The organism is Dysosmobacter sp. HCP28S3_G4, from assembly GCF_052065175.1.
GTDB lineage: Bacteria > Bacillota > Clostridia > Oscillospirales > Oscillospiraceae > Oscillibacter.
Genome location: NZ_JBQHUP010000011.1, coordinates 1 through 57,671, shown reverse-complemented (window position 1 = coordinate 57,671; position 57,671 = coordinate 1). Strand labels below are relative to the sequence as shown.

Here is a 57,671-nt window from a genome sequence, read left to right as displayed (position 1 = left end):
AGGGCGACGAAGTGGAGGCCGCCTTCAAGAAGTGGGACATCAACTTTGTCCGGGTGGACGCGGAGCAGCGGTTCCTGGACAAGCTGGCCGGCGTCACGGAGCCAGAGCGGAAGCGGAAGATCATCGGTGAGGAGTTCATTCGGGTCTTTGAGGACGAGGCCAAGAAGATCGGCAAGGTTGATTTCCTGGCCCAGGGCACCATCTATCCCGACGTCATCGAGTCCGGCCTGGGCAACGCCGCCACCATCAAGAGCCACCACAACGTGGGCGGCCTGCCGGACTTCGTGGACTTCAAGGAGATCATCGAGCCCCTGCGGATGCTGTTCAAGGACGAGGTCCGTCAGTTGGGCCGGGAACTGGGCCTGCCGGAGTATCTGGTGATGCGCCAGCCCTTCCCCGGTCCGGGTCTTGCCATCCGGTGCATCGGCGAGGTCACCAAGGAGAAGCTGGACACCCTGCGGGAAGCGGATTTCATCTTCCGGGACGAGATCGCCAAGGCCCATCTGGAGGGCACTATGAACCAGTACTTCGCGGTACTGACCAACATGCGCTCCGTGGGCGTCATGGGCGACGGCCGGACCTACGATTACACCCTGGCCCTGCGCTCCGTCACCACCACGGACTTCATGACCGCCGACTGGACCCGCATCCCCTACGAGGTGCTGGACAAGGTCTCTGTGCGCATCGTCAACGAGGTGAAGGGCATCAACCGCATCGTCTACGACATCACCAGCAAGCCCCCCGCGACTATCGAGTGGGAGTGAGTTTTTGAAACTCCGAACCCGTTGCGGCACAACGATTTTGCGGTTTTATATCTCTCTTTTGATAACGATTTGATAACGCTCCCCATAGGCCGTATCATTCTGTATCCCCAGTGGATTGCGGGTAAAGAATGTTCTTTTGCGGCTTATAAGTGAGGACAACCATATTAGAAAGCCCTTACCGATGGCAACGTCGGTAAGGGCTTTTGCTGTCTATTCATCAGTATCGGGGCTATCTTTGAGTGCATCCACCAGGAAATCACTCAATTCCTGTGAGGGAACTTTTGCCCACCGCAGGGTGGTGTCGTACTTGGGGTAGTTGTACCGCCAGCGGTCATAGTCCTCCCTGGTGATCTCCCCGGCCTCCAGCTTCTTGGCCTGCTCCGCCCAGGCGGACAGCATATCAAGCATATTGGCATAGGTCTTGCCTTTGGATTTGTCCAGACGCAGACAAACCTCGCCGTCAATCTCCCCAATAGTCAGCCCCCGAATATCCTCCAAAGCAAAGAGGGTGTGCATCAGGCCGATGTCGGTATCTATGTCAGGGACGGTCAGGGCATCAGGGGAAATATCAAAGAAGTCAGCCAGGGTCTTTGTCAGGTCGGCCTTGGGGGTGCGGCTCCCGGTTTCATACTGTGCCATACGCACATCGGCGGAGCGTTCCGGGAAACCCACCACCATGCCAAGATACTTCTGTGTGATGCCCTTCATGTTGCGGAAGAAACGAATACGTTCACCAATCGCCATAACTGCCAACTCCAATCTATGTAATGGGGACACTTGAAGTATAACAGATATGTTTAGACCAGTCAAGAGAAAAATAAATAAATTTGTTTATATTTTCTCGTTGGAAGGTCTTGACATAACGGAATAGAGTTAGTATAATAGGACTACGTTAAGCAAATAGCGTTAAATCAAAAGAAAGGAGGAATCCATATGGAGAACAGATTCATCCGGGCGGAAGAAGTTGCGGACGAGCTGGGTGTATCGAAGCCCTACGCCTATAAACTCATCCGGCAGCTCAACGAAGAATTGAAGGACAAGGGCTTCATCACCATCGCAGGGCGGGTCAACCGCCAGTATTTCAACGAACGGCTCTACGGGGCCAGAAAGGAAGGGAACTAAATGCCAGTCTTTAAGGACGAAGCAAGAGGAACATGGTACGTCATGGTGCGGTATCAGGACTGGACGGGGGAGCGCAAACAGAAGTGCAAGCGTGGCTTTGCCACCAAACGGGAGGCCCAGGAGTGGGAGCGCAGTTTCCAGATGCAGACCTCCGGCGACCTGGATATGACCTTTGAAGCCTTTACCGAGCTTTACACCAAGGATATGAAACCCCGGCTCAAGGAGAACACCTGGCTGACCAAGGAGAACATCATCCAGAAGAAAATTCTGCCCTACTTTGGCAAGCGGAAGATTAGCGAGATCACCACCAAGGACGTGATCGCATGGCAGAACGAGTTGCTGGCCTACCGGGACGAGAAGCGCAAGCCCTACTCGGCTACCTACCTCAAAACCCTGCACAACCAGCTTAGCGCCATCTTCAATCACGCTGTCCGCTTCTATGAGCTGCGCTCCAATCCCGCCGCCAAGGCTGGGAACATGGGGTCAGAGGAACGGAAGGAAATGCTGTTCTGGACGAAAGCGGAGTACCAGAAGTTTGCAGATGCCATGATGGACAAGCCCGTTTCCTACTACGCCTTTGAAATGCTCTACTGGTGTGGTATTCGGGAGGGGGAACTGCTGGCCCTGACCCCGGCAGACTTTGACTTTGAGGCCGGGACGGTGAAAATCAGCAAGTCCTATCAGCGGCTCCACGGCAAGGACGTCATTACCACGCCAAAGACGAAGAAAAGCAACCGCACCATTAAAATGCCCAACTTCCTCTGTGACGAGATGAAGGATTACCTGGGGATGCTCTACGGTATCAAGAAGAAGGAGCGCATTTTCACCATCACGAAAAGCTATCTCCACCATGAGATGGACAGAGGGGCGAAGTCGGCAGGGGTCAAGCGTATCAGAATCCACGACCTCCGGCATTCGCACATCTCACTTCTGATTGACATGGGCTTCTCCGCTGTGGCGATTGCTGACCGTGTGGGGCATGAGAGTATCGAGATCACCTATCGCTATGCCCACCTGTTTCCGTCCAAGCAGACGGAAATGGCAGACAAATTGGACTTTGAAAGGATGGGAGCGTAATGTCAGCTAAGAATTTGGACACTCACAACCGCTGGAGGAACAAGACCGTGGCCTTCCGGGTATCCCCGGAGGAAAACAAGCAGATTGACGCCGCTGTGCGGCTCTCTGGCCTGACGAAGCAGGACTACATCACCCGGCGGCTCTTAGACCGGGCCGTGGTGGTGCAGGGCAATCCCAGGGTCTACAAGGCCCTGCGTGACCAACTCGCCGCCGTCCTGGGGGAACTGCGGCGCATTGAGGCCGGGGGCGACGTGGGGGATGAACTTCTCGCCACCATTGACCTTATCTCAGTGACGCTGGGCGGCATGAAGGAGGATTGATAGATTGATGGATTCCAGAGAAACGAAAAGGACTGTCCCGGTTCCGTCTGTTGGCGCAGACGGGGAACAGCCCAATTCTCAAACAACTACCCAAAGTATAGCAGAGGAAACGGCTGAAAACAACCCCCAAGAGAAAGATTTAGAGGAAATGCTCCGGGATATGCGGCGCATGAACGACCCAGCCTACCTCCACACAGTTTCCATGAACGACCTTTACCAGAACATCTACCAGAGCAGACCGCCCGTAATAGACGGTCTGCTCTACCCTGGGACGTACCTCTTTGCGGGAGCGCCCAAGGTGGGCAAGTCGTTCCTGATGGCCCAGCTTGCCTACCATGTCAGCATGGGCCTCCCCCTGTGGGGCTACCCTGTCCACAAGGGGACTGTCCTCTATCTGGCGTTGGAGGACGACCACCGCCGCTTGCAGGGGCGGCTATACCGAATGTTCGGCACAGAGGGCACCGACAATCTGCTCTTTGCGGTCTACGCCAAACAGCTTGGCGTTGGCCTGGAGGAACAGCTAAAGAAGTTCGTCCGGGAACACCCGAACACCAAGCTGATTATCATTGACACCCTCCAGAAAATCCGGGAGGCTGGTGGGGATAAGTACAGCTACGCCAACGATTACGAGGTGGTGGGTAAGCTGAAACGCCTTGCCGATGATTGCGGCGTCTGCCTCCTGCTGGTACACCACACTCGAAAGCAACAGGCAGATGACAAATTCGATATGATCTCCGGCACCAACGGTCTGCTGGGAGCGGCGGACGGGGCCTTTCTTCTTCAAAAGGAGAAGCGGACAGACGGCAGCGCCGTTCTGGACGTGGCCGGGCGTGACCAGCAAGACCAGCGATTCTATCTTACCAGGGACAAGGAACGGCTGATATGGACGCTGGAGCGTACGGAAACGGAGGCATGGACAGAGCCGCCCGACCCGGTGCTGGAGGCCATAGCCGCCCTTGTGACGGCGGAGAAGCCGACCTGGGGTGGTACGGCCACCGAGCTGGTAGCGGCGCTCCAGACCGACATGAAGCCCAACGCCCTGGCGATGCGGCTAAACGTCCGGGCCGGGAAGCTGCTGATAGACTACCACATCCGCTATGAGAACAGCAGGAGCCACGCCGGGAGAAGTATCAGCCTGACGCTGGAACCGTCCCAGGCGTGACGACCGTGACGGCTGTGACGGCTTTTTTGAGAGTGGCGGCGGTGTCTGAAACATCGTCACGGTCGTCACGGCTGTCACGGGGAGCAGCAAAGTTTAGGCGGGGTGCAGGGTGCCCTTTTCAAAGGGCGGCCCTGCTGGGGGAGGCAACCGCAGTTGCCGGGGGCAAAGCCCCCACACCCCCTCGGAGAGCCCACGACACTTTGCAGACCGAAGGGATGAAAGTGTCATAGTGGGTTATTACACTTCCTGCAGGAAGTGCCTCCCCCGAACCCCCGTCCTCTTTCAACAACCCAACATCTGAAACAGGAGGATTTTTGCCTATGGCGAGAGGCGACGGTATTGACCGTACCAACGCAAGAAATATGAGGCTGACCGAAACCAAGATCGGTAACACCCAGCAGCACAACGAGCGTGAGAAGGATTCCTATGTCAATCAGGACATTGTACTGGAGCGGACGCCGCTCAATGTCCATTTCAAAACCCCGTCTGCCGGGTATCGGGAGATGTTTGCTCAAATGGAGGCCGACGGCGTGATCTCCACCCGTGGCATCAAGGAGGATGCCTTTCGATACGGTGAGTTGGTCTTTGATGTAAACTCCGCTTACTTCTACAATCACGGCGGGTATGACTTCGCAAAACAATTTTACACCGAAGCCTATAAAGCCGCAATCAAAATCGTGGGCGGAGAGCAGTATATTTTGTCGGCGGTCATGCACGCTGACGAGCGCAACCGGGCCATGTCCGAGGCGCTGGGGGAGGACGTGTACCACTACCACCTCCATGTGGTTTATATCCCGGTAGTGGAGAAGGAGATACGCTGGACAAAGCGGTGCAAGGACAAGTCCCTGGTGGGCAAGGTCAAGGAAACGATCATGCAGGTGAGCATGAGCAAGAAGTGGGCGTCCAAGCCCATTCTGGACGAAACTACCGGGGAGCCGTTACGCACAGCTAAGGGCAAACCCGTTCTACGAAAGTCGTACAGTGTCCTGCAAGATGATTTCTTTGAGCATATGCGCTCCGCTGGCTATGACGATGTAGAGCGTGGGGAACGTGGTAGTTCCGAAGAACATTTGACTGTTACGCAGTTCAAGACGGAGCGTGAGCAGGAACGGCTTGCACAGCTTCAAGAGGTGTCGGCGCTGGCCCAGGTTGAGGCCGACAAAAAGAATAAGGAGGCAGCATCAGCTGAGAAGAAAGCGGCCCAGGCCAGGGCTAAGCTGGACGATGTAGCGCCCTTGCTCAAGGGCATGGAGAAACTGGCGGCGGACTTCTCCGACGACCCGGAGCGGACGCTGCCGGAGGCGGGGCCGCTGGAATCGGCCAAGTCCTACCGGGAGAAAAAGGCCAAGCCCCTTTGGGAGAAGATCGTCAAGGTGCTGCGCTCCGTCTACCGGGCCTACTTCGACCTCAAGAGCAAGTTTGAGCGGTTGCAGAGCGCCTATGATCGTGAGGTCAGTAAGAACGGCTCCCTGTCAGCCAGGATTTATGAGGTTTGTGCCGAGAGGGACGGCTTGAAAGGGCAAGTCAGGGACTATGAGCGGGTCAGACGGGCCATTGGCCCGGAACAGGCGGACAGGATACTGGAGGCAGCTTACCAGCAGGAACAGGTCGAAAAGGAGCAGAAATGGGGTGCAAGGTCAAAAATAAGGGTAGGCGCACGATAATCACAAAAAATGGAGGTAATTTCATGGAAAAGTACATCTTTGACGAGGGCAACGGTCTGTGGTATGAGTTGCAGAGGGACTAACAATATTCGGGCGTGTGCGGCGGAAATCGTGGACACAGAAATTATTTGCGCATGAGGCCCCAAATCGGAGGGTGTCCCGGTGAATGCCCTCCTGATTTATTTGGGACAGCGGGTAAAAACTTCTTGCATTTTAGAGTGTGCTATGCTATACTGCTGTCATCCTGATTTGAGGAGTCTATTCAATATGCGGCAAGGTATTCTTAAATAAAACTATAATCAAATAGTGGGAACAAAGGATTATGATAGTCCCTTTTGTAGGGGCTTAGTTTTTTGTACCCAATTTAAGAATACTTTTGCCTTATCAATTTTGACATATCCCCAAAAACAGCACTCACAAACAGGTGTATGCTGTATATGTGTATGTCCGCAAATTATCATCCCCAGTGGTAAAAGTATTTTACTGCTGGGGATTTTTATGCCCTTCGGGGCAGTAAAGGGAGGACAATCACATGAAAATAATCAATATTGGAATTCTTGCCCATGTAGACGCTGGAAAGACGACCTTGACGGAGAGCCTGCTATATGCCAGCGGAGCCATTTCAGAACCGGGGAGCGTCGAAAAAGGGACAACGAGGACGGACACCATGTTTTTGGAGCGGCAGCGTGGGATTACCATTCAAGCGGCAGTCACTTCCTTCCAGTGGCACAGATGTAAAGTCAACATTGTGGATACGCCCGGCCACATGGATTTTTTGGCGGAGGTGTACCGCTCTTTGGCTGTTTTAGATGGGGCCATCTTGGTGATCTCCGCTAAAGATGGCGTGCAGGCCCAGACCCGTATTCTGTTCCATGCCCTGCGGAAAATGAACATTCCCACCGTTATCTTTATCAACAAGATCGACCAGGCTGGCGTTGATTTGCAGAGCGTGGTTCAGTCTGTTCGGGATAAGCTCTCCGCCGATATTATCATCAAGCAGACGGTGTCGCTGTCCCCGGAAATAGTCCTGGAGGAAAATACCGACATAGAAGCATGGGATGCGGTCATCGAAAATAACGATAAATTATTGGAAAAGTATATCGCAGGAGAACCAATCAGCCGGGAAAAACTTGTGCGGGAGGAACAGCGGCGGGTTCAAGACGCCTCCCTGTTCCCGGTCTATTATGGCAGCGCCAAAAAGGGCCTTGGCATTCAACCGTTGATGGATGCGGTGACAGGGCTGTTCCAACCGATTGGGGAACAGGGGAGCGCCGCCCTATGCGGCAGCGTTTTCAAGGTGGAGTATACAGATTGCGGCCAGCGGCGTGTCTATCTACGGCTATACAGCGGAACGCTGCGCCTGCGGGATACGGTGGCCCTGGCCGGGAGAGAAAAGCTGAAAATCACAGAGATGCGTATTCCATCCAAAGGGGAAATTGTTCGGACAGACACCGCTTATCCGGGTGAAATTGTTATCCTTCCCAGCGACAGCATGAGGTTAAACGATGTATTAGGGGACCCAACCCGGCTCCCTCGTAAAAGGTGGCGTGAGGACCCCCTCCCCATGCTGCGGACGACGATTGCGCCGAAAACGGCAGCGCAAAGAGAACGGCTGCTGGACGCTCTTACGCAACTTGCGGATACTGACCCGCTTTTGCGCTGCGAGGTGGATTCCATCACCCATGAGATCATTCTTTCTTTTTTGGGCCGGGTGCAGTTGGAGGTTGTTTCCGCTTTGCTGTCGGAAAAATACAAGCTTGAAACAGTGGTAAAGGAACCCACCGTCATTTATATGGAGCGGCCGCTCAAAGCAGCCAGCCACACCATCCATATCGAGGTGCCGCCCAACCCGTTTTGGGCATCCATCGGACTGTCTGTTACACCACTCCCGCTTGGCTCCGGTGTACAATACGAGAGCCGGGTTTCGCTGGGATACTTGAACCAGAGTTTTCAAAACGCTGTCAGGGATGGTATCCGTTACGGGCTGGAGCAGGGCTTGTTCGGCTGGAACGTAACGGACTGTAAGATTTGCTTTGAATACGGGCTTTATTACAGTCCGGTCAGCACGCCGGCGGACTTCCGCTCATTGGCCCCGATTGTATTGGAACAGGCATTGAAGGAATCGGGGACGCAGCTGCTGGAACCTTATCTCTCCTTCATCCTCTATGCGCCCCAGGAATACCTTTCCAGGGCTTATCATGATGCACCGAAATACTGTGCCACCATCGAAACGGCCCAGGTAAAAAAGGATGAAGTTGTCTTTACTGGCGAGATTCCCGCCCGCTGTATACAGGCATACCGTACTGATCTGGCCTTTTACACCAACGGGCGGAGCGTATGCCTTACAGAGCTGAAAGGATATCAGGCCGCTGTCGGTCAGCCGGTCATCCAGCCCCGCCGTCCAAACAGCCGCCTGGACAAGGTGCGCTATATGTTCAGTAAGATTCCTTGATACGCCACAGCAAGGATGGTTATTGCATTTCCCTGCCTTTCGTGGTAAAATGTAGTTGTAAACCACCAGAGAAAACAACAACCCTGCTACCCCCCGTTATCACCACCGATAACAATTTGATAACAGCCCATCGTATAGGGCTGGATAATATGGACACATCAAATAATCAAAAAAATGAGGTATCAAATTTATGAAGCAAAATCCGTTAAATATGATGCCCAACAACGAGTGGGAGTGAAATTTTCTTAAATAATTTCAGAATATCCCGATTTATTCTGAAATTTGCGTCAATTCAGTTTAAAAAGTTTCCTAAAATTTAGCGGTTGGCTATGAGTGTTACTGTAAAAGTGGCATTCATAGCCAGCCATTTTTTATTTTATAAGGAGGCTTTGATATGCCAAAAGAGCCAATGAACACCGCCGCTTTACCCGAAGTCCCCAGACGGCGCAGACGGATTGATTCTCAAGTTTCAAAAGGAAATATTTCGTATCAGGAGTTACTTGGAATCCATCTGCGTCAATGCCGCATCAAAAATCTTGCAACCGTTACGATTGACGGATACCGTACAGCCTCCCGCTATTTTCTCGATTTCGCAGGCAGCGACCTAATGTGCGGAGACATTACCCAAGACCTTATCAACGAATACTGTTTGCATCTCCAATCCGTTTACAAGCCTCAGACAGTCAACAGCTATATGTTCAAGGTTTCTCCTACGATTCTCTTTGGTATCGAACAAGGATATATCCCTCACAATATCCAGTTCACCCATGTTGTGGAACAAGAATCCATCAAAGAAATATACTCAGAAGAGGAACTGAACATCCTGCTCCAACGACCTAAGAATCCAGATTTCTGTGATTTCAGGGCTTGGGTCATCATCAATACATTCCTTGCCACAGGTATTCGTGCAAGTGAGCTTCGGGCATTACGAGTCCGGGATGTAAACTTAAATGCTGGATATATCACCCTAAACCAAACCAAAAATCGTGAAGCCCGTTTTATCCCCATTCCAACCACCCTACACATGATATTGGAAGAATGGTTACAAGTCCGAAATGCAGCAGGCGATGATTTTCTATTCTGCACCATCTTTGGAGAACAGTTGCAACGGACTGTTCTGCAATCCTTAGTCAAACGATATTCCCTTAAGCGAGGAGTCAAAAAATACGGTCTGCACCTGTATCGCCATACGTTTATTACTCTGTCCATCCGTAAAGGAATGTCACCAATCATGCTCAAGCGAATCACAGGACATAAATCGACCAAGATGCTGGAACACTACTACGCTTTCAATCCTACAGACCTTGTTAATATCGTGGATGACTTTAATCCTCTGGAGGACTTCAAGCCAAAGCAAAAGCTATACAAATAGCGTCGGGCCAGTTTGACTAAATCTTTAGCATAAATAACCGTGGCAAAAACTAGGCTGAGGGGAAATCAATCCTCTCAGCCCTTTTGCATATTTAGACCTCCGCAGACTCCGACATCATCTGGGCATCAGGAAAGAAAAAGTTGTCTGGAAATATGTAAATTCGGACTTTTTAAAAAGTGGCAAATACACATTGTTTTAATCGTAAAACGATGTTATTTTATTATTAGAAACATTTAGAGATACATACTTTAGGGGTGGTACTTTGGTGCGAAAGAATATCTTTGAATTACTTGCAGCAACGTTTGACATGGCGCAAGAGGTAAGTCGACTCGACGACATAATCAGAAAGCGGTTTTCGTTTATTCATTACGAATCACATAAATATACCCTCGAAAGATACGTTGATATATATTGCTTCTCTGATTGGAAAAGCAGAGGCCATTTTTTGGATTTGGCTGACTTCCTTAAAGCAACATCATATACCAAAATTCTCACATCAGCAAAGAAAAATCCCGAAGATTTTCTTACTTTTATTGAAATCGGATATAATCTTTATTGCATGGCAAACAAAAAATTCTTGCAATCTGATGATACATGGGAATACTTTGATGCATATGCGTTGTTCCATACGCAAGAGGCTCCCGCTGTCCCGGCGGGAGTCTCCTATCATATCCGACGAAGATCCTCACATCGAATCTGCCGTAGCATCTTGATTTTGGGGTCGATTTTGCGTATAACATTTATACTAAGATAACAGCCACCCAGAACAATTACCTTGTGTGATTTTTGATCATTTATCACCGCTGATAAGATTTTGATAAGCATCCATCGTACAGCTAAGACAATATGGGCAATCAAAATAATCAGAATAGCAGGCGCAATATCTTCTAAACAAAATTGTTTAAGATGCAAGTCCCTCCAACGAGGAGGAGTACACCAAGCGGGACAGCGCCAGCTTCCCTCAGCGCCGCTATCAGACGGTGGACGAGTACGGCCGCACCGCCGTCTTTCTGATCAGCCCCGCCAACGGCAGCGTCAGCGGTCAGGCCTTCATCTGCGACGGCGCCATGACCACTTCCTACTGATTGGCTCCGGCACTTCTCAGAGTCCCTTCCTATCTCATATCTGCTGCATATCTGAAAGATCCTCTGACGATACTCAGACGCAGACGCGCCAGCAGTCTGCAGGTATCAGAGAAAACGGTCTTGCTGATTTTGAAAATCGGCAAGGCCGTTTTCAATATCTGTTCTCCTGCGCTGGTTCTTCCTCACACAGAATGCGCTTCCGTTCGTCCAGGCCCTCCCGGAGAAGCTGCTCATCCATATGGAGCCAGCGGATGTCTGAGTCATCATCCGCAAAACCGCCATTGCCCCATTTTCCTCTTGCACTTTGGGCGCTCCGCGGTACAATTCCGTTAGGAGATCATCTCCTATCAGGAGACTGTCATGTATCAGTACAACGTCGGTCCCACCCTGACGCCCCTGTCCGGGGCCGCGGAGGAAATGGCGTGTGGGCTGCTTCTGCTGACCCCGGCCCCAACGACAGCCATCACATCCCACCGGACGGGAAGCATCCCTTCGGCTGCGATTACGGGGACCGCGCCGCCGTGGAGGACACCGCCCGGGAGGTCCGTTCGCTGCGCCGGAGGGGCGTCCGGGTGGCGGCGGTCTTCATGGGAGAGGATCCGAGCGTCCCCGGTGCGGAAGAAATTTACGAAAAACCTGGTCCGCATCCGCAGTATGGGCCAGCTGGCCGGTGCGGCAGGCGCCCTGATCCGCCGGGAAATTCAGGAGCCCTCCGATTAAACGACAGGTGCAATGTGAATAAAATTCAGACAGGAGGAATTTTTGAATGTTAATATTTGGAAAGAAAACTACCGTTTTCAGGAAGCCAGACAAGGCGGGCTGGCAGGCCGCCAGGGAGACGCTGAAAACCGCCGGCATCCGGGGGATCCGGGCCGGACGGTACGATGTGGAACCGCCTGTCTGCGGCTGCGGCGCCAAGCTGGACCCCAGGAACTTCGGCGCAAAGGGACCCATCGACCGCAGCATGTATTTCATCGAAGTTCCGGCAGAGGAGGCGGGCCGTGCCCGGGCGCTGTTGGGCATATCCGACGCCGCCCCTCAATCATAAGACAACATCTTTCGCCGTTTGACATCAGTCATTATTTGCTTTTTCTAATGCCCTCTTTTTTTGCATATTTATTCATCTATATATGAAATTTTAAAGAGTTTTCCTCTCGACAAAAAATTTAAAAATAGTCTAAATTTAGTATTGCATTTTCAAAAAAACAGGCTATAATGCCCTTTTAGATTGTTCCGGTTGTTTTGCTGTGTGCAGCCGGGGCAAATAAAAAGGGAGGCATATCTATGGTCAGTTTTATAATCTGTCTGGCAATCCTGATCGGCGGTTACTTTACATACGGTAAAGTCGTCGACAACACATTTGGTCCGGATGACCGTGAGACTCCCGCTGTCCGCATCAACGACGGTATCGACTACGTCGTCATGCCCCAGTGGAAGCTGTTCCTGGTGCAGCTGCTGAACATTGCGGGCCTTGGCCCCATCTTCGGCGCTCTGACAGGTGCTCTGTGGGGACCCATCGTGTTCCTGTGGATCACCTTCGGCACCATCTTCGCCGGCGGCGTGCACGACTACTTTGCCGGCATGCTGTCTGAGCGCAACGACGGCGCTTCCGTCTCCGAGATCACCGGCATCTATCTGGGCAGCGGCATGAAGAACGTCATGCGTGTCTTCAGCGTAGTGCTGCTGGTCATGGTGGGCACCGTGTTTGCCGTGGGTCCCGCCGGTCTGATCCAGCTGCTGTTCACCAACGCCGGTTTCTCCAACGTCCTGTCCAACAAGCTGTTCTGGCTGGTCCTCATCCTGATCTACTACTTCATCGCCACCTTCATCTCCATCGACAAGATCATCGGCAAGATCTATCCCATCTTCGGTATCTGCCTGATCATCATGGCTGTGGGCGTCGGCTTTGGTGTGCTCACCAACCCCGAGTATGTGATCCCTGAGATCTGGGACAACTTCACCAACATGCATCCCAAGGGAACGCCCGTCTGGTCCTTCATGTTCATCACCGTGGCCTGCGGCGCCATTTCCGGTTTCCACGCCACGCAGTCTCCTCTGATGGCCCGCTGCATGAAGTCCGAGAAGCAGGGCCACATGGTGTTCTACGGCGCCATGGTCAGCGAGGGTGTCATTGCTCTGATCTGGGCTGCTGCCGGCTGCTCCATCTATGAGGGCGCCAAGCTGCTGGAGATGGGCGGCGGCTGCCCCGCCACCGTCTACGACATCTGCTCCAAGACGATGGGTTCCGTCGGTCTGGTGCTGGCCATGCTGGGCGTCATCGCCTGCCCCATCACCTCCGGCGACACCGCTTTCCGTTCTGCCCGTCTGACCCTGGCTGACTGGCTGAAGATCGACCAGAAGTCCTATGTCAACCGTCTGAAGCTCTGCATCCCCGTGCTGGGTGTCGGCGCCATCCTGGGCATCGGCAACGCGCTGGGCAAGATCGACTACAACGTGATCTGGCGTTACTTCAGCTGGACCAACCAGACCCTGGCCATGATCGTTCTGTGGGCTGCCAGCATGTATCTGTTCCAGCAGAAGAAGAACTACTGGGTCACCGCTGTGCCCGCCACCTTCATGAGTGCGGTCTCCATGACCTACTTCATCTGCGCTCCCGAGTGCCTGCACCTGAGCACTTCCATCGCTTATCCCGTGGGCCTCGTTCTGGCGGCTCTGTTCCTGGGCATCTTCCTGTACAGCACCAAGAAGCAGCCCAAGAGAGTTTAATGGCCGGAAGACCGGCGCACATTCCCTGCCCGATCCAATGAAAAAGGGGGACGCTGATACCGGCGTCCCCTTTTCCAACCGTTCACGAAGAAGAGGAGCTGTCCTATGATTTTGAAACCGCATCCCCTGTCTGACACGCTGCCGGCCGCCGAGCTGGAGGAGGACAAGAAGCGCTGCAAACGGTTCGGCCCCTGCGGGGTGGGATTCAAGGCGCTCTATCTCAACAGTTTCTTTCTGGACCGCCGGTACTACGTCCCTTTCACCTCTGTTCACCGGGTCTATAAACGTCTGGCCATGAGTAAGGGCGGCTTTACCGGCAAGGGCCTGTTTGCCACGATCCCCTATCTGGTAGTGGAATTTGACGATGGGAAAGAGAAGCAGTGCAATTTCAAATATGAAGAACAGGTGGACCAGCTCCTGACATATCTGGAAAAGGAGCACCCGGAGATCAAGCTGGTCAGCGCCGCCGCGGAAAAGCGTCTGGCGGAACGGGAGCGGAAGCTGGCCGCCCGGAGCAAGCCCGACATCTCCCCCCAGGCTCGGAAGAACATTCAGTCCCTCCAGGACGCAGCGGACTATCTGAACAAGAAACCGGAGCTGGCTCTGGAACTGAGCCAGTCCGCCCGGCGGAAACGCTCCTTCCTGCGCAGCAATCCCAGCTACCGCTGGGTGGCCCTGGTGATCACGCTGATGGGCGTGGCCGCTCTGGTGTACGGCATCTTCCTCTTTATCCGGCACGGCGGCTTCGCGGTGTACTTCACGCTGTTCGGTCTGGCAGCCATCTTCATGTTCTCCGGCGCCAGCGTCCTGCCCACCGCCCGGAACAACAGGGCCGCCGTCATGGACCGCGCCCGGAAGGCCCAGCAGGCCATGGAGGGGTACATCAGCTTCTACCATGACTTCCCCCTGCCCGCCCGGTATGCCCACCCCATCGTGCTGAAGCGGATGCAGCGGGCCATTGAGGACGGCCGTGCCGTCTGGCCCGCGGACGCGCTGGACGTGGTGAAACAGGACCTGAAAGCCCTGAATTCCAGCGTGGAGGTAGACCAGGAGGAGTACGACGAGGTGGTGGCCATCAAGGCCCTGTTCCTCAACGAGGATTACCAGTAAACGCAAAATACATGAAAAGACAGCCCGGACCGCGGTCCGGGCTGTCTTTTTCGGTTTGGATGGCCTTCCGCTCTCACAGTCTGGGGGCGTCCTCCGGCAGCAGGAACTCCGGCTCCCGCACCTGGAACCGGGGCGTGTGGATCAGATCCGCCTCGATGAAGTCCCGGACGTAGCCGATGAACTCCCGGACCAGCGTGGTCTGGAGGCGCTGGCTCCGCTCCCAGACCAGCACATATTCCGCCTGCTTCGGCGGCTGTGTAATGAGCTTGGAGACCACATGGGCGTTGGGCGTGTAGGTGGTCTGAGGAAAGATGCTGATACCCACGTTCTGTTCCGCCAGGGCCACGGCGTCCATATAGTTGGACATCTCGCACAGGATATCCGGCTCCGCGCCGATGCCGGCGAACCACTGGCGGATGGCCTCCACCCGGGATCTCCGCCGGGGGACGATAAGGGGCTGTCCCACCAGGCTGGAAAGGGGGATCTCCGTTCCCGGAAGCGCCGCCAGGGGATGGGCCCGGGAGATCATGGCCACCCAAGGCTCCCGTCCCACCACGAAGCCGTCCAGATGCTCCATGTCATAGGGCGCGGCGATGACCGCCAGATCCGCCAGTCCCCGGTGAAGCTGGTCCAGTACATCATCGCTGCTGCCGTTCCACAGCTCATAGCGCACCAGGGGGTATTCCTCCCGGAACCCGGCGATCCATCGGGCGGCCAGATAGGGCGCCCGGCCCTCCACCATACCCAGACAGATGGTGCCGGACAGTTCATTCCCCAGAGAGGACAGATCCCGCCGGGTCTTCTCCGCCATCTCCAGCATCTGAACGGACCGCTGGAGCAGCAGCCCGCCGGCGTCCGTCAGCGTCAGCCGCCGCTTGCCCCGGATGAACAGCCGGACACCCAGCTCCTCCTCCAGCGCCCGGATCTGGTTGCTGAGGGGCGGCTGACTCATTTGCAGCTTTTCCGCCGCCCTGGTGAAGTTCAGTTCCTGGGCCACCGTTACAAAGTATTGAAGCGAACGAAAATCCATCCTCTCACCTTCCCTGCCTTTCGTTGATGCAGTGATTTTATTATATCAAAAACGTATGGTAAATGCAAATTTATATGTATTTTACATTTTGAAAAAAGAGGGGTATCATCATAACTGTCAAAGGGAACAGCAAGTTCCCAAACCAAAACGACAGGAGGCGAACAAAATGAAGAAGCTGGAGGCGTTCCTGAGCTCCTACTACCATCTGTTTGCATGAGCCCCATCGTTCCCGCGCAGAACTTCATCCGAGAGGAGGGTCACTTATGAAGAAGCTGGAGGCGTTCCTGAGTTCCTACTACCATCTGTTTGCATGAGCCCCATCGTTCCCGCGCAGAACTTCACCTGAGAGGAGGGTCACTTATGAAGAAGCTGGAGGCGTTCCTGAGCTCCTACTACCATCTGTTCGCCTGATATTGGAAACCGCACTCCAAATCAACAGAAAGGACAACAGAATATGGCAGAGCGAAACAGGTAGGCAGTGTCCGTTAGGGGATGCTGCCTGCCTTTTTGATGGCCTGCCACCGGTCCGGGGCGGCCAGATCTTTTACACGGCAGCCAATTCTGTTCGCTGGAATTGCCTATTATCCTACTATTTTTATGGTTGACAGATGGCCGGTCACCGCCTATAATGGGACCATCATACCAGAATGCGGCGAAAGAAAGAGCATCGGAGGCCCGCAGGGAGGTCCCGGACAAGCTTCGGGAGCTGCGGAAGCGGTACCACGGGCACAGCGTTCGTCTTCTATGAGGGAGTAGAAGATGGGCGTTTATTTTTATCATGGGAGAGATCCAAATGAAACGGAGAAAGTCTTTTCACATCACAGCGGCCATCTTTACCGGCCTGGTCCTGGGCATTCTGTTCGGTCTGTTCATGCCGGGGCGGTATGAATTTCTGCTTCCGGCGGTGGAGCTGGTCAGCAGTCTCTACATGAACGCCCTGCGGATGATGATCTATCCCCTGGTGTTCTGTTCTCTGATCGTGGGCATCCAGGGCATCGGCAGCGTGTCCGCCACCGGACGGGTGGGCGGTCAGGCCGTGCTGTACTTCACCGCCACCACCCTGTTCGCCAGCCTGCTGGGTCTGTTCCTGCCCAAGGCGCTGAATCTGGGCGCCGGGATCACCATTGAGATGGCGGAGGCCAATGTAGAGGCCACCCAGTTCACCAGCCTTATGGACACGGTGAAAAACCTGATCCCCTCCAACCCCATGGCCTCCTTTGCCAACGGCGACATGCTCCAGGTGCTGGTGTTCGCCATCATCGTGGGTATTGCCTGCCTGTCCTTGGGAGAAAAGGCGGCCCCCTTTGTCAGGGTGGCGGAGGCCGTCAACGACATCTCCGTGAAGATCGTCTCCGTGGTGATGTACTTCACTCCCATCGGCGTCTTCTGCTCCATCGCCGGGGTGATCTACGCCAACGGCACGGACACCGTCATTGCGGTAGGCGCGGTGCTGATCGCCCTGTATGTGACCATGTTCCTTTACATCCTCATCGTCTACGGCGGCATCGTGAAGCTCATCGGCAAGTGCGGCCTGCGCACCTTCTTCAGCACGGTGCTGCCCGCCGCCCTGAACGCCTTCGGCACCTGCTCCAGCTCCGCCACCCTGCCCATCAGCAAGCGCTGCGCCGACGAGCTGGGCGTACCCAATGAGATCTCCTCCCTGGCCCTGCCCCTGGGGGCCACCATCAACATGGACGCCGTCTCCGTGGTCATGTCCTTCATGATCGTCTTCTTCGCCAACGCCTGCGGCGTGGAGGTCAGCTTCAGCCTGCTGGCGGTGGTCCTGCTGAGCAACACCCTGCTGAGCATCGGCACTCCCGGCGTCCCCGGCGGCGCCATCGCCTCCTTCGCGGCCCTGGCCTCTATCGCCGGACTGCCCGCCGGCATCATGGGCGTCTACATCAGCGTCAACACCCTGTGCGACATGGGCGCCACCTGCTGCAACGTGCTGGGCGACCTGGCCTGCTCCGTGGCCATGAAGGAGACCGTCCGGCTGGACGCCCCAGCGGAGCCGCTCCGGCCCGCCGAAGCCGTACATTGATCACAGAGTTTGGAGGAATAAATAATGACAGCCTATGATTTTGACCAGATCATCGACCGCCGCAATACCAACAGTCTCAAATACGACTTCGCCGTGGAGCGGGGCCTTCCCGCCGACGTGCTGCCGCTGTGGGTGGCGGACATGGACTTCCGGGCCCCGGAGCCGGTGCTGGACGCCCTGCGGAAAACGGTGGACCACGGCATTTTCGGCTACAGCGATGTGAAAGACGGCTATTACGACGCCGTCTCCCAGTGGTTTCTCACCCGCTTCGGCTGGCAGACCCGCCCGGAGTGGCTGGTAAAGACCCCAGGCGTGGTGTTCGCCCTGGCCATGGCGGTGCGGGCGCTGACCCAGCCCGGCGACAGTGTGCTGATCCAGCCCCCGGTCTATTATCCGTTCTTCAACGTGATCCGCAGCAATGACCGGAAGGTGGTGGAGAGCCGTCTGGTCTATAAGGACGGCGCGTACGCCATCGACTTTGCCGACTTTGAGCGCAAGGCGGCAAAGGAGCACGTGAAGCTGTTCATCCTGTGCAGTCCCCACAATCCCATCGGACGGGTCTGGACGGTAGAGGAGCTGCGGCGGCTGGGAGACATCTGCCGGAAGCACGGCATCTATGTGGTCTCCGACGAGATCCACTGCGACTTCACCCTCCCGGGGCACCCCCACCACGTATTCCTGGACGCCGTTCCCGAGCTGACGGAGCGGGCCATCGTCTGCACCGCCCCCAGCAAGACCTTCAATCTGGCGGGTCTCCAGGCGTCCAACATCTGGATCCCCGGTGAGGAGATCCGGAAGCGGTTCGTCAGGGAGATGAGCCGCTGCGGCTATTCCGGCCTGAACCGGATGGGACTTATCGCCTGTCAGGCGGCCTATGAGGGCGGCGGGGACTGGCTGGACGGCTGCCGGACGTATCTGCGGGACAATCTGGATTTCCTGCGGGCGTTCCTGGCGGAGCGCATCCCGCAGGTCCGTCTGGTGGAGCCGGAGGGCACCTATTTCGCATGGCTGGACTGCTCCGGGCTGGGGCTGTCCCAGGAGGCGCTGGACGAGCTCATCATCCGGCGGGCGAAGCTCTGGCTGGACGCCGGACACATCTTCGGCGGAAACGGCGGTCAGTTCCAGCGGGTGGTGCTGGCCTGTCCCCGGGCGACGCTGCGGCAGGCGCTGGAGCAGCTGGCCCAGGCCGTGTCCGGCGTCTGACCCGCTTCCATCCGCAGCATTGTCAAAGAGCCATCCGCGGCCCGTGCCGCGGATGGCTCTTGGTATGTACGGGTCTGTAGCTTACCGCACCTGTTCCATGATCCGCCGCATCAACTCCACCCGGCGGAAGGGGGTCATCAGATACAGGCCGTCGGTGTAGGGGGCGATCTCCCGGGCCACACGGGCGGAGATGGTCACCGCCAGTTCCTCGGCGGCCTCCCGGTCCTTCCCCTCGTACAGGGCCACGATCTCGTTGCAGACGTGGATACCGGCGATCTCGTTGTTCAGGAAGCAGGCGTTTTTGTGGCTGACCACCGGATAGATGCCCCCCAGGATCTTGCCATGGAGGGTCTCCCGGGCCAGTTTCAGGTTCTCCAGTCCCTCCGCTGACAGCACCGGCTGGGTCAGGAAGCCCGCCACGCCGCAGTCCTCCTTCTCCCGGGCGATCTTCAGCTGCATGGCGAAGTTCCGGGCGTTGACATTCAGTGCGCCGAAGATGCGGAAGGGCGTGGTCAGCACCTGCTCATTCAGGCCGCTGACGTACTGGGCCAGCTTCCGGGAGTTGAAATTGAACACGCTCTTGACCTCGTCCCGGTCCTCGGTGGGGATGGGGTCGCCGGTGACCAGCAGCACATTGTGGACCCCCTCCATGGACAGTCCCAGTAGCAGTGCCTTGGTGGCGTTGAGGTTCCGGTCCCGGCAGGTCATGTGGGGCAGCGGCTCCATGTCCAGCTCCCGCTTCAGTTTGCAGGCCAGCAGGCTGCTGTCCGCCCGGGGACGGCCCACCGGGCAGTCCGCAATGGTGACAGCGTCGGCGCCTACGTCCCGCAGCACCCGGACGCCATCCAGGAAGGGCTGCACGTTGTCGTCCACCGGCGGGTCCAGCTCCACGGCAATGACCCGCCGGCCGCTCTCCAGCTTCTCCCACAGGGAGTTCCGATGGGGTTCCCCCCGCTGCTCCGGCTGTTCCGTCCGGGGCCGGACGGACACGGCGGGGCGCTCCCGTTTCAGCGCCGCGGCGGCTCTGGCGATATGCTCCGGCGTGGTGCCGCAGCAGCCGCCCACGATGGCCGCCCCCGCCTGGGCGATCTCCGCCAGCTTCTCGCCGAAATAGTCCGGCGTCCCCTGGAACACGGTCCGGCGTCCCAGCACCGTGGGATAGCCCGCGTTGGGCATGACGGACAATGTCACGCCCCCCAGGTCCAGCTTCCGGATGTACTCCAGCAGATGATGGGGGCCGGAGACACAGTTGAAGCCCACGGCGTCCACTCCCGGCAGGGCGGCGGTCCGGTGGAACAGCTCGCTGCCCAGACAGCCGTCCCGGGTCGTCCCGTCAAAGCCCACCGCGAAGGAGACGATGAGGAACGACGCCGGGCAATTCTCCTTCAGATACCGGGCCAGTTCCGGGATGCCCTCGTCGGTGGGCAGCGTCTCCGCCAGGAAGTGGGTGACGCCCTGTCCCAGGAACAGCTCCGCCTGACGGATGTAGTTCTCCCCGGGGGACAGCTCCCGTCCCCGGGGCGCAGGCCCCAGGTCCGCAAACACCCAGGCGTCATAGGGCCGGGCGGCGTCCAGGGCCAGACGGCAGGCAGCCTCGATGAGCCGCTCCGCCGGTTCCTCCCCATTCTCCGCCAGCTCTACGCCCACGCCGAAGGTGTTGGTCTTGATGGCCCGGCAGCCCGCCTCCAGATAGGCCTTGTGGATGGCGGCGATCTCCTCCGGATGCTCCAGATCCGCCTTCTCGCAGAGCTCTCCCGCCCGGCCGGGCTGGGCCGCGAACCAGGTGCCCATGGCACCGTCGAACAGCAGGGGCTTTCCCTGCCGCAGATAAGCCCGAATGTCCATTTATCCCAGAACCTTTCTCGCGATCTCCACGGACTGACGGGCGTCTCTGGCGTAGTAGTCCGCCCCCATCTTCTCTGCGTACTCCGGCGTCACCACCGCGCCGCCCACGAAGGTCACCGGCGGCTCCGGCAGTTCCCGGAGCTGGCGGATGGTCTCCTCCATGGCGGGGAGGGTGGTGGTCATCAGGGCGGACAGGCCCACCAGCCGGATGTTCTCTTTCACCGCCGTCTCCACGATGGTCTCCGGCGCCACGTCCCGGCCCAGATCCAGCACCTCGTAGCCGTAGTTCTCCAGCACCGTTTTGACGATGTTCTTGCCGATATCGTGGATGTCTCCCTGGACCGTGGCGATGATGAGCCGTCCCTTTTTCACCGGCGCGCCGCCCTTCTCGGCGATGGCGGCCCGGATGACCTCGAAGACGGACTGGGCCGCCTGGGCGGCGCTGAGCAGCTGGGGCAGAAACATCTTCCCCTTCTCATACGCCTCGCCCACCTGATCCAGCGCCGGGATCAGGTGCTGTTCCACCAGGGTCAGCTCGCTCTCCGTCTCCAGCGCCTGTTTGGCCAGCCGTCCGGCGTCGGCCTTCAGGCCCTTGATGATGGCGTCGTCCAGGGTCATGTCACCGGCGGCGGACGGCGCCGCGGCCTTCACGGGCACAGCTTCTCCCGTGAAGCGGGCCACGTACGCCTGGCACTGGACGTCCTCGCCGGACAGCACCCGGAAGGCCGCCACGGCGTCCATCATCTCCCGCTGATTGGGGTTGATGATGGGCAGCGTCAGTCCGGCGGCCATGGCCTGGATCAGGAAGTTCTGGGTGATGAGGGGCCGGTTAGGCAGGCCGAAGGAGATGTTGGACACCCCCAGCACGGTCTGGAGTCCCAGCTCCCGCCGGACGGTCCGCACCGCCTTCAGGGTCTCCATGGCCTGCTCCTGCTGGGCGGAGACGGTGAGGGTCAGGCAGTCGATCCACACGTCCTCCTTGGGGATGCCGCAGGACAGCGCCGCGTCCAGAATGCGCCGGGCGATGGCCACCCGGCCCTCCGCCGTCTGGGGGATGCCGCCCTTGTCCAAAGCCAGTCCCACTACGGACGCGCCGTACTTCTTCACGATGGGCAGGATGCGCTCCAGCACCGCCGCCTCGCCGTTGACGGAGTTCACCGCCGCCTTGCCGTTGTAGACCCGCAATCCCGCCTCCAAGGCGTCGGGATTGGTGGAGTCCAGCTGCAACGGCAGGGACACGGCGCTTTGCAGCTTCTTCACCACCCGGGGCAGCATGTCCACCTCGTCCACGCCGGGATAGCCCACGTTCACGTCCAGAATGTCCGCCCCCGCGTCCTCCTGCTGGATGGCCACGTCCAGGATATAGTCCAGATCGTTCTCCAGCAGCGCCTGCTGGAACCGCTTCTTGCCGGTGGGGTTCACCCGCTCGCCGATGACCCGGACGCCCTCCAGCCGCAGGGGCGTCACCGGCGTGCAGAGGAAGCCCACGGCGTCATACCGCCGGGGCGCGGGGGACTTCCCCGCCAGCGCCGCCTTCAGGCAGCGGATATAGTCCGGCGATGTGCCGCAGCAGCCGCCGAAGATGGTGACGCCTGCCTCTAAACAGGGCAGCAGTGCCTGGGCGAAGGCCTCCGGCCCCATGTCGTAGTGGCCGTCCACCGGGTCCGGCAGTCCCGCGTTGGGCTTGGCGATCACCGGCAGGCGGGTGTTTTCGCACAGCTCCTTCAGCAGCGGCGCCAGCAGATCCGGCCCCAGGGAGCAGTTCAGGCCGATGGCGTCGGCCCCCAGGCCCTCCAGCGTCCGGGCCATGGAGGCCACGGTGCAGCCGGCGAAGGTCCGGCCCCGCTCCTCAAAGGACATCGTGACGAACACCGGCAAGTCCGTGTTCTCCTTCACCGCCAGCAGCGCCGCCTTGGCCTCGTACAGATCCGTCATGGTCTCGATGACCGCCAGATCGGCACCGGCCTTCTCGCCGGCCACCGCCATCTCCCGGAACAGCTCGTAGGCCCGCTCGAAGGGCAGACTGCCCATGGGCTCCAGCAGTTCTCCCAGCGGCCCCACGTCCAGTGCCACCCGGACCTCCGTCCCGGCGGCGGCCCGTTTGGCGATGCCGATGGCGGCGGTGATGATCTCCTCCACGCCGTGGCCGGTGCGGCCCAGCTTCAGGCCGTTGGCGCCGAAGGTGTTGGCGTAGATCACTTGACTGCCCGCGGCCATATACTCCCGGTAGATGGACTCCAGCAGCGCCGGGTCCGTCAGGTTCAGCAGCTCCGGCTGGCCCCCGGGGGGCAGTCCCTTCTGCTGGAGGACGGTGCCCATGGCGCCGTCCAGAATGACGATCTTATCCTTGAAAAAATCAGAGCGCACAGCTCTTTCCCCCCTTACGAAGTGTGCAGGTCTCCCGCATGGAGCAGTAGGCGCAGCCCCGGATCCTGGCCCGCTGGGGCCGGTCCGACAGGCCGATCACCGCGGTGACGGATTTGGCCGGATTCATCAGCAGGCTCCCGGTGACATGGACTCCCAGCCGCCGGGGCATGTCCAGCGCGGCGCAGATGGACGGCTGCAGGGTCAGCGGCAGGTCGCCGTAGCCGGGGCTGAACCGGTCCGTCAGATACCGGTCCGGGAACCGGGCCCGGATCTCCCCCTCCGCAGCGTCGCAGCCGCTCTCCACCAGGGCGCTGCCGCAGGCGTCCAGCATCACCGCCCGCGCCATGTCCCGGACCTGCTCCGCCCGCAGCAGGGCGTCAAACCGGACCCCCAGGGTGCAGGCCAGCAGCACGGCCTGTCCGCACTGGGCCAGCATCCGCTCCGCGGTGCGTCCGGCAAGGACGATATCCGGGCCGCAGAGGCGGAACGCCCCGTCCTCCCGCCGCAGGTCAAAGACCTGATACGTCCAGCGGGGCTGGAGCTGTCCGGCCAGACGGTCCGCCATGGCCGAGATCTCCCGCCGCAGCGTCTCCGGTGCACCGTTTCCCGCGCCCAGATAGCGCAGCGCCTCGTCAATATCCGGCTTCACGCCGTTCACCTCCTGCCCATTGCGCATAATTATTGTTATCATACCGTATTTTTCCGGCGTTGTATAGTCCGGAAAATGGTCCGGGCCCCATTTCCATCCCCGCCCTATTATCCTATTAAATTACTATGTTATTCTCGATTTGTCAACAGCGGATTCCCTTGACGGCAGACCGCAGGCCTTCCCCTGGAAAAATTTTATTTTTCCTATTGACACCATCGGAATTGTGTGCTATAAATAGCTCATAAACCGACAAACAAACTAGGTAATTCAATGGGAGGGATAGCGATGACGCGCCATTTTGAGCAGCTGCTGCGCAGCAATTTCCGCTGTGGACGAATGCTCTACTCCCGGACTGTTCATATGGCCGGGTGCGTCGGCGCGCCCACTGTTCACTGAGGATCTCACAGGTGGACCTCTGTTTGGCCATACGCAGTCCGGGAGCGAACTTCGCCCCGGCTTTTTTCGTGCCAACAACAAAATCTAAATGAAATGAAAGAGGTATTTACCATGAGTAACTATAAATTTGAGACTTTGCAGCTTCACGTCGGTCAGGAGCAGCCCGATCCCGCCACCGATTCCCGGGCCGTGCCCATCTACCAGACCACGTCCTACGTCTTCCGCAACTCCGCCCACGCCGCCGCCCGATTCGGTCTGGCGGACGCCGGCAACATCTACGGCCGTCTCACCAACTCCACCCAGGACGTGCTGGAGAAGCGGCTGGCAGCTCTGGAGGGCGGCGTGGCCGCTCTGGCCCTGGCCTCCGGCGCGGCGGCCATCACCTACACCATCCAGGCCCTGGCCCAGGCCGGGGATCACATCGTGGCCCAGAAGACCATCTACGGCGGCAGCTACAACCTGCTGGCCCACACCCTGCCCCAGTTCGGCGTCACCACCACCTTCGTCAACGCCCACGATCTGGCGGAAGTAGAAAACGCCATTCAGGACAACACCAAGGCCATCTATCTGGAGACGCTGGGCAACCCCAACAGCGACATTCCCGACATCGACGCCATCGCGGAAATCGCCCACAAGCACGGCCTGCCCCTGGTCATCGACAATACCTTCGGCACCCCCTACCTGATCCGGCCCATCGAGCACGGTGCGGACATCGTGGTCCACTCCGCCACCAAGTTCATCGGCGGCCACGGCACCACCCTGGGCGGCATCATCGTGGATTCCGGCAAGTTTGACTGGAAGGCCAGCGGCAAGTATGCCCCCATCGCCGCCCCCAACCCCAGCTACCACGGCGTCAGCTTCGTGGACGCCGTCGGCCCCGCCGCCTTCGTCACCTACATCCGGGCCATCCTGCTGCGGGATACCGGCGCTACCATCTCCCCCTTCAACGCCTTCCTGCTGCTCCAGGGCGTGGAGACCCTGTCCCTGCGACTGGACCGCCACGCCGAGAACACCAAGAAGGTGGTGGAGTTCCTGGCCAACCATCCCCAGGTGGAGCGGGTGAACCATCCCAGCCTGCCCGACCATCCGGACCACGCCCTGTACGAGAAGTACTTCCCCAACGGCGGCGGCTCTATCTTCACCTTTGACATCAAGGGCGGCCAGGAGGAGGCCCACAAGTTCATCGACAATCTGGAGATCTTCTCCCTGCTGGCCAACGTGGCGGACGTCAAGTCCCTGGTGATCCATCCCGCCACCACCACCCACTCCCAGCTGTCCCCCGAGGAGCTGGAGGATCAGGGCATCCATCCCAACACCATCCGCCTCTCCATCGGCACCGAGCACATCGACGACATCATCGCCGATCTGGAGAAGGGCTTCGCCGCCGTGCGGGGCTGATTCCAACAACTGCCTTTCCGCTTCTCTCCGCACACCGGGGAGAAGCGGAAGCTCTATCCGGGGGAAGCCGCCCGGCAAACTCCACACTGCGCAGGTGACGTCACATGAAAAATCCGCTCCTCTATCAGCGCTCCGAATACGACTGCGGCCCCACCGCCATGCTCAACGGCATCAGCTATCTTTTTGACCGGGAGGAGATCCCCCCGGAGATCATCCGCAACATCATGCTGTACTGCCTGGACTGCTACGGTGCCGACGGCGTCAGCGGAAAGAGCGGCACCTCCTGCACCGCCATGATGTTTCTCAGCAACTGGCTCAACGGCTTCGGAAAGGTGGGACGCCTCCCCATCTCCAGCCAGTATCTCTCCGGAAAATCGGTGTACATCGGCGGCCAGGGACTGGTCTGCGATGCCCTGAACCGGGGCGGTGCCGTGGTGGTGCGGCTGTTTTTTGACGAGTGGCACTACGTGCTGCTGACCGGCTGGCGGGACGGCCAGGTGTATCTGTTCGACCCCTACTACCGGGACACGCCCTTTGCGCAGACGGAGATCCGGTGCGTGACGGATCATCCCTCCGCCTATAACCGCATCGTCCCCCAGTCCTTTTTCAACCGGGAGGAGCTGGAGATCTACGCCCTGGGTCCCGCGGACACCCGGGAGGCGGTGGTCCTGTTCAACGACCGGACGAAGCTCACCGCCGAGAAGACCATCGAGTATTTCATCTGATCCCGCCCTCCTGAACAGACAGTTCCCCCGGAAAGAGTGCATGCTCTTTCCGGGGGAATTTTTCTCTCCGATGCCGCGCGGTCCGGCAGGCCGTTTGCTTTACAGCTTCTCGTATGCCAGCAGTTCCTTGCTCCGGACGAACTCGTCATAGAGCAGGCCCCGGTCCTCGGTCTCCATCTCGCCCAGCTGGTTGTCGTAGGGATCGCAGCGCCAGTGCTCCTTGGGCACGCCGAACTCCGTCTGGAATTCCCGGTTGGCCACCATGCGGTCGCCCTCCAGATTGCCGAAGTAATACTGCCGCAGCGTCTCGTCCCCCCGTGCAAAGGCGCTGCCGCCCCGGGAGAGGTCCACCGGGAACCAGCCCAGCGGTGCGGCGTAGACCTTGCACCAGTCGTGAGCGCCGGTGGCGTCCGGTCCCACGGCGAGGCCGCTCTCCCAGCGGGCCGGGACACCGGCGCAGCGGCAGAGGGTGATGAACAGCAGCGTCTGGATGCCGCAGTCGCCCACCAGATTCCGGGCGCAGGTCTCGGCAATGGACTCCAATCCGAAGTAGATCCGGGAGAAGGAGTACTTCACGTTCTGCGTGACAAAATCATAGATCCGCCGCGCCTTCTCCAGATTGTCCGCCGCGCCCTCCGTCAGCATGGCGGTCAGATCCCGGATATAGGGAGTGAACATGATATGGGGCGCCTGCTCGCCGGTGAAGAAGTCTGGCTGCTCCGCGTCGGCCCTGGCGTTCCATGCGTCTGTGAACCGGGCGCGGTAGATGTAGGAGTACTCCACCTCGAAGGGATGGTTCTCCGTCATGACCTCCTGCCACGAGATGGTGCGCTGGGGAGCGTCCTCCCGGTCAGGACTTCCGGTCTCCGGGAACACCCGCTCGATGCGGATGTCGGACTGTTCTGCGCAGTCGGCGGGGATGGGCAGATGGGCCAGCACCCGGACGCCGGGGCGGAACACGTCGTCGTTCATCCGCAGGGTGGCCTTCACCCGGATGCGGTGGGCCACACTGCCCTTTTCCCGCTGTTCCTCAAACAGGGCGTGACGGCGGGCGAAGTTGTCCGGGTCGCCGCCCTGGGGCAGGATGCCCGCCCGCTTCAGATAGCTGTGGTCGGTCTCAAAGAGGTTCTCCAGGAAGCGGTTGAAGTAGTGGGGAACGCCGTTGATGTAGATCCAGTCCACCCGGCCGGTGCGCTCCAGCTCCTCCATCTCCTGAGGGGTGAAATCGGGGACGCTCTTCTGCGCGAAGGCCACGGCCTCCTCGAAGGTGTAGGGATAGTCCCTGGCCAGGCGGAGGATCAGCTCCCGCTGCACCCGCAGGCAGGCCTGATAGGCGGGGCTGCCCTTACCGGCGGCCAGCTCGTCGTCGATCATACGGACGGCGCCCTGGAAATCGCCGAAGGTCTTCTTCCGGGCGATGCGGTCAGGAAGGCCGATATTCAGATACTTGAACTGCTCGTTGACACGCATGGCGTGTACTCCTTTCTGTAAAGGGATATGGCCGCCGTTGACAGAGCGGCAACAGCGGCCATACCGTAGGGATGGAAACTATGGAGTTTTCAGAACGTGCGCGGTCAGAACATGATCATGATCCCATCACAGATCAGGGCCAGGAAGTTGCCCAGCAGGCCGCCGAAAATGCCCATCAGGATACCAACGGGGATCAGCATGGAGTTGAAGGACGCCGCCACGATGGGAGCGGAACCGGTGCCGCCGATGCAGGCCATGGAAGCGGTGGCGCAGGAGAAGAGGTCGAAGTGGAAGATCTTGGCCAGCAGGATGAAGAGCACCGCATGGAGCGCCAGGGCCACAGCGCCGAAGACCAGCCAGATGGGGGCGTCGAACAGCTCGTTGAAGCCGGCGCGGGAGGCCAGCAGAGACACCACGATGTACACCAGCATGTTGGACAGCTCTTCCTTGCCGCCGATGCGGGAGATGGGAGACATGCCGGCGAACACGCCGATAAGGGTACCGAGAATGACGGTCCAGGTGCCTCCCTCCAGGGTCAGGAAGCCGCTCATCAGGCTGCCGATCCACTGGGTCAGGGCGGAACAGGCCAGGCCGAAGCCCAGCAGGAACATCAGGCCGGTGAAGTTGGCGGGCTCCGCCTTGGCCATCAGCTCCTCGGCGTTCATGTCGATCTTGTTGTCCAGATAGGAGGTATCGGCCTTTGTGAACTTGTTGAACTTGGCCGCCATGGCCGCAGACCACAGCAGGAACGCGATCCAGACGGAATAATAGATGTTGTCGATGATGATGCAGGCACCCATGTCGCCCTCGGGGACGTTCAGCACCGCCTGAACAGCCACCATGTTGTCAGAGCCGCCCAGCCAGCTGCCCACCAGGGCGGCCGCGGCGTGAGCGGAGTTGTTGCCCAGTGCGCCGTGGAAGATGGCGTAGGAGACCACAACGCCCACGCAGACCGTCAGCACCGAGCAGAGGAAGGTCAGGATCAGCTTGGGACCCAGCTTTGCCAGCTTGCGGACGTCGCAGCGGATCAGCATCAGGGGGATCATCGCGTACAGCAGGTTGTTCTTCACAGCCGCGTAAGCGGGATAGGTCGCCTCCAGATCCCAGAGGTGGACGGTGCAGCAGATCATGTTGACCAGATAGACGAATACGAACGCGGGGAGCCATTTCCAGACCTTCCAGCTGGTCTTTGCCTCCAGCCAGCAGATGATAGCGGGGATAGCCACACATGCAGCAATGTAATAAAAGCCAGTGGTAATCATATTCCTATCTCCTTCTCATGGTTTGATTTTTCTCTGTTTGAATGGGACGTCCGCAGACCTACGGCCATGTTCCTGAACTGTTTTTCATCACCATAATTTTCTCCCTTTCTTCTCGCTATTTAAAAAGCACCGGGCCGGCCCCAGCTGTCCCGCCCGCCGCGCTTTTCCGTGGGACAGACGCTTTACAGATAGACCAGTCTGCCGGGCTCCACGCCCTTGATGCCCAGGCCCGGCCCGTCGGAGACGGTGATGTTCTTCTCGTTGAACACTGCGCCGCCGATGATGGGGTCCTCGCTGCACAGCACCGGGCCGTCCAGGTCGATCCTGGTGATGATCTTCTTGGCGCAGGCCAGCTCCACCGCCGCGTTGACGGAGATCTTGGCCTCCAGCATGCAGCCGATCATGCACTCCACGCCGTACACCTCCGCCGCAGAGACGATCTTCAGGGCATTGTACAATCCGCCGCACTTCATCAGCTTGATGTTCACCATGTCCGCGGCGCCCATCTGCATGATCTTCAGGGCATCCTCCGGGGAGAACACGCTCTCGTCCGCCAGGACGGGGACATAGCTCCGCTCCGTGACGTACTTCATGCCCGCCAGATCATGGGCCTTCACCGGCTGTTCCACGAACTCCAGTGCCAGCCCCCGCTCCTGCATCTGGTTCAGGATGCGGACCGCCTCCTTGGGCTGCCACGCCTGGTTGGCGTCGATACGGATGCACACATCATTGCCCACCGCCTGCCGGACGGCGGCCAGCCGGGCCACGTCCAGCGTGGGATCGGCGCCCACCTTCACCTTCAGGCAGTCGTAGCCCCGCTCCACGGCGCTGACGGCATCCCGCGCCATCTCCTCCGGATCGTTGACGCTGATGGTGATGTCGGTGACGATGTGCTTCCGGGCGCCGCCCATCAGCTTGTAGACGGGGATGCCGTACAGCTGGCCGTACAGATCCCACAGGGCGATGTCCACCGCCGCCTTGGCGCTGGTGTTCTTGACGATGCACTTCTGAACGGTCTGGAGCAGATCCTCGAAATCATCCACATCCCGTCCGAGGATGCTCCTGGCGATGTGATCCTGAATGGCGCCGATGATGGCGCCGGTGGTGTCGCCGGTGACGGCACCGGTGGGCGGGGCCTCGCCGTAGCCCACTGCGCCGGTGTCCGTGCGGAGCTCCACGATGACGTCCTCCACACTGTTCACCGTGCGCAGCGCCGTTTTGAACGGCACCCGCAGGGGGACCGAGAGCTTCCCCAACCGGACCTCCGTGATCTTCAATGCGCTCTCCTCCTCTTTTCTCTTATTTTGCCAACTGGTACATGGCCTCCGCAATGATCTGTGCGTTTCTCATCAGCTTGTCGATCTCGATGAACTCGTCGGGCTTGTGTTCCCGCACCTCGTCTCCGGGAAAGATGGGCCCGAAGGCCACGATGTTGGGCATAGACTTGGCGTAGGTGCCGCCGCCGATGCTCTTGGGCGCCGCAGGCAGGCCCGTCTCCCGGGCGTACACCTCCAGCAGCGTCCGCACCAGCTCGCTGTCCGCCGGGACGTAGAGACTGGCCTTGTGGATCTGCTCCGCCAGCGCAAAGCCGGCCTCCCCGAAGGCCCTCCGCAGGATGGGCTCGCAGTCCTCCAGCCGCTTCGTCACGGGATAGCGGTAGTTGATCCGCACCGTCAGGCCCGTTTCATCGCCCTCCACGGTGCCCAGATTCAATGTCAGGCTCCCGGAGATGTCGTCCCGCAGGGCAATGCCCAAAGACTCGCCGCTGGTTTCCATGCCGATCTTCTCCGCCAGGAACCGCACCGCCTCCGCCGCGCCGCCGCGCAGCGGCAGTGCCGCCAGCGCCTGCATCATGCGGCCGATGGCGTTCTCGCCCAGCTCCGGCGTGCTGCCGTGGGCGCTGACGCCCCGGACCTCCAGCACGGTGCCGCCCGGGCGGGGCGTCCAAACTACGGTCTCCGTGCTCTCCGACGCCAAACGTGCCGCCAGCTCCGCCGGGCAGGCGATCTCCGCCCGGGCGGCGGCGGGCACCACATTGGGCGCCGATCCGCCGGACAGCCGCGTCAGCCGCACATCGCCTGTCTGGGCATAGTCCTTATGGTACGTCACGTTGACGATGCCCTTCTCTCCGTTGATGACGGGGTACTCCCCGTCCGGGGTAAAGCCCATCACCGGCAGTTCCCCGCCGTGGGCCCGGTAGTATTTCATATCCTGGCTGCCGGTCTCCTCGTTGGTGCCCAGCAGAAGACGGATGCGCCGCCGCAGGGGCAATCCCGTGTCCCGGATGGCCGCCAGCGCGTACAGGGCCGCCATGGTGGGGCCCTTGTCGTCCATGGTCCCCCGGCCGAAGATCTTTCCGTCCCGGATCTCCCCGCCGAAGGGGTCGAAACTCCAGCCCTCGCCATCCGGCACCACATCCAGATGGCCCAGCACGGCGATCATCTCCGGGCCATCCCCGTACTCGCACCAGCCCATCTGGTGGTCCATGTCCACGCAGGTCAGGCCCAGCTTCTCCGCTGTCTCCAGAGCGTGGTCCAGGCAGCGGCGGACGCCCTGTCCGTAGGGACAGTCCTCTGACGCAGGCCCCCGCACACTGGGGATGCGGACGCTCTCCCGCAGGCTCTCCAGCAGCGCCGCCTGTCTGGCCTCCACCGCCTCTTTCAGAGTCATATCTCCACCCCCTGTACATGTCACTGCCGATAAAAAAGCCCAGCAGAAAGCCGCGCATCACGCGCGTCTTCTGCTGGGTTTCATCCGCTCTTTGGTATAGGGTACTATACCACGCCGAACAAAGCAGCCAATATAGAGGAAAGTACTGCTTTCCTGTTTTCAGGATATCGGAAAACAGGACTTCCGTCAAGGGAGTTGGTCATATTTTTCTGTTTTACTTGTTTTTTCTTTCAGATTTTGTATAAATTGTACATGTCTCTCTGTCATCTGCCGGACCGCTGTCCTTGACATTCGCCTGCGTCCGTTTTATTCTAATAAAGAGGGGTCCAGGCTCCTGAGAACAACCTGTATTCTTATGCTAGGAGGCATCATGCGCCATGAAAGCACCCGACCCGTTGCCCAGCTATTATGTCATCGGCGAATCCCGCACCAACGCGGACAACGCCATCACCCGGATCTTCGGCTCCTTTTATGTTGCCTTTGAGGTGGATGCCGCCACGGAGGAAGTGCTGGCCTTCAACTGCACCCATACCCTGGATCTGACGGAGGATTACCTGCGCAGACTGTTCGTGGGGCAGCATTTTCCCAGCATTGACGCCTGGCTGGAAGGCGTCCTGAAGCAGCACTACGGCGGCTCCTCCCGCCGCGCCGTCCTCACCTCCTACCGCGACGCCCTCAAGCGCTACCGCTCCATGCGTGCCGGCAGCGAATGACCACTCTATAGATCAGTTTATTGTCCTAATTTTTTAATATAATGGTCTTTTAATCTGTCAGGTGTGTCCACCTCCGGTGGGACGACCGCAAGCAGGCCGGTCCTGTAAGGGCCGGCCTGCTCTGATTTTATTGTCTTTCATAGACAGCCCGCTGAGCGAAGAGAGCCACCGGAAACATCTATCCCGGGACCGTTTTTCCCCGTCAGCCCCCCGCCGCCTCCTTGCGCCGGGACGCGAAATACCGGGCCCGGTTCCGCTTCTGCTTCGGCGTCAGCTGCCGCCGGGGACACCGGAACACCTCCAATTGCTTCAGTTCCCGCAGCAGATCCCGGTTTGCCGCCGTCAGTCCCAGCTCCGCCGCACGGCCCCACAGCAGGGCCGACCGTCCCCGCTGGACCTCCAGCCGCAACAGGTATCCGCCGTGTTCCGGACAGCCCAGCTTGGCGTAATAGGGCCCCTTGCCGTGGAAGCGCCACTGGCTGACAAAGGATGCCTGTCCGCACACGGGACATCTCCCCTTGCGGCAGCCCCGGTTGGTCAGGGCCTCCTCCACCGTCTCAAAGGGGCCGTACCGCCGTCCAGGGGCCGCGGCCGGCTCCTCCGCCGCCAGAATGCCGGCGCCCCGCACGGCCAGAGGCAGCACCTCCGGGTCCGCCCAGCCTCCCACCAGAGAGGTGTACACGGCGTCGTTCAGGGCGTTGTGGTAGTCGAAGACGTCCGGGATCCGGCAGTACTCCACCGCCCGGTGAAGGGCGATCTCCCCCGGGGCCTCCAGGGTCATGGCGAAGGCGTCCTGCAAATCCAGGAACCGCTCCGGCAGTTCCGCTTTGATATCCCAGTACTGCAGATTCCTGGCCAGCGCCTTCAGGTCTCCCCCGCCCCAGGCGGCCAGCTCCTCCCCGGCGCACCACCGGAGAAACGCCTCCAGCGCCTGGGGAAACGTCAGCTCCGACGTCTGATAGGTCTCCAGTTCCGGCAGACGCTTGGCTGCGGGGGACAGCCGCTTGTGGACGCGGGGGCGGATATGGGCGCAGAAGGTGTCCAGAATTCTTCCGCCGGGACGGTCCACCCGCACGGCCCCGATCTGTAAGATCTCATCCAGGCGGATGTTGTCATAGCATCCGCTGTTCCATTCCAAATCAAAAACGATCACGCGGCGATCACAGCCTTTTCAAGTTCTCTTGCCGCCATCATAGCATATTTCCGCGGACTGTGCAATTATTTGAAGAAAACCGCCGGTCCGGACGGAGGACTGTTGCGAATCCGGTAAAAGTGATATAATAAGTCCGGATAAACTGCAATGACAGCGGCGGAGCAGAACTCCGCGCTGCGGAAGGAGACTTGTATGCTGAACTGCACGATCATTCTGGAGGAGGCCCGGCGGGACGCCGGACGTATCGCGGAGGACCGCCGCTGGCTCCACGCCCATGCGGAGACGGGCTTCGATCTGGCGGAGACCCTGCCCTGGGTCCGAGCCCGGCTGGAGGAGATGGGCTATGCGCCCCGGCCCCTGGGCAGGGCAGGACTGTCGGTAGACGTGGGCGGGAAGCGGCCCGGAAAGACCTTCCTGCTGCGGGCGGACATGGACGCCCTGCCCATTCAGGAGGAGTCCGGCGTGGACTTCTCCTGCGCCGCGGGCCGGATGCACGCCTGCGGCCACGATCTCCACACCGCCATGCTGCTGGAGGCCGCCCGCATCCTGAAGGCCCATGAAGACGAGATCACCGGCACCGTCCGGCTGATGTTCCAGCCCGCCGAGGAGATCTTCGAGGGCTCCCGGGACATGATCGGCGCCGGGATCCTGGAGGGCGTGGACGCGGCCATGATGATCCATGTGATGGCGGGTGTCCCCCTGCCCGCCGGATCGGTCATCGTCTCGCCCCCCGGCGTCAGCGCCCCCGCCGCGGACTACTTCACCGTCACCGTCCAGGGCCAGGGCTGTCACGGCTCCGCCCCCCAGGACGGCGTGGACCCCCTCTCCGCCGCGGCCCACATCGTGGTGGCCCTTCAGGAGCTTCACGCCCGGGAGCTGTCCCCCAACGCCCGGGCCGTTCTGACAGTGGGCACCTTCCACGCCGGCGCCGCCGCCAACGCCATCCCCGACACGGCGGTGCTGGGCGGCAGCATCCGCACCTATGATGAGAAGACCCGCGCCCAACTGAAGCAGCGCCTGACAGAGATCTCTCAGGGCACAGCCGCCGTCTTCCGGGCCAGCGCGTCCGTGGAATTCGGCAGCGGCTGCCCCACCCTGGTGAACAACGCCGATCTGGTGCGGGACGCCGAGAAGTACACGGCGGAGCTGCTGGGGCCGGAGCGGGCCCTGTCCGGCCAGAAGATGGCCGCTTCCGGCGGACTGTCCGGCGGCGGCTCTGAAGACTTCGCCTATGTCAGCCAGGAGGTGCCCTCCGTTATGCTGGCCCTGGCCGCCGGAGAGCCCGCCAAGGGCTATCCCTATCCCCAGCACCATCCCAAGGTGAAATTCGACGAGGAGGCCCTGCCCACCGGCAGCGCCATCCTCACCTGCTGCGCCCTCCGCTGGCTGGAGGAGCATCCGTAACCAAAATGCGCATCGCCCCGGGGCGGGGTGTCCGCGGCGGGGCGATGTCTGTCTTTTCATATAGTTCCGGCCTTACGTTCTTCCGATGCAGTACCGCCGCAGGCCGCAGTTGTACAGCGCCGCCATCCGGGGCTCCAGCACCGGCTCGGAGCTCTCCTCGCCGTCTCCCTCGTCAAAGTACCAGAATGCTCCGTCCGTGCTGAGGATGGGTTCCAGATCCTTCAGAGAGTACATGTCGAACAGGGCGGCGCCGGCCCGCCAGATCCGCTGGACGTAGATGTCGTCCACATTGTTGCAGACGATGGCCAGCTTCAGCTCCGGGATGCAGATGCCGGAGACCTCCTTGTCCAGGACTTTCCCTTGATAGCCGCCGCTGTAGAATGCCTCCAGGGATCGCTCCAGGTCGCCGTTGCTCCACACCGGCGCGATGATGCTCAGATCCTTCAGGGCCATCAGCCGCTTTCCCGAGGGCTGGATGTCCTCCACCGGCAGCAGGTCGCAGAGATCAAACTGATTCGTCCGGGTCTTGGGCAGGAAGATGCGGCCCGGACTGTCGGACGTCAGGCTCAGGATAAGGCTGTGGATGGTCCAGTCCAGGATCACGTCAAAATTCCCGCCGGTCTCGCCGCAGCGCTGTTCCGCCCGGTTCATGAACTTGGAGAACTCCTCATAATCCGTCAGCGCCACGGTGGGCGTGGGGCTCTCGTACAGGTCTTTCAGTTTTGATCTCAACCGCATGCTCTGGCCTCCCCGGAACAGGCCCCGTATCCGGACGCTGTTCCGACAAAATTCGAGGGATATTTTACCACAGTCCGCCGGAAAAAGCAATTCCCGGCGGCTCAGTCCGCCTCCCGGGCCGCCAGGTACAGCAGAAACGACTCTCTGGGTACCCGCAAACTGTACCCCGTCCGCTTTTTCACCCGGTCCATGCGGTACTGAAAGGTGTTGCGGTGGACGCAGCACCGCTCCGCGCAGGCCCGGATGTCCCCGTCGCACTCGAAGTACACCCGGATGGTCCGCAGCAGCTCCTCCCGCTCCTCCCCCTGGCAGGAGGAGAACACCATATGGCACAGGTCCCGGCGGATGGCGGCGGGGATGCTCTCCAGAATGAACTCCAGGGAGACCTGGTCGTAAAACACGATGGGATGCCGGGGGGACTGGGCCGCCGCGGCCCCGGCGGTCCTGGCCTCCAGATAGCACCGCCGGATGTCCAGCGGATCCCGGGACGCGCTGCTGATGCCGCCGCTGACCCGGACGCCGCAGTAGCCCTCGATGTCGGCCCGGACGCGGCTGATGACGTTGAAGGCGTCCTTTCGGCCGCTGCGGCACAGCAGGACGATGATCTGGTTCTTCATAACGGCGCAGAAATTCCGGCCGTTCCGTCCGATGCGGTTCTGGGCCATGCGGAGGAACATGCTGCTGCGGACCTCCCACAGATCCTCCGGACGCCGCAGCCGGGCGGAGTCGTCCTCCGCCAGACGGAGGATGGCCACGGTGTAGGGCGCCGCGATGTCCAGCCCCAGCAACCGTCCCCGGACCTCCAGCTCCGACAGATCCGGCGCGTCGGAGAACAGCCAGTTCTCCACGAACAGGCTCTTGGCCCGGTCCAGCAGGTCGGACTGCTCCTGCTGGCGGATGCTCTCCACCATGATCTCCGTCATCCGCTTGATGATGTCGCCGAAGACGGACACCTCCGCCGGGTCGCCGGTGACGCCGATGACCCCGGCCAGCTGTCCGTCCAGCACAATGGGCAGATTGATGCCCCGCTGGACCCCCGCCTCCGGATCGTCCTCCCAGATGGTCAGCTCGGGCAGCCCTTCCCGGATGATCCGCAGGGCCCCCTGATGCAGCTTTCCCTGCCGGGTGGGGTTGGTACTGGCCAGAATGACCCCCTCCCCGTCCATGATGTTGATGTCCCGGTGGATGGAGGTCTTCATCTCATCCACAATGTGCTGGGCGTCCCCCCGGCCGATGAACACAGCGCCGCCTCCTTTGGTTATTTTACAGATATCATATAAAATTTTTATAAAAATTACAACCCCTTCCGGATTATAATCTCATCATCAAGATACGGCCCATTCATTAAAATTTTTGATCACAAGGAGGAGCACACTATGAAGATCGTGGTACTGGACGGATACACGGAGAACCCCGGCGATCTCAGCTGGGACGCTCTGGGCAAGCTGGGCGATCTGACGGTCTATGACCGCACCAGCCTCACCGACGAAGAGGAGATCATCGCCCGCATCGGCGACGCCGAGGTGGTCATCACCAACAAGACCCCCATCAGCCGCCGGACCTTTGACGCCTGCCCCAGCATCAAGTACATCGCCGTGCTGGCCACCGGCTACAACGTCATCGACATCGCCTATGCCAAGGAGAAGGGCATCTGCGTGTCCAACGTGCCTGTGTACGGCACCCGTTCCGTCAGCCAGTTCGCCATCGCCCTGCTGCTGGAGGTCTGCCACCACATCGGCCACCACAGCGACACCGTCTACGCCGGCAAGTGGGAGAACTGCGCCGACTGGTGCTACTGGGACTATCCCCTCATCGAGCTGGCTGGCAAGACCTACGGCCTGCTGGGCTGCGGCAACATCGGCATCCACACCGCCGAGATCGCCAAAGCTCTGGGCATGCGGGTCATCACCTATGATGCCCGGGAGAGCGAGGCCGCCAAGGCTCTGGGCGTGGAATACGTCTCTCTGGACGAGCTGTTCGCCCAGTCCGACGTGCTGGGTCTGCAGATGCCCCTGTTCCCCTTCAACACCGGCATCATCAACAAGGAGAACATTGCCAAGATGAAGGACGGCGTCATCATCATCAACAACAGCCGTGGCCAGATGGTAGTGGAGCAGGACCTGGCGGACGCTCTGAACTCCGGCAAGGTGGCTGCCGCTGCGCTGGACGTGGTGTCCACGGAGCCCATCCACGGCGACAATCCCCTGCTGAAGGCCAAGAACTGCATCATCACTCCTCACATGTCCTGGGGCGCCAAGGAGAGCCGCCAGCGCATCATGGACTGCACCGTGGAAAACGTGAAGTCCTACATGGCCGGCACCCCCAACAATGTGGTGAATCCGTAAACACCCATGAAGAAGTGCATCGTCATTTCCGACTCCTTCAAGGGCACGCTGTCCAGCCAGGAGATCTGTGAGATCGCGCGGCAGTCCATCCCCCGCATCTTCCCGGACTGCCAGATCGTGGCCATTCCGGTGGCTGACGGCGGCGAGGGGACCGTGGAGTGCTTCATTGAGGCCATCGGCGCCGTGCCGGTGACGGTGACGGTCTCCGGCCCCTTCGGGGAACCGGTGGAGGCCACCTATGCCCGGAAGGGCCCCAGTGCCATTATCGAGATGGCCAGCGCCGCCGGTCTGCCCATGGTGGGTGACCGGAAGGACCCGGAGACAGCCTCCACCTACGGCGTGGGCCAGTTGATCCGCCATGCGGCGGAGCAGGGCTGCACGGAGATCCTGCTGGGCCTGGGCGGCAGTGCCACCAATGACGGCGGCTGCGGCTGCGCCGCCGCTTTGGGGACCCGGTTCCTGGACGCAGCGGGACAGGCCTTCGTTCCCGTGGGCGGCACCCTGGACCGCATCGCCCATATTGATCTCACCGAGACCCGGCAGCTGCTGGCGGGCGTGAAGATCACCGTCATGTGCGACGTGGAGAATCCCCTGTACGGTCCCACCGGCGCAGCCTACATCTTCGGCCCCCAGAAGGGGGCGGACGACGTCATCGTGGAGCGGCTGGACCGCCAGCTCCGGTGTCTGGATCAGGTCCTCCAGCGGGAGCTGGGTATTTCTGTCGCCCAGGTGCCGGGCGCCGGCGCCGCCGGCGGCATGGGTGCGGGCTGCATCGCCTTCCTGGGCGCTGAGCTGAAGCCGGGCATCGAGGCTGTGCTGGATCTGGTGCAGTTTGACCGCTGTCTGGACGGCGCCGGCCTGGTCATCACCGGCGAGGGCCGCATTGACAGTCAGAGCGTCCACGGCAAGGTCATCTCCGGCATCGCCCGGCGCACCGCCCCCCGCCGCATCCCCCTGGTGGCCATTGTGGGCGGCATCGCGGAGGACGCCGGGGAAGCCTACGATCTGGGCGTCACCGCCATGTTCGGTATCGACCGGTCCGCCTCGGCCTTCAAGGAGTTCGCATCCCGGAGCCGGGAATACTACCAGCGCACCCTGGAGGATGTGCTGCGTCTGTTCCGCGCCGGGGAAAACTGTCAATAAACCAGTTATTTTGTCCAATATAAAAGTCCGGACGCCTTTTGCGGCGTCCGGACTTTTTCTTGGTGCGCTCATTGGAAACGGCCTGCGGGTAGATCACTCCTCCTCGCTCCGGACGAATCGTCCCGTCCAGAAGTGGCACAGCGGCAGAAGGTACAGATAGCATGCGGCCAGCAGGGCCGTGGTAGGTGCGGACAGAGTTGCAAGGGGCGTGGCGCAGGCCACGGACCAGGGGATCAGCGCGGCGATCACAACGCAGGTGTCCTCCAGCGCCGCGGCCATCCGGTCCTTGTCCGGGATGATATCGCCGCAGAGCTGATCAGTCAGGATGATGGACAGGCTCTGATTGCAGGCTACAATGCAGGTCAGCACCGCCGTGACCAGCAGCGCCCCATAGGGGGTGATGACTCTGCTGAGGGCGGCCAGCCTGCTCCGCAGTCCCTCCAGCAGTCCCGTGATCCGGAACAGTCCCGCGTAGGATCCGGAGATCATCACGATGGCGAAGGCCTTCTTCATGGACAGGATGCCGCCGCCGTTCAGCAGCGCGGCCAGCTCCGGGTCCCCGGCCCGGAAGCCAAAGACGATGGTCCGCAGCAGCCACAGGGGCTGTGCGCCCTGCACCGCGGCGGAGATCACCAGGGCGATGCCGATGCTGATGCCCATGGCCAGCTTCACCTTCACCCGGAACAGCGCCAGCACCACGATGGCCAGCGCCGGCAGGATGGTCAGCAGCCGGAGGTCGAACCACTCCGCGAACCGGGCGACCACCGCCGCGCCCATGCTCTGGCCGCTCTGGCTGCGGCCCAGGACGATGTAGACGGCGCAGGTGATGAGGAAGGGGACCGCGGATGTCCGGATCATGTTGCCGATATTCCGGTAGATATCCGTCTTCGTGACGTCCGCCACCAGCAGTGCGCTGGTGGACATAGGGGAGCAGCGGTCCCCGAAAAAGCTGCCCGACAGAATGGCTCCGCCCAGCAGTGCGGGATCGGTGCCCATACCGCCGCCGATCATCATGCAGATCACGCCCACCGTGGCCGCCGTGCCCAGAGAGGTTCCGGTGAGAACGGACACCAGTGCGCACAGCAGGAAGGAGGCCAGAAGCAGCAGCGACGGGGAAAACAGCCGCATGGCGTAGTAGATGATGGCCGGGATGGTGCCCGCCGTCCGCCACAGGGCGGTGATCATTCCGACGAGGATAAAAGTGAGCAGGATGTTTTTCACCATCCGGATACCCTCCCAGGTCACTTTCAGGACCTCTTTGGGGGAGTTCCGCCGGTACAGGGCGTAGCCCGCGAACAGGGCATACCCCAGCAGCAGCGCCCAGATCACGGAAAAGCCCCAAAGGATGCAGGCAAAGAGCGCCAGGAGAAAGAGGATCAGGATGCCGTATTGTATCATCATCTCACCCACCGTTCAAATCACTGAGTTTCCCGTTCATACAAACCGTACCGCGAAAACAAGGCCGTGTCAAGCGGTTCAGAAGGGGCTGCCCCCAGAAAAATACCACGGGTCCGCCGGACAGGGTGGGACCCATGGTATAAAATGTGCAGGCCGGTTGGAATGCGCTCAGGCGCCTCTCCCGCCGCGGGGCAGGCGCAGCAGGTCCGCCAGCTTCTCGCCCTTGGGCATCAGGGCCAGATCCTCCCGGGAGAGGAGCTGGAGGAACACCACCAGGAAGAAGTACACCGCCACCGCCACGGCCATGGCCAGCAGCGTGGAGAGGGTGTTTCCGAACAGGAGGCTGGCCGCCCAGTAGGCGCCCTTGGCGGACAGGCCCATGAGGATGGTGGCCAGCAGCGGCCCCCGGAACATACGGCCGTACTTGGGCGGCCGGGGCAGGATGCGGCGGATGATGATGAGATCCAGTACCGCCGCCAGGGTGAAGCAGCAGAGGGTGCCGATGGGGGCGCCGTTGATGTTCACCGACGGAATGCCCACCAGATTGTAGTTCACCACGATCTTCACCACGCCGCCGGCAATCATGATGAGCACCGGCAGCCGCTCATATCCGTAGGCCTGTAAAATGGAGTTGGACACGGACATGATGCACACGAAGATGGACGCGATACCCAGCACCGCCAGCAGCGGGCCGGACACGTCCGGGTCCAGCCTGTGGAACAGCATCTGCACGATGGGCTTCGCCAGGGCGGAAAGTCCCACGCCCATGGGCAGTACCAGCAGCGCCGTGATGCGCAGGGAGGCCCGCACCACCCGGGACGCGCCCCGGGGATCAGACCGAGCCAGACTGGCGGAGACAGCGGGGATGATGGACGCGGTGATGGCGATGATCAGGGACGCCGGGAGATTGTACAAGGTCATGACACCGGAGTAGGCGGAGAACAGCTCCCGGGACTGGTCCAGCGTCATGTGGAGGGCGGTCTGGAGCCGTCCCTGCACCAGGGAGGTGTCGATGAGATTGATGACGGAGACGGCGGAGGAGGTCAGGGTGATGGGGATGGCGATGGACAGCAGCTCCCGGAGGATGTCCCCCGCCGGAGCCGTCTCCTCCTGAGAGCGGGGCATCTGACGGTGGTGCAGATACTCCAGCAGCATGTAGCCCAGGGCGGCAAAGGAGCCCACGGTGACGCCCACGATGGCCATGGCGGCGGCGGTGTCACCGCTCTTTCCGGCCCGGAGGGCCAGCACCGCCAGAGTCAGGCCGATGACCAGCTTGCAGAAGGCCTCGATGATCTGAGAGACGGCGGTGGGCACCATGTTGGCGTGGCCCTGGGCATAGCCCCGGAAGGAGGCCAGACAGCCCACGCAGATCACCGCCGGAGACAGGGCCCGGATGCTCTTGGCCGCCAGGGGATCGTGGAGCATCTCCGCCAGGGCGTCCGCACCGAAGAACATGACGAAGAAGGACACCACGCCCAGCGTCAGGAACACGCACAGGGACACCCGGAAAATCTTCCGGACCTGCCGGTCCTCTCCCCGGGCGTCCGCCGCCGCCACCATCTTGGACAGTGCCACCGGCAGTCCGGCGGTGGAGATGGTCAGCAGCAGGGCGTAGATATAGTAGGCGTTCTGAAAGTCCGCGTAGCTGCCGCCCAGCACGTTGACGATGGGTATTTTATAGATGGCGCCCAGAATTTTGACGATGACGATGCCCGCGGCCAGAACCGCCGCGCCGCCAAAAAAGCTGGTCTTTTTTCTCTCAGGCATGATCTGCGGAATCCTCCTGTCGGCGGCCGGAGCGCCGCCTGTTCTCTCTGTGTCGCTGTGTGATTCGTGTTTTACTGCTCAGAAGCGCAGGGGCAGTGAAAGAACTGGTCGTACCACACCAGGAAGCAGTAGATGGTCCAGATGCGCTTCATGCCGCCGTTGTGGCCGGACTTGTGCTGCTCCAGCAGCTCCAGCAGGGCGTCCGTCTGGAAGAAGCGCTTGGCGTCGTCGCTCTCGAAGGCCGTCCGGATGCGCTGGTAGAAGCCGTCCTGGCGCATCCAGTCGTTCAGGGGCGTGATGAAGCCGATCTTGGGCATCTTGGCGGACTTCTCCGGCAGGACGCGGCCCGCCGTGCGGCGGAGGGCCACCTTGGTCATCTCCTTGGTGACACGGTACTCCGCCGGGATCTGCACCGCCAGCTTCAGCACCTCCCGGTCCAGGAAGGGCACCCGCAGTTCCAGGGACGCGGCCATGCTCATCTTGTCCGCCTTCTGGAGAATGTCGAAGGGCAGCCAGGTGCAGATGTCCGCGTACTGCATCCGCGTCACCTCGTCCTCCCCCGCTGCGTGGTCGAAGTAGGGCTTGGTGAGGGTGCTGGGCTCGATGGCGGTATAGCCCTCCGGCAGGTATCTGCCCAGTTCGGCGTACTGGAAGTCATAGTTGTTGCGGATATACCGCTTCTCCAGGGGCAGACGGCCCCGCATCAGGAAGCGGCGGCCGTGGAACTGGGGCAGCTTCTCCGCCGCGCCGCCCAAGGCGCTGCGGACGAACTGGGGCACCTTCATGTACTTCTCGAAGTCCAGGCACTCTTTATAATAATTGTATCCGCCGAACAGCTCGTCGGCGCCCTCGCCGGAGAGGACCACCTTCACGTGCCGGCTGGCCATCTGGGTGAGATAGTACAGGGGGATGGCGGAGGGATTGGGCAGCGGCTCGTCCATGTGGTACTGCACCGCCGGAACGGCGTCGAAGAACTCCTGAGCCGTGATCTTCCGGGTGATGCACTCCACGCCGATCTTCTCCGCCAGCTCCTCCGCGTGGTGCAGCTCGCTGTACTTCTCCTCGGCGTAGCCGATGGAGAAGGCCTTCACCGGCATATCGTCCCGCAGCAGACGGGTGACGTAGCTGGAGTCCACACCGCTGCTGAGGAAGCAGCCCACCTCCACGTCGCTGATGCGGTGGGCCCGGCAGGAGGCCCGGAAGGTCTCCTCGATGGCATCCTCCCACTGCTCCATGGTCTTGCTGCGGTCGATGTCGTAGCGCAGCTCAAAGTAGCGGCTGACGCGCATCTCCCCGGCGTGGTACGTGAAGCAGCAGCCCGCCGGCAGCTTGTACACGTTGGTGAACAGCGTCTCCTCGTTGGGGATATACTCCATGCAGAGATAGGTGGAGAGCCACTTCTCATTGAACGCCCGGTGGAAATTGGGATGGGCCAGGAAGGCCTTGATCTCGCTGGCGTACAGGAAGGTGCCGCCGTCCCGGTAGTAGTAGAAGGGCTTGATGCCGAAGATGTCCCGGGCGCCGAAGATCGTCTCCTCCTTCCGGTCGTAGATCACGAAGGCGAACATGCCCCGCAGCTTCTTGGGCAGTTCCTCGCCCCACTCCTCGTAGCCGTGGAGCAGGACCTCCGTGTCGGTGCGGGTGGTGAAGACGTGGCCCTTGGCCAGCAGCGCCTCCCGCAGCTCCTGGAAGTTGTAGACCTCGCCGTTGTAGGTGATGACCAGGTTCCGGTCCTCGTTGAAGATGGGCTGGCTGCCGCCGTCCAGGTCGATGATGGACAGCCGCCGGAAGCCCATGCCCACGTGATTCTCGCAAAAATAACCGTCGGAGTCCGGCCCGCGGTGGGCGATGCGGTCCGCCATGGCCCGGGCGGTCTCCTCCGGGGAATAGGTGATGTTTTCATCCAGAAAACCAACAAATCCGCACATGCAGCAAAGTACCTGCTTTCTTCTAAATATCAGCGGCTCAAGGCCGGAACTTCTTCCGCTGCTTCCACATGAAGTAGATGGGGTAGAGACGGCGGATCAGGTTGCGCTCGCCCTTATAACTCAGGGGATCGTGGACGCAGCCCTTGGCGTACAGCTCCTTCACCCGCTGGCGCAGGGCGTCGTCCTTCACATAGTTCATCAGGACGTCCTTGGGCACCACGGTGTACAGGCTGTCCTCATTGTCGGCGATGACCGGCTCGTCGTCGAAGTCCTTCTCGTAGATCAGGTCGTCCACGATCCACTTCACGGCGTTGAAGCCGCTTCCGGTGACATAAAAGTTGCTGCGGCCCAGGCGGGTGTTGATCTCAAAGAACCGGAAGGAGCCGTCCCGCTCGTCGTACTTGATGTCGAAGTTGGCGAAGCCGGTGTAGCCCACGTGCTCCAGCAACCGCCGGGCGTTCTCCATGATCTCCCGGTTCACGTCGTTGATGATGGCCACCGGGTTGCCCACGCCCATGGCGGCGTTGTCCTCCAGCAGCACGTGGCCGGAGGAGAAGAACCGCACCTTGCCGTGGCGGTCGCAGTAGCAGGTGAGGATGCGCATGTTGTAGTCCAGTCCGGGAATGGTGTCCTGGATTAGGAACTTGTAGTCATAGCCGCTGGCCCGGAGCTTGTCCAGCATGGCGGACAGCTCCTCCTCCGACTTCATGCGGAAGACCTTCTTCTTGCCCTCGAACTTGGCGTAGTGGTACGCCGCGGAGGAGGCGGGCTTGGCGATGACGGGATAGGAGAAGTCGAAATCCAGGGGCTGGGGGTCCTTGCAGTCATAGACGAAGGTCTTGGGATAGGGCACCCCCACCTCGTCGCAGATGCGGTAGAAGGAGTCCTTCAGCACCAGCCGGTTCAGCAGCTCCTCCCCGATGTAGGGCACCACGTAGTACTCCTCCAGCGCCGCCCGGTTCTCCACGATCATCCGGACATACCAGTCGCCGCAGGCCATCAGCAGCAGCTTCTTCCCCGGATACCGCTTTGCGATCTCGATGAGCCGCTGAACGAAATGCTCCTTGCTGTCCATGTCCGGCACCACGATGTTCTCGATGATGCTGGAGTGGGAGATCATGATGCTCTTGAGCATGCTCACCGCCACGCTCTTGACGCCGTATTCCTCATGGAAGCTGCGGGCCAGGCTGTAGGTGGTGATATCGCCGCCCAGAATGATGGGCAGGAACTCCACCGGCTGCTTCCCGGCGGCCTGTCCGCGGGTCGTCTCTTCTCTTTCCATACGTTCCTCCTGTATCTGCCGCGTCCGGCGGGAGCATCCTCCGTTGTAGAGGGCTCTGGCGGACGCATTTCCGTCCTGTGTTCCCGTGATGGTATTGTTGGGATTTTTTCACTGTTTCATACTTCTGTGGATCAGGGCAGTCCATTCCAAAAGAAAACCGTCGCGGAACCCCGTGAGAGGCCGTCCCCTGGGACAGCCGCGGCGTTTTCAGCAGTTTGACCATGTCCGCGGGCCCTCCTGGGCCCTGGGTTCCCATATCCGACAAAGCAGGTCAAGTACTGTTTATTCTACATCAGTACCGCCCAAATGGCAATAGTTCCGGCCGGAAATCTCCACTTTTCGGCCGTCTCCGCGCGAAGGGATCCCGCTTGCCTTTTTCATAGTCCTGTGGCATAATCATCACGGAACGGCCCCTGACGGGGCGGAATCTGATTTGGAAAGCAGGGAGAGTTCATGATGGACCGCACTGTGCCGCTGGACGGCATTGACCGGGAGATCAAAGACATTCTGTACGGCTATGTCAAGGCAGAGAGCATCACCTATTCCCCCGGAGAAAAGGACGCCGCCCGCTATTTTCTGGAGTTCTTCCGTGCCCAGCCCTACTGGCAGACCCATCCGGAGGACTGCGGCGCCACCCCCATCCCCGGCGACCCCTTTGACCGCGCCCCCGTCTTCGCCATGGTGCGGGGTGCCGGACCGGACACCGTGGTGCTGATGCACCACTACGACGTGGTGTCCGTGGAGGACTTCAAGCTGCTGAAGCCCCTGGCCTTCTCCCCGGACAAGCTGGAGGAGGAGCTGCGTAAGCTGTCTGGCACCCTCGCGCCGGAGGTGCAGGCCGACCTGGCGTCCGGGGCGTATCTCTATGGCCGGGGCGTCTGCGACATGAAGGGCGGCGGCTCCATTCAGATGGCCCTGCTCCGCCGGTACAGCGAGCTGGTCCTCCGGGACACTGCTGCCCTGCCAGGAAATCTGATGGTGCTGGCCGTGCCGGACGAGGAGAATCTGTCCGCCGGAATGCGGGCGGCGGCGCCGCTGCTGGCCCGTCTCCAGGAGCAATACGGCCTGCGCTACCGCCTGATGATCAACTCCGAGCCCCACCGGCGGTCCGACCCTGAGAAGGGCGTGTTCTCCCTGGGGTCCATCGGCAAGCTGATGCCCTTCGTCTATGTCCGGGGCTCCCTGACCCACGTCAGCAAGATCTTCGAGGGCTTCAATCCCGTGAATCTCATGAGCGAGATCGTCCGCCGCACGGAGCTGAACATGGACTTCTCCGACGCGGTGGCCTCCGAGGCTGCGCCGCCCCCCACCTGGCTCTATCTGCGGGACCGGAAGCAGGAGTACGACGTGTCGGTCCCCCTGTCCATTGCCGGCTGCTTCAGCGTGCTGACCATGAAGCAGACCCCCGCCGTGGTGTTGGAAAAGGTCCGCGCCATCTGTCAGGACAGCTTCGACGCCGTGCTGTCCCGGATGAACGACAGCTACGCCCGGTTCTGTGCCGCCGCGGGCCAGTCTCCGGCGCCCCTGCCCTGGAAGCCCGTCGTGACGGACTTCTCCACCCTGTATCAGGAGGCGCTGGCCGGCCACGGCGACGATTTCCGGACCGGATACGAGGCGGAGCTGGACCGGCTGGGCCAGGAGATGCGCACCGGCGGGAGGACCATGCTGGAGTGCAATTTCGCCCTGGTGGACTACGTCTGCAACTACGTGGACGATCCCTCCCCCCGGGTGGTGTACGGACTGATCCCGCCCTACTATCCCAGCACGGCCAATCTCTTTATGGAGGGCCTGGCACCGGAGATCGCCGGCATCCAGGACATCCTCAACGAATTCACCCAGCGGGAATTCGGCCAGACCTACACCAGCGAGCATTTCTTCACCGGCATCTCCGATCTCAGCTACGCCGCCGTGTCCGACGGTGCGGGCGTCGTCCGCGCTCTGGAGGACGCCATGCCCTTCTTTGGGAATCTCTATGACATCCCCATCGCCGCCATCGAGCAGATCTCCATGCCCTGCATCAACATCGGCCCCTGGGGCAAGGATCTCCACAAGATGACGGAGCGGGTGCTGAAGGAGGACCTGTACCACCGGACGCCCCGCATCATCCGGCACGCCATTGAGACTGTTCTGGGGATCGGATAAAACGGTTCGGAGAAGCAAACAGCGTGAAAAAGCCCCTCCGCCGCGAGACCTGCCTGCGGTGGAGGGGTCTTTCTCAGGGAAAAGGGCGTCCCCGGCGGGACGCCCTTTCATGTTCCTTATACAGATCAGATCAAGACCTCGCGGTACTTCAGCTTCTCCATGGTGGCCAGGAGTTCCTTCTCCTGCTCGGGAGTCAGGTTCTCCATGGGACGGCGCATCTTGGTGGTGGCGATGACACCCTCGTTCTTCAGGATCACCTTGTAAGCGGCGATATTGTTGATGGCGCACATGGTGGCGTTCAGCACGTTGGTGCGGCGCTGATACTTGGTGGCCAGGGCGTAGTCCTTGGCCTGGATGGCCTCCCAGATCTTGGCATAGTGCTCGGGGACGCACATGGCGTTGCCGGAGACGACGCCCTCGCCGCCCACGGCGCACAGGGCCTCAAACAGGTGGTCGGGACCGACCAGCACGCTGAAGGTCTCGTTGCGGACCAGCATGAACTGCTGCAGCTTGGTGAAGTCGGGCCAGCTGTACTTGATGCCCACCACGTTGGCGCACTTCTGAGCGATGGCCTCGGCGGTGGCGGGATTGATGTCGTTGACGGCGTTCTGGGGGATGCTGTACAGATACACGGGGAAGTCGGCGGGGACGGAGTTGGCGACAGCCTCGTAGAAGTCCACCAGACCCTGGTCGCTGAGCTTGTAGAACACGGGGGTGACCACGCCGATGCCGTCGGCGCCGATGGCCACGGCGTGCCGGGTCAGCTCGATGGTGTCCGCCAGATTCCAGGCGCCCACCTGCACGAACACGGGAACCCGCTTGTTGGTGTGATTCACCACGGTCTCAGCCACCAGCTTGCGCTCCTCAACGGTGAGATACATCATCTCGCCGGTGGTGCCGCAGGGATACAGGCACTGCAGGCCGTTGTCGATGCAGTGGTCCACCAGGTTCTTCAGGCTCTGGACATCGATCTTGTCATCCTCGGTGAGGGGGGGTAACGATAGGTACAACAGTTCCGTACAATTTCTGCATGGTAAAACATCCTTTCCAAATGGTTTTATTGCAGCGCCCTCCGGACGGAACAGCCCAGCCGGCGTCAGGACGGTCCGGCCCGGCATCCGCGTCCGCGGGCCCCTTTAAACGCCTATAAAATAGCATTTCCCGCCAAATTTTGCAACCGTGAATTTCCTTTCATCCCTTGCGGGAAGGCGCGAAGAAGCCTCTTTGCTCTCTCAGAAAAGGCTCCGGATGCGTTCCGTTTTTTTAAAGAAGAACGCGCACGGGATCGTTATCATCCAATTCGGCCAAAAACGCCCCGCCGATTTGTTGACCTGTACAAAATTATCCAGGATCGGCCGTATTACCGGGCTTTCGGGCACATTGAGCGGGACCCGGAGCCAAAACAGACTGAGCCGGGGAACCGCTGTTCCCCGGCTCAGTCCTCCGTCTCCTGTAATCGCCGGCTGTTGCGCCGGACCATGGCCTGATAGTACTGCCGGATGGCGTCCATCAGCTCCCGGGCCAGAGGGGAGAGATAGGCGCTGGTCTTGTACACCAGAGACAGCGGGATGGCCAGATCCGAGGAGCGCAGGTCGAAGCAGCACAGCTCCGGATACCGGTCCGCGTCCTCCCGGCCCGTCTCCACCAGGAAGCAGAAGCCCATGCCCTGGGCCACCAGCCGCAGCACCGTATTGTTGTTGGTGCTGATGAGCCGGTCGGCGAAGGTCAGCCGGTTCTTCTGGAGATAGTTCCCCACCTGCCGTCCCACCGTCAGGGTGTTGCTGAGGGAGATCAGCCGCTCCCCCTCCAGCATCCGCAGATCCGGTCCCTGGCCCTGGCGGCTCAGTTCCCGGAACGTCTCCGTCACCGGGTCGTCCCGGTGGGTCACCAGCAGGATGCGCTCATAGGCGATCATCTCGTTGACAAAGCCCTCCGGGATGCCGCCGGGGGCGGTGTTCATCACGGAGAAATCCACCTCGCCATCCTCCATCAGGGGATACAGCTCGCTGACGGGGAACTCGTGGAGGCTGACCCGGGCCTGGGGATGGCTGTCCAGAAAGTCCGGCAGGAGGTCCGGCAGCAGGATGCTGCCCCGCCAGTTGCCCACGCCTAGCCGGACGCTCTGGCTGCGGCTGACGCTCAGCTCCGACAGCTCGGACAAAAACCGCTGATATAGAAAGGTGCTGCTTTCCAGATAGTTCCGGTACAGCTCCCCCGCCGGGGTCAGGGCGATGGGCGTCTGCCGCCGGTCGAACAGCCGGACGCCCAGATCCGCCTCCAGCTTGGCGATGTGCTGGCTCAGGGACGACTGGGTGATGAACAGCTTGTCCGCCGCTCGGGAGATGCCCTTCTCCCGCACCACCGTGAGAAAATACTCCGGATTCCGGTTCTGTATCATGTCCGCTCCCCTCCCTGCCGGTATGGATTGTCTGCGCCGGTTACAGCGTCAGCCCGTAGGGCGCGCCCAGATCCCGCAGCTCCTGCACCACGGTGTCCGGCAGAGAGATGCCCTCCGCCAGATGCTTCTCCTTCTGCCGCAGGGACCGCTCGCCGGGGAGGAAGATCTCCTCCACTCCCGGCGCCCGGCGCAGCGCCTTGATCTCGCCGCTCATGCGGGCCACGCCCGCCCGGAACTCCGCCGGGTCGATGAAGTGGGCCACGTCGATGGCGCCTACGAAGTGGCCCACGCCCTGGGGATGCTCCATGTCGCCGTACAGGTCGTGGAGATGGGGGCCGAAGCCCGCGCCGCTGAGAACGCCGCTGAGGATGTCCACCACGATGGCCATGCCGCTGCCCTTAGGGCCGCCGATGGGGATCAGGGACCCGGCCCGGCCCGCCTTGGGGTCCGTGGTGGGATTTCCGTCGGCGTCCAGCGCCCAGCCCTCTGGGATGGACTTGCCCAGCTTCTCCGCCAGGATCAGCTTGCCCAGGGCCACCACGCTGGGGGTCATGTCCAGCACCACCGGCGTATCGTCGGAGGGCACCGCCACGGAGATGGGATTGGTGCCCATATAGGGCTCGGCGCTGCCGTAGGGGGCGATCTTGCCTGTGAGATTGGTGCAGGCGAAGCCGATCATGCCTTTGTCCGCCGCCAGTCTGGTATAATACGCCGCCGCGCCGAAGTGGTTGGAATTCCGCACCGTGGCGAAGCAGCAGCCCGTGTCCGCCGCCTTCCGGACGCACTGCTCCATGGCGAATTTGGCGCTGGGGGCGCCCAGGGTGTTCCCGGCGTCGATGGCCAGGGCCGACGGGCTCTCCCGCAGGATGCGGATGTTGTTGTCCCGGCTCACCGCGCCGCTCTGGATGCGCTGCAAATAGATAGCCATCCGGCTGACGCCGTGGGTGCTGACACCGGTGAGGTCCGCGTCCACCAGGACGTCCGCTACCGTCTCCGCGCAGCCCGCCTCCACACCGGCGGCCGTCATGACCCGCCGGCAGTAGTCCCGCAGGACCTCCGCCTGAAAGATCTCCATAGTAAGATCGCTCCTTCCGCTCTGTGGCTGATTTGTGATCGTATAGAGGTAGCGTATCAAAAAAACGTCTCGACGTCCAGTCCTGTTTTACTTATCTTCCCATAAGCAAATACAAATCTCCTCTCCGGGGGCCGCTTCCGGCTTCCACGGGTTTTCCGGCCGGAGGACATTACCGTTCGCTAATGGGCGGATTAGCAAATCAGACTTTTACTTTTCCCCATCCGGCGTGGTATGCTGACAGTGTAAACAACGTGTACGGCTGGAAAGGAGGCCCTTCCCTTGGCAACGATCCTCATCACCGAACAGATCGACCCCTCCGGCATCGAGCTGCTGGAGCAGGCCGGTCACACCGTCACCCGCATGGAGACCCGGGACCCCGCCGAGCTGGCGGAGAAGCTCCGGGACGCGGACGCCATGCTGGTCCGCATTCTGGACATTCCCGCGGACATCATCCGGAACGCCCCCCGGCTGAAGCTCATCTCCAAGCACGGCGTGGGGGTGGACAACATCGACCTGGACGCCGCCAGAAGCGCCGGCGTGGCGGTGTCCATCACGCCGGGAGCCAACAGTCTCTCCGTGGCGGAGCACACCTTGACGCTGCTGATGGCCCTGTCCAAGAATCTGATCTTCACCGCCTCTCAGTACCGGGACATCGGCTTCGCCGCCAAAAACGGTCCCACCGGTCAAGAGATCTCCGGCAAGACCCTGGGCGTCATCGGCTGCGGCCGCATCGGCAGCCGGGTGGCCAACATGGCCATGCACGGCTTCGGCATGCGGGTCCTGGTCTACGATCCCTACATCACCGAGGTGCCGGAGGGCGCGGAGCTGGTGACGGACCGGGACCGCATCTTCCGGGAGTCCGACTTCGTCACTCTGCATCCCGTCCTCAGCCCCGAGACCTTCCACTGTGTGGGCGCCCGGGAACTGGGGCTGATGAAGCCCACCGCCATCCTGCTGAACTGCGGCCGCGGGCCGCTGGTGGAGGAGCCCGCCCTCATCGCCGCTCTGGAGGAGGGCCGTCTGGCCGGCGCGGGCCTGGACGTGACGGAAAAGGAGCCCTGCGACCCGGACAGTCCTCTGTTCCGGATGCCCAACGTCATCCTGACGCCCCACTTCGCCCCCACCACCCGGGAGGCGGCGGTACGGGTGTCCACCATCGCCGCGCAGAACATCATCGACTTCCTGGAAGGCCGGGAATTCCCCGGCAGGATCGTCTGATCCCTCAAATATAGAAAGGAGCTGTCATTATGCGTCTCGCAACCATCAAACACGGCGGCGCGGAGATCGCCGGTATCGTCACGGAAAAGGGCGTGCTGCCTATCGCCGTCCTGAACGCCGTCAAGGGCACCGGCTGGAAGGAGGACATGCTGTCCCTCATCCAGGCCGGTGAGGTCCCCGCTCTCACCGACTGGTACAACAACGGCGGCAAGGCGGAGCTGGAGGCCATTCCCGGCCTGGTCCCCGCCGCGGAGGTGGTCTACGCCCCCCTGTACCGGAATCCCAAGCGCATCTTCGGCATTGGCCTGAACTACGTGGACCACGCCGGAGACATCGGCTCCGCCGCCCCCACCGGCTTCCCCGGCAGCTTTTTCAAAATGCCGGACACCCTCATCGGCCCGGGCGATGACATCAAGCTCCCCACCCTGAAGGAGGCCCAGAAGACCACCGCCGAGGCGGAGCTGGGCATCATCATGGGCAAGGACTGCCGGGACGTGTCCGAGGAGAACTGGCAGGACGCCATTGTGGGCTACACCACCATCCTGGACATGACCGAGGAGTCCATCCTCAAGGGCAACGACTACGTGAAGGGTAACCCCCGCTATCTGTGCATCGTCAAGAACTTCCCCACCTTCTTCTCCTTCGGTCCCCAGCTGGTGACCCCCGACGAGGTCCCCGACGTGCTGGCCCTGGAGGTCCAGAGCGTCCACAACGGTGAGGTCTACGCCAAGAATGTGGTTGCCAACATGACCCACCGCCCCGCCCGTCTGGTGTCTCTCCACAGCAGCATCCAGGGCTGGTACGCCGGCGATATCCTGTCCACCGGCACGCCCCGGGCCTTCCACATTCAGGACGGTGACATGGCCGAGTGCCGCATCTACGGCCCCGACGGCTTTGAGATGGCGCCCCTGGTGAACCCCGTGGTGGATCTGAAGCTCCATCCGGAGCAGGCATAAAGTCTGGGTTTTCCCCCATATCACGCAGAATCTGAAACTATCAGGAGGTAATCATTATGGATCTCGGTTACAAGGATAAGGTCGTTGTTGTTCTGTCCAGCGGCGCAGGCATCGGCAAGGGCATCGCCACGGAGATCGCCCGGGAGGGCGCCAAGGTGGTCATCTCCACCGCTCCCGCGTTCCAGGCGGATCTGGAAAAGGCCCAGGCGGACATTGAGGCGGAGACCGGCAACAAGCCCTACTGCTACTACTACGACGTCATGGACGACGCCAGCATCACCAAAATGATCGACGACGTGGCCCGTGATCTGGGCGGCGTGTACGCCCTGATCAACCACTGCCCCGGTCCCAAGGCGGGCAGCTTTGAGACCCTCACTGAAGCCGACTGGGCCGACGGCTACCAGAAGTGCCTGCACAGCTACATGACCTCCATCCGGGCCGCCATTCCCTACATGAAGGCAGCCGGCGAGGGCCGTATCCTCAACAGCACGTCCTCCTCCATCAAGCAGGCCCTAGACAACCTGATCATCTCCAACACCTATCGTCTGGGCGTGGTGGGCATGAGCAAGAACCTGGCCCGGGAGCTGGGACAGTACGGCATTCTGGTGAACACCATGGGCCCCGGCCGGGTGTATACCGACCGCATCAAGTACCTGAACACCATCCGCGCCGAGAAGGCCGGCATCACCGAGGAGGAGTACACCAAGCGGGACAGCGCCAGCTTCCCCCAGAAGCGCTATCAGACCGTGGAGGAGTATGGCCGCACCGCCGCCTTCCTGTGCAGCCCCGCCAACACTGGCGTCTCCGGCCAGTACCTGCTGTGCGACGGCGCCATGACCACCGCTTACTGATTGGCTCCATACCGGCGCGGAACAGTCTTCCGACTGCGCGCCGGGCCGCTGCGGAACCCATATATTTCCCTAGGACCCGCCGGATTTTCCGGCGGGTCCTCATTTTGTTTCCATTCTCTGAAAATTGCGTCAGGACCGGTGCGAATAAAAATTCTCTCCCTGCAGTCTTGCTGTTCTGAGCCGCGGATTTTGAATCTTGGAAAAAAATAACGGCTTTTTGCCGCTTTCCCAAAAAAGCCGCACCATTTCCGGCGGAATCCCCCTGCAGGCCGCGGGCCGTCTCCTGTCCGGCGGCTGGATTTTAGCCGCTTAAAGTGCCGTTTTATGCGAAAATTTGGGATTCCTGTATGTTTGGGCAATTTTTTGCCGCTTGATTTTCCCAAAAGTTCGTATTATTATACACTCACAAAACAGTGCGGCCATTTTTCAGGATTGGCCCGCACTGTATCATACACTCTGAAGGGAGAAAGAACATGAAAAAATTGTTCAACCGTTTACCGCTCTGACAGTGGCTCTGCTGCTGGCGGCGGCAAACATCGTCAGCGCGTCTGCATGCACAGGAGTGTACGCGGGCAGCGACGTCACCGACGATGGCTCTGTCTATTATGGCCGCAGCGAGGACTTCGGTCCCAGCTACAACAAGATCTTCGAGATCGTCCCCGCCGCCGACCACGAGGAGGGCGAGATGCTCCAGGAGAACTGGTACGGCGAGCCCGACTTCATGATGCCCTATCCGGCCCACACCCTCCAGTACTCCATCATGCGTGATGTGAGGGCGGCATGGGGCATTGAGGGCTCCGACGACATTCCCTACGCGGAGGCCGGCATCAATGAGTACGGCGTTTCCATGTCCGCCACCGTCTCCACCTATCACAACGACAAGATCACCGCTGTGGACCCCCTCTGCTGGGATGAGGACAACCTCCCCGAGGACTTCGAGTACTTCAGCGGCATCAGCGAGTACGCCATCGGCACCGTGATCCTCCAGAGCGCCCGGACTGCCCGGGAGGGCGTCCAGATCCTGGCGGACATCGTGGATGAGTACGGCGCCGCCGAGTGCAACGCCATCTTCATCGGCGACAGCGACGAGGTCTGGTACTTCGAGATCGTCTCCGGCCATCAGTACGCCGCCGTCAGAATGGATCCCAGCAAGGTCTCCGTGGTGCCCAACATGATGATGATGGGCCAGATCGACCTGAACGACACCGAGAACGTGGTGGCGTCCGAGAATCTGATCAAGGTGGCCCAGGACGCGGGCTGCTACATCACCGAGGACCCCGAGAATCCCAACTCCATCCACATCGCCAAGTCCTACTCCGAGGGCAATGTGGCGCACAGCACCTACAGAGCCTGGATGGGCATGAACCTGCTGAATCCCGAGCTGGCTGATACCGTGGATCCCAGCCCTGTGGCGGACTGCGAGTCCTATCCCAACGCCGACGGCAAGTCCGCCGAGGGCCCCTTCTATCTCCAGTTCGACCCCTCTGATGAGCTGAACGGCAAGATCGACCTGAAGACCATGATCCAGGTGCTCCAGGCCCGGGGCGAGGGCACGGCGTATCCCGCCTCCGAGGGCTATTATCCCATCGCCAACAACCATCAGGCCGAGGATCACATCTTCCAGATCCGCCAGGATCTGCCCGCCTCCATTGCCACCATCCACTGGCAGGCCATGGGTCCCGCCGAGTTCTCCATCTTTGTCCCCTTCTACACCGCCGCCATGAGTCAGACTCCGGAGATCTACCACAACGAGTCCGAGGACTTCACTGAGGACTCCATGTACTGGGTGTTCGATGAACTGGCCATTCTGTGCAACGAGAACCGTGACACCAACGTGGACGACGCCGTCCGCGCCTACTTCTCCGACGTGCAGGACAGCCTGATCGTCCAGCAGAAGACCGTGGACGCCAGGATGCAGGCTCTGGCCGCCTCTGATCCCGAGGCCGTCACCGACAAGGCTGAGGAGTTGGCCAACGACATTGCGGAGCAGGTCTACGCCATCGCTCTGAACACCCTCCATGAGCTCCAGGCCTATCTGGACTCCGAGAGCGAGGAGGACTTCGTTCTGGAGTCCACCGATCTGCCCGACTACAAGTTCGCTGCGCCCACCGGTTCCTACAAGGGCGGCTCCGGCGGCGGCAGCACTTCCGGCAGCAGCTCCTCCGCCAGCAGCATCTCCGTTGTGAACACCGATAACGGCACCGTCACCGTCAGCCGCAAGACCGCCAGCCAGGGCAGCACCGTCACCATCACCGCTGCTCCCGACGAGGGTTATGCGGTGGATGACGTTGTGGTCACCGATGCCAGCGGCCGTGAGTTGACCGTCACCGACAAGGGCGACGGCAAGTACACCTTCACCATGCCCTCCGGCGCCGTCAGCGTCAAGGCCGTGTTCGCGGCAGCGGAGGAGCCCGCCGCTGAGGAGATCTGCCCCAGCGCCGCCTTCACCGATCTCAGCGCCGACGCCTGGTATCATGAGGCCGTGGACTACGTGCTGGCCAACAGCATGATGAACGGCTTCGCGGACGGCACCTTCCGTCCCAACGCCCAGCTGTCCCGCGCCATGCTGGCCCAGATCCTCTACAACAAGGAAGGCCGTCCCGCCGTCTCCGGCACCGCCGCCTTCTCCGACGTGGCTGCGGACGCCTGGTGCGCTGACGCCGTGAACTGGGCCGCCACCAACGGTCTTGTCACCGGCTATGCCGATGGCAGATTCGCCCCCAACGATAACATCACCCGTGAGCAGATGGTGGCCATCCTGTACCGCTACGCGCAGTTCAAGGGTCTGGACGCCGTCACCCTGGCGGAGAACCTGACCGGCTTCGTGGACGAGGCCCAGATCTCCGCCTACGCCATCCCCGCTCTGAACTGGGCCGTTGGTCAGGGTCTGATGAGCGGCAAGGACGGCAGCCGTCTCGCTCCCAAGGACAACGCCACCCGTGCTGAGGTAGCCAAGGTCCTGATGAACTACTGCGAGATCGTCGCACAGTAACCGGCGAATCCAACCGCAGCAAACCGAACGGCCTGAGAGAGCGATCTCTCAGGCCGCAGCCTGTCGAAAAACCCGGTTGCGCAATTAGGCGGCAACCGGGTTTTCAGCACATATTCGGGAAAATAGAATCGAAAATAGGAAATGGGCGGGTCTGTCCCAAATTCTGTGTAAACACCGAAATGCGGTGCAAATAGAGCAAAATATATTCAAGGTGGAAGTGGTGCAAGCTGCTGCCGCCTTGTTTTCAAAATAACAGT

At 60.7% G+C, this 57,671-nt stretch carries 43 protein-coding genes (1 of these 43 running past the window's edge); 24 read left to right on the top strand and 19 right to left on the bottom strand.

All coding sequences use genetic code 11. The features are described 5' to 3' along the window. Positions 1–764 carry the final stretch of a glutamine-hydrolyzing GMP synthase gene (gene guaA, locus ACTNBU_RS04520; protein ID WP_441031266.1) on the top strand. Its footprint begins 778 nt before the window's first position, so 764 of the gene's 1,542 nt are visible here — the last part of the coding sequence; its start codon lies beyond the left edge, outside the window; the stop codon is at positions 762–764. Positions 765–974: 210 nt separating this feature from the next. Here the strand turns inward: guaA and ACTNBU_RS04515 are convergent, their stop codons facing one another. After that, on the bottom strand, positions 975–1,508 hold the full coding sequence (locus ACTNBU_RS04515) for a helix-turn-helix domain-containing protein (RefSeq protein ID WP_019541686.1): 534 nt from the start codon (positions 1,506–1,508) through the stop codon (positions 975–977). Positions 1,509–1,697: 189 nt separating this feature from the next. Here ACTNBU_RS04515 and ACTNBU_RS04510 point away from each other — a divergent pair, with 189 nt between their 5' ends. The 10 genes from ACTNBU_RS04510 to ACTNBU_RS04465 all read left to right on the top strand — a co-directional run bounded on the left by ACTNBU_RS04510 (position 1,698) and on the right by ACTNBU_RS04465 (position 14,855). Beyond that, positions 1,698–1,886 (top strand): helix-turn-helix transcriptional regulator, encoded by a 189-nt coding sequence (locus tag ACTNBU_RS04510; RefSeq protein ID WP_016412724.1) that lies wholly within the window; start codon positions 1,698–1,700, stop codon positions 1,884–1,886. Continuing rightward, a complete protein-coding gene (locus tag ACTNBU_RS04505) occupies positions 1,887–2,963 on the top strand; it encodes a site-specific integrase (protein ID WP_019541685.1) in 1,077 nt (358 codons plus the stop codon). Beyond that, entirely contained in the window at positions 2,963–3,283 is a 321-nt protein-coding gene (locus ACTNBU_RS04500; RefSeq protein WP_019541684.1) for a plasmid mobilization protein, read from the top strand. The genes ACTNBU_RS04505 and ACTNBU_RS04500 overlap by 1 nt, the downstream gene beginning before the upstream one ends. Positions 3,284–3,290: 7 nt before the next feature. Then, on the top strand, positions 3,291–4,445 hold the full coding sequence (locus ACTNBU_RS04495; protein ID WP_031583915.1) for a helicase RepA family protein: 1,155 nt from the start codon (positions 3,291–3,293) through the stop codon (positions 4,443–4,445). Positions 4,446–4,765: 320 nt separating this feature from the next. Further along, positions 4,766–6,109 carry a plasmid recombination protein gene (locus tag ACTNBU_RS04490; RefSeq protein WP_036376036.1) on the top strand — a complete coding sequence of 448 codons (1,344 nt, stop codon included), beginning with the start codon at positions 4,766–4,768 and terminating at the stop codon, positions 6,107–6,109. Between the two features lie 532 nt (positions 6,110–6,641). Beyond that, the gene (gene tet(W), locus ACTNBU_RS04485) at positions 6,642–8,561 is read left to right on the top strand and encodes a tetracycline resistance ribosomal protection protein Tet(W) (RefSeq protein WP_441031263.1); all 1,920 of its coding nucleotides are present in this window, start codon (positions 6,642–6,644) and stop codon (positions 8,559–8,561) included. A 394-nt stretch (positions 8,562–8,955) separates the two neighbouring features. Next, a complete protein-coding gene (locus ACTNBU_RS04480) occupies positions 8,956–9,933 on the top strand; it encodes a tyrosine-type recombinase/integrase (RefSeq protein ID WP_441031262.1) in 978 nt (325 codons plus the stop codon). A gap of 1,851 nt (positions 9,934–11,784) precedes the next feature. Beyond that, positions 11,785–12,066, top strand: a complete 282-nt coding sequence (locus tag ACTNBU_RS04475) for a hypothetical protein (protein WP_441031260.1) — start codon at positions 11,785–11,787, stop codon at positions 12,064–12,066. A gap of 236 nt (positions 12,067–12,302) precedes the next feature. Further along, a complete protein-coding gene (locus ACTNBU_RS04470) occupies positions 12,303–13,745 on the top strand; it encodes a carbon starvation CstA family protein (protein WP_441031258.1) in 1,443 nt (480 codons plus the stop codon). A gap of 105 nt (positions 13,746–13,850) precedes the next feature. Then, a complete protein-coding gene (locus tag ACTNBU_RS04465) occupies positions 13,851–14,855 on the top strand; it encodes an ATPase P (protein WP_441031256.1) in 1,005 nt (334 codons plus the stop codon). 73 nt (positions 14,856–14,928) lie between these two features. Here the strand turns inward: ACTNBU_RS04465 and ACTNBU_RS04460 are convergent, their stop codons facing one another. Continuing rightward, complete coding sequence (locus ACTNBU_RS04460; RefSeq protein ID WP_441031254.1) at positions 14,929–15,885, bottom strand: LysR family transcriptional regulator; 957 nt, start codon at positions 15,883–15,885, stop codon at positions 14,929–14,931. A gap of 793 nt (positions 15,886–16,678) precedes the next feature. On the opposite strand from ACTNBU_RS04460, the gene ACTNBU_RS04455 reads away from it, so the two are divergent. Next, positions 16,679–17,926, top strand: a complete 1,248-nt coding sequence (locus tag ACTNBU_RS04455; protein WP_441031253.1) for a dicarboxylate/amino acid:cation symporter — start codon at positions 16,679–16,681, stop codon at positions 17,924–17,926. A 24-nt stretch (positions 17,927–17,950) separates the two neighbouring features. Continuing rightward, positions 17,951–19,129 carry a MalY/PatB family protein gene (locus ACTNBU_RS04450; protein ID WP_441031251.1) on the top strand — a complete coding sequence of 393 codons (1,179 nt, stop codon included), beginning with the start codon at positions 17,951–17,953 and terminating at the stop codon, positions 19,127–19,129. Positions 19,130–19,210: 81 nt separating this feature from the next. On the opposite strand, the gene ACTNBU_RS04445 is transcribed toward ACTNBU_RS04450, so the two are convergent. Genes ACTNBU_RS04445 through ACTNBU_RS04435 form a run of 3 tightly spaced genes read right to left on the bottom strand, consistent with a single transcriptional unit; the run spans position 19,211 to position 23,990 of the window. Next, a complete protein-coding gene (locus ACTNBU_RS04445; protein ID WP_441031249.1) occupies positions 19,211–20,974 on the bottom strand; it encodes a bifunctional homocysteine S-methyltransferase/methylenetetrahydrofolate reductase in 1,764 nt (587 codons plus the stop codon). Next, positions 20,975–23,341, bottom strand: coding sequence for a homocysteine S-methyltransferase family protein (locus ACTNBU_RS04440; protein ID WP_441031247.1), 2,367 nt, complete (start codon positions 23,339–23,341; stop codon positions 20,975–20,977). After that, on the bottom strand, positions 23,331–23,990 hold the full coding sequence (locus ACTNBU_RS04435) for a vitamin B12 dependent-methionine synthase activation domain-containing protein (protein ID WP_441031246.1): 660 nt from the start codon (positions 23,988–23,990) through the stop codon (positions 23,331–23,333). The genes ACTNBU_RS04440 and ACTNBU_RS04435 overlap by 11 nt, the downstream gene beginning before the upstream one ends. Positions 23,991–24,497: 507 nt before the next feature. Between ACTNBU_RS04435 and ACTNBU_RS04430 the strand changes: the two genes are divergently transcribed. Then, positions 24,498–25,784 carry an O-acetylhomoserine aminocarboxypropyltransferase/cysteine synthase family protein gene (locus tag ACTNBU_RS04430; RefSeq protein WP_441031244.1) on the top strand — a complete coding sequence of 429 codons (1,287 nt, stop codon included), beginning with the start codon at positions 24,498–24,500 and terminating at the stop codon, positions 25,782–25,784. A 104-nt stretch (positions 25,785–25,888) separates the two neighbouring features. Further along, positions 25,889–26,509, top strand: a complete 621-nt coding sequence (locus tag ACTNBU_RS04425; RefSeq protein WP_441031242.1) for a peptidase C39 — start codon at positions 25,889–25,891, stop codon at positions 26,507–26,509. A 99-nt stretch (positions 26,510–26,608) separates the two neighbouring features. Here the strand turns inward: ACTNBU_RS04425 and ACTNBU_RS04420 are convergent, their stop codons facing one another. The 4 genes from ACTNBU_RS04420 to pepV form a co-directional block, all read right to left on the bottom strand. Further along, a complete protein-coding gene (locus ACTNBU_RS04420; RefSeq protein ID WP_441031241.1) occupies positions 26,609–27,979 on the bottom strand; it encodes a transglutaminase-like domain-containing protein in 1,371 nt (456 codons plus the stop codon). 104 nt (positions 27,980–28,083) lie between these two features. Further along, on the bottom strand, positions 28,084–29,241 hold the full coding sequence (locus ACTNBU_RS04415) for a DUF819 family protein (RefSeq protein ID WP_441031239.1): 1,158 nt from the start codon (positions 29,239–29,241) through the stop codon (positions 28,084–28,086). A 182-nt stretch (positions 29,242–29,423) separates the two neighbouring features. Then, a complete protein-coding gene (locus tag ACTNBU_RS04410; RefSeq protein WP_441031237.1) occupies positions 29,424–30,518 on the bottom strand; it encodes a dipeptide epimerase in 1,095 nt (364 codons plus the stop codon). 22 nt (positions 30,519–30,540) lie between these two features. Further along, complete coding sequence (pepV, locus tag ACTNBU_RS04405) at positions 30,541–31,911, bottom strand: dipeptidase PepV (RefSeq protein WP_441031235.1); 1,371 nt, start codon at positions 31,909–31,911, stop codon at positions 30,541–30,543. Positions 31,912–32,288: 377 nt separating this feature from the next. On the opposite strand from pepV, the gene ACTNBU_RS04400 reads away from it, so the two are divergent. Then, positions 32,289–32,624, top strand: coding sequence for a DUF3870 domain-containing protein (locus ACTNBU_RS04400; protein ID WP_441031233.1), 336 nt, complete (start codon positions 32,289–32,291; stop codon positions 32,622–32,624). A 202-nt stretch (positions 32,625–32,826) separates the two neighbouring features. On the opposite strand, the gene ACTNBU_RS04395 is transcribed toward ACTNBU_RS04400, so the two are convergent. Next, positions 32,827–33,777, bottom strand: coding sequence for an exonuclease domain-containing protein (locus ACTNBU_RS04395; protein ID WP_441031231.1), 951 nt, complete (start codon positions 33,775–33,777; stop codon positions 32,827–32,829). Between the two features lie 192 nt (positions 33,778–33,969). Between ACTNBU_RS04395 and ACTNBU_RS04390 the strand changes: the two genes are divergently transcribed. Next, positions 33,970–35,181 carry a M20 metallopeptidase family protein gene (locus tag ACTNBU_RS04390; RefSeq protein WP_441031229.1) on the top strand — a complete coding sequence of 404 codons (1,212 nt, stop codon included), beginning with the start codon at positions 33,970–33,972 and terminating at the stop codon, positions 35,179–35,181. Positions 35,182–35,253: 72 nt separating this feature from the next. Here the strand turns inward: ACTNBU_RS04390 and ACTNBU_RS04385 are convergent, their stop codons facing one another. Continuing rightward, entirely contained in the window at positions 35,254–35,919 is a 666-nt protein-coding gene (locus ACTNBU_RS04385; RefSeq protein WP_441031227.1) for a hypothetical protein, read from the bottom strand. A 101-nt stretch (positions 35,920–36,020) separates the two neighbouring features. Next, a complete protein-coding gene (locus ACTNBU_RS04380) occupies positions 36,021–37,160 on the bottom strand; it encodes a CdaR family transcriptional regulator (RefSeq protein ID WP_441031225.1) in 1,140 nt (379 codons plus the stop codon). A gap of 135 nt (positions 37,161–37,295) precedes the next feature. Between ACTNBU_RS04380 and ACTNBU_RS04375 the strand changes: the two genes are divergently transcribed. Both ACTNBU_RS04375 and ACTNBU_RS04370 read left to right on the top strand, forming a co-directional pair. Further along, positions 37,296–38,264, top strand: coding sequence for a D-2-hydroxyacid dehydrogenase (locus ACTNBU_RS04375; RefSeq protein ID WP_441031223.1), 969 nt, complete (start codon positions 37,296–37,298; stop codon positions 38,262–38,264). A gap of 6 nt (positions 38,265–38,270) precedes the next feature. Then, complete coding sequence (locus tag ACTNBU_RS04370) at positions 38,271–39,407, top strand: glycerate kinase family protein (protein ID WP_441031221.1); 1,137 nt, start codon at positions 38,271–38,273, stop codon at positions 39,405–39,407. 93 nt (positions 39,408–39,500) lie between these two features. On the opposite strand, the gene ACTNBU_RS04365 is transcribed toward ACTNBU_RS04370, so the two are convergent. The 4 genes from ACTNBU_RS04365 to ACTNBU_RS04350 form a co-directional block, all read right to left on the bottom strand. Continuing rightward, a complete protein-coding gene (locus tag ACTNBU_RS04365) occupies positions 39,501–40,808 on the bottom strand; it encodes a Na+/H+ antiporter NhaC family protein (protein WP_441031219.1) in 1,308 nt (435 codons plus the stop codon). Between the two features lie 165 nt (positions 40,809–40,973). After that, positions 40,974–42,572 (bottom strand): putative polysaccharide biosynthesis protein, encoded by a 1,599-nt coding sequence (locus ACTNBU_RS04360; protein ID WP_441031217.1) that lies wholly within the window; start codon positions 42,570–42,572, stop codon positions 40,974–40,976. 71 nt (positions 42,573–42,643) lie between these two features. After that, positions 42,644–44,500: an asparagine synthase (glutamine-hydrolyzing) gene (asnB, locus tag ACTNBU_RS04355; RefSeq protein WP_441031215.1), complete on the bottom strand. Its 1,857-nt coding sequence runs from the start codon at positions 44,498–44,500 to the stop codon at positions 42,644–42,646. Positions 44,501–44,537: 37 nt separating this feature from the next. Then, on the bottom strand, positions 44,538–45,782 hold the full coding sequence (locus ACTNBU_RS04350) for a carboxylate--amine ligase (protein WP_441031213.1): 1,245 nt from the start codon (positions 45,780–45,782) through the stop codon (positions 44,538–44,540). A gap of 453 nt (positions 45,783–46,235) precedes the next feature. Here ACTNBU_RS04350 and ACTNBU_RS04345 point away from each other — a divergent pair, with 453 nt between their 5' ends. Then, positions 46,236–47,924 carry a M20/M25/M40 family metallo-hydrolase gene (locus ACTNBU_RS04345; RefSeq protein ID WP_441031211.1) on the top strand — a complete coding sequence of 563 codons (1,689 nt, stop codon included), beginning with the start codon at positions 46,236–46,238 and terminating at the stop codon, positions 47,922–47,924. Positions 47,925–48,049: 125 nt separating this feature from the next. On the opposite strand, the gene ACTNBU_RS04340 is transcribed toward ACTNBU_RS04345, so the two are convergent. The 3 genes from ACTNBU_RS04340 to ACTNBU_RS04330 all read right to left on the bottom strand — a co-directional run bounded on the left by ACTNBU_RS04340 (position 48,050) and on the right by ACTNBU_RS04330 (position 51,397). Further along, entirely contained in the window at positions 48,050–48,934 is an 885-nt protein-coding gene (locus tag ACTNBU_RS04340) for a dihydrodipicolinate synthase family protein (RefSeq protein WP_441031209.1), read from the bottom strand. A 425-nt stretch (positions 48,935–49,359) separates the two neighbouring features. After that, positions 49,360–50,322: a LysR family transcriptional regulator gene (locus ACTNBU_RS04335; RefSeq protein ID WP_441031207.1), complete on the bottom strand. Its 963-nt coding sequence runs from the start codon at positions 50,320–50,322 to the stop codon at positions 49,360–49,362. 40 nt (positions 50,323–50,362) lie between these two features. Next, a complete protein-coding gene (locus tag ACTNBU_RS04330) occupies positions 50,363–51,397 on the bottom strand; it encodes an Ldh family oxidoreductase (protein WP_441031205.1) in 1,035 nt (344 codons plus the stop codon). A gap of 279 nt (positions 51,398–51,676) precedes the next feature. On the opposite strand from ACTNBU_RS04330, the gene ACTNBU_RS04325 reads away from it, so the two are divergent. The 4 genes from ACTNBU_RS04325 (at position 51,677) to ACTNBU_RS04310 (ending at position 57,414) form a co-directional block, all read left to right on the top strand. Further along, positions 51,677–52,615, top strand: a complete 939-nt coding sequence (locus tag ACTNBU_RS04325; RefSeq protein WP_441031204.1) for a hydroxyacid dehydrogenase — start codon at positions 51,677–51,679, stop codon at positions 52,613–52,615. Between the two features lie 29 nt (positions 52,616–52,644). Beyond that, the gene (locus ACTNBU_RS04320) at positions 52,645–53,571 is read left to right on the top strand and encodes a fumarylacetoacetate hydrolase family protein (RefSeq protein ID WP_441031202.1); all 927 of its coding nucleotides are present in this window, start codon (positions 52,645–52,647) and stop codon (positions 53,569–53,571) included. 56 nt (positions 53,572–53,627) lie between these two features. Then, on the top strand, positions 53,628–54,422 hold the full coding sequence (locus ACTNBU_RS04315) for an SDR family oxidoreductase (protein ID WP_441031200.1): 795 nt from the start codon (positions 53,628–53,630) through the stop codon (positions 54,420–54,422). Between the two features lie 508 nt (positions 54,423–54,930). Continuing rightward, positions 54,931–57,414: a C69 family dipeptidase gene (locus ACTNBU_RS04310; protein WP_441031198.1), complete on the top strand. Its 2,484-nt coding sequence runs from the start codon at positions 54,931–54,933 to the stop codon at positions 57,412–57,414. Positions 57,415–57,671: the final 257 nt, after the last annotated feature.

Coding starts and splice junctions, on each gene's coding strand:
- ACTNBU_RS04515 (WP_019541686.1), bottom strand. CDS start 1,508: ATGGCGATTGGTGAACGTATTCGTTTCTTCCGCAACATGAAGGGCATC.
- ACTNBU_RS04510 (WP_016412724.1), top strand. CDS start 1,698: ATGGAGAACAGATTCATCCGGGCGGAAGAAGTTGCGGACGAGCTGGGT.
- ACTNBU_RS04505 (WP_019541685.1), top strand. CDS start 1,887: ATGCCAGTCTTTAAGGACGAAGCAAGAGGAACATGGTACGTCATGGTG.
- ACTNBU_RS04500 (WP_019541684.1), top strand. CDS start 2,963: ATGTCAGCTAAGAATTTGGACACTCACAACCGCTGGAGGAACAAGACC.
- ACTNBU_RS04495 (WP_031583915.1), top strand. CDS start 3,291: ATGGATTCCAGAGAAACGAAAAGGACTGTCCCGGTTCCGTCTGTTGGC.
- ACTNBU_RS04490 (WP_036376036.1), top strand. CDS start 4,766: ATGGCGAGAGGCGACGGTATTGACCGTACCAACGCAAGAAATATGAGG.
- ACTNBU_RS04480 (WP_441031262.1), top strand. CDS start 8,956: ATGCCAAAAGAGCCAATGAACACCGCCGCTTTACCCGAAGTCCCCAGA.
- ACTNBU_RS04475 (WP_441031260.1), top strand. CDS start 11,785: ATGTTAATATTTGGAAAGAAAACTACCGTTTTCAGGAAGCCAGACAAG.
- ACTNBU_RS04470 (WP_441031258.1), top strand. CDS start 12,303: ATGGTCAGTTTTATAATCTGTCTGGCAATCCTGATCGGCGGTTACTTT.
- ACTNBU_RS04465 (WP_441031256.1), top strand. CDS start 13,851: ATGATTTTGAAACCGCATCCCCTGTCTGACACGCTGCCGGCCGCCGAG.
- ACTNBU_RS04460 (WP_441031254.1), bottom strand. CDS start 15,885: ATGGATTTTCGTTCGCTTCAATACTTTGTAACGGTGGCCCAGGAACTG.
- ACTNBU_RS04455 (WP_441031253.1), top strand. CDS start 16,679: ATGAAACGGAGAAAGTCTTTTCACATCACAGCGGCCATCTTTACCGGC.
- ACTNBU_RS04450 (WP_441031251.1), top strand. CDS start 17,951: ATGACAGCCTATGATTTTGACCAGATCATCGACCGCCGCAATACCAAC.
- ACTNBU_RS04445 (WP_441031249.1), bottom strand. CDS start 20,974: ATGGACATTCGGGCTTATCTGCGGCAGGGAAAGCCCCTGCTGTTCGAC.
- ACTNBU_RS04430 (WP_441031244.1), top strand. CDS start 24,498: ATGAGTAACTATAAATTTGAGACTTTGCAGCTTCACGTCGGTCAGGAG.
- ACTNBU_RS04425 (WP_441031242.1), top strand. CDS start 25,889: ATGAAAAATCCGCTCCTCTATCAGCGCTCCGAATACGACTGCGGCCCC.
- ACTNBU_RS04420 (WP_441031241.1), bottom strand. CDS start 27,979: ATGCGTGTCAACGAGCAGTTCAAGTATCTGAATATCGGCCTTCCTGAC.
- ACTNBU_RS04415 (WP_441031239.1), bottom strand. CDS start 29,241: ATGATTACCACTGGCTTTTATTACATTGCTGCATGTGTGGCTATCCCC.
- pepV (WP_441031235.1), bottom strand. CDS start 31,911: ATGACTCTGAAAGAGGCGGTGGAGGCCAGACAGGCGGCGCTGCTGGAG.
- ACTNBU_RS04400 (WP_441031233.1), top strand. CDS start 32,289: ATGAAAGCACCCGACCCGTTGCCCAGCTATTATGTCATCGGCGAATCC.
- ACTNBU_RS04390 (WP_441031229.1), top strand. CDS start 33,970: ATGCTGAACTGCACGATCATTCTGGAGGAGGCCCGGCGGGACGCCGGA.
- ACTNBU_RS04385 (WP_441031227.1), bottom strand. CDS start 35,919: ATGCGGTTGAGATCAAAACTGAAAGACCTGTACGAGAGCCCCACGCCC.
- ACTNBU_RS04375 (WP_441031223.1), top strand. CDS start 37,296: ATGAAGATCGTGGTACTGGACGGATACACGGAGAACCCCGGCGATCTC.
- ACTNBU_RS04370 (WP_441031221.1), top strand. CDS start 38,271: ATGAAGAAGTGCATCGTCATTTCCGACTCCTTCAAGGGCACGCTGTCC.
- ACTNBU_RS04365 (WP_441031219.1), bottom strand. CDS start 40,808: ATGATGATACAATACGGCATCCTGATCCTCTTTCTCCTGGCGCTCTTT.
- ACTNBU_RS04360 (WP_441031217.1), bottom strand. CDS start 42,572: ATGCCTGAGAGAAAAAAGACCAGCTTTTTTGGCGGCGCGGCGGTTCTG.
- asnB (WP_441031215.1), bottom strand. CDS start 44,500: ATGTGCGGATTTGTTGGTTTTCTGGATGAAAACATCACCTATTCCCCG.
- ACTNBU_RS04350 (WP_441031213.1), bottom strand. CDS start 45,782: ATGGAAAGAGAAGAGACGACCCGCGGACAGGCCGCCGGGAAGCAGCCG.
- ACTNBU_RS04345 (WP_441031211.1), top strand. CDS start 46,236: ATGATGGACCGCACTGTGCCGCTGGACGGCATTGACCGGGAGATCAAA.
- ACTNBU_RS04335 (WP_441031207.1), bottom strand. CDS start 50,322: ATGATACAGAACCGGAATCCGGAGTATTTTCTCACGGTGGTGCGGGAG.
- ACTNBU_RS04330 (WP_441031205.1), bottom strand. CDS start 51,397: ATGGAGATCTTTCAGGCGGAGGTCCTGCGGGACTACTGCCGGCGGGTC.
- ACTNBU_RS04320 (WP_441031202.1), top strand. CDS start 52,645: ATGCGTCTCGCAACCATCAAACACGGCGGCGCGGAGATCGCCGGTATC.
- ACTNBU_RS04315 (WP_441031200.1), top strand. CDS start 53,628: ATGGATCTCGGTTACAAGGATAAGGTCGTTGTTGTTCTGTCCAGCGGC.